Here is a 57,671-nt window from a genome sequence, read left to right as displayed (position 1 = left end):
GATACAGAAATCCGAGAAGAAGGCATGAAGTATTCTGATAGTATTAAAGGTAATTTCTTTTTATTGCCAGATCCGCACTCATATGCAACGATTTTTCAGTCGTTAGGTGTCCTATAAGATGATGACGAAAACTGAAATCGTTCGTGTAGGCATTTCAGATTGGAATATCGTGAAAGGCAATGCAACGATTCGCACAGCTGGCCTCGGTTCTTGTGTCGGCATTGTGTTGTATGACGAATTTAAAAAAATTGCAGGTATGGTACATATTATGCTACCTGATTCAAGTCTCGATCGCTCAGCGCGAATTAATCATGCGAAATATGCCGACACAGGAATCTACATGTTAATGGAATTGTTGAAAAGCGAAGGGGGAAGACCGATGTCATTAAAAGCTAAAATTGCTGGAGGCGCTCAAATGTTTCAGTATGGTTCTACTGATACATTACGAATTGGGCCGAGAAATATCGAGGCTGTCAAACAAGTACTTAGACGACTTGCTATACCTATAATTGCTGAAGATACAGGCGGCTCCAAAGGACGCACGATTGAATTCGATCCAACAACTTCTATGCTCTCGGTCCGAACTGTAAATTCCGAACCAAAAGAAATTTAACATATAAAAGTGTAGTCGCTCGTCTAGACAATATGTGAATTAAGAAATCGCAAATTTTTTGATGTCGTATTGAATAGAAGGCACTACATTCACATACGAACTAGCAGGAAAGTGAGGGATTCGATGTCAAAACGGGATCAGGTAAAGGAAGCTGAATATTGGGGACGATGGATGCTAAACCGTGATCCAGACGCTGGGAACTTACTTGTCGAAAAATATACGCCCCTCGTTTCGTATCACGTGCAAAGGATAAGTGCTGGACTTCCTAAAAGTGTTTCTAGGGATGATATCATGAGCCTTGGGTTACAAGGTTTATTTGACGCATTAACGAAATTTGATCCAGGCAGGGATTTAAAGTTTGATACATACGCATCATTTCGCATCCGCGGTACAATTATCGATGGTTTACGAAAAGAAGATTGGTTATCACGCGCATCAAGAGAACGGACGAAAAAGCTTCAGCAGGAAATCGAAAAACTTGAACAGAAATTAATGCGACATGTGACGCCTGAAGAAGTAGCGGAGCATTTGAATATAGCCGTAGAAGATGTTTATCAAACGATGCATGAACAATACTTTTCAAATGTGCTGTCACTCGATGAAAAGATACAAGACGAAGAGCGTGATGACCCTCAAACATTCGTTATTAAAGATGACCGAGAAAAAACACCCGAACAAGATTTAGTAATGAATGAATTGATAGCTGATTTAACGACCAAAATTCAAGCGTTAAACGACAATGAACAACTCGTATTAAGTTTATTTTATAAAGAAGAATTAACATTAACTGAAATTGGAGAAGTGCTCAGTTTATCTACCTCCCGTATTTCACAAATTCACTCTCGTGCATTATTTAAGCTGAGAAAACAATTAGCTCCAGAAGTAATAAACGGAGGGATTTTATGAGCTTGAAAGGTATCGAATTGCAAATTGCGATTCCTAAAACCTTTGATGCTGGTAAAGTAGCTGAGCAAAAGCAACAACGTGCTCAAATTATGCAAGATCAAGCAAATGTTCAAACGGAGAAGCAGGTAGAGAAGAATAAGGAGACCGCTGTGGAAACAGAGTCATCTAAAAAAACTGATGATGGTAAAAAGGAACAGCCAGATCACCAAGCGCAAGAAGAGGAACACAGTCGAAAGGAAAGCCAAAAGAAAACAAAGCATCCATATAAAGGGTCCTTTGTCGATTTTAGCGGGTAGCAAAAATGACAACGATTTTTTTAGTGGTTTTATTTATTACACAGATCATTAGCTTTTACTTAATAGCATTACTGTATATGAAATTATCCAAGTTTGATGACCTTGAAAAGAAACAAAATACGTTAATGAAAGAAATGGACGATGCAATCGCCGTTTATTTAGCTGAAATAAAAGATGAAAATGATAAGTTGGTCGAAAAAATAACTGCAAAAACAAAAGATGAAAGTATTTTTAATGAGGCATCATTAAAACAACCTGATAAGGATCTGAAGACGAGGGAAGAGGCTGATCTGCCAATTACAATGCCAAAGCATACAATTCGCAATCATGCACGTCAATCTTACGAAGCAGTAAAGCTAAATGTCTTGCAAGAAGATCTAGAAATAGATGATAAGACACGAGTTATACAATTGCATGAAGACGGGAAGTCTGTTGAGGATATTGCAAAATTATTAGGCAAAGGACAAACTGAAATAGAACTTATTTTGAAGTTCAAATAAAATTGTTTGCAAAGGAAAGTTCATTATGCTATATTAGCAAATGGTATTACTACACACGTGCACTGACTACGGAAACGGTGCCGAAAGGTCGTTCTGTTGGATGATTTGCACGGAGGAATATAACCAAAATTGGAGGAAATTAAAATGGCAGTAGTTTCAATGAAACAATTACTCGAAGCAGGTGTTCATTTCGGACACCAAACACGTCGCTGGAACCCAAAAATGAAGAAATTCATTTTTGTAGAGCGTAACGGAATTTATATTATCGATCTTCAAAAAACGGTGAAAATGCTTGAAGGAGCATACGATTTCATGCGTCAAGTTGGTGAAGATGGTGGGAAAGTACTTTTCGTAGGTACGAAAAAACAAGCACAAGATGCAATTAAAGAAGAAGCAGAACGTGCTGGTATGTACTACATCAACCAACGCTGGTTAGGTGGTACACTAACTAACTTTGCTACAATCCAAAAAAGTGTAGCACGTATGAAGAAAATCGAGAAAATGGAAGAAGACGGTACATTTGAAGTACTTCCAAAGAAAGAAGTAGTTCAATTAAATAAAGAACACGAAAGACTAGAGAAATTCCTAGGCGGAATCCGTGACATGAAGTCACTTCCAGATGTAATGTTCGTTGTTGACCCACGCAAAGAGCGTATTGCTGTTGCGGAAGCAATTAAATTGAACATTCCAATTGTAGGAATCGTAGATACAAACTGTGACCCAGATGAAATTGACTACGTTATCCCTGCGAATGACGATGCAATTCGCGCAGTACGTTTATTAACAAGCAAAATGGCGGATGCTTTAATCGAATCTAGACAAGGTGAAGAAAACGCTCCTGCTGAAGAAGTTGTAGAGGAAGAAACTGTAACAGCTGAGTAATACGAGAGTATACTTTCACAAGACGATAAGCGGTCAGCCCTTATCGTCTTTTTTTGGAAAAGACGACACATATTGGAGGAATGGAAAATGACAAAAGTTACAGCACAAATGGTTAAAGAACTACGCGAAAAAACAGGCGCTGGTATGATGGATTGTAAAAAAGCACTAACAGAAGTTAATGGTGACATTGACGCAGCTGTTGATTTCTTACGTAAAAAAGGATTATCAAGCGCTGATAAAAAGGCAGATCGTATTGCAGCAGAAGGTTCCGCATATATTCACGTTGATGGTAACGAAGCAGTTATTGTTGAAGTGAACGCAGAAACAGACTTTGTTGCAAAGAACGAAGGTTTCCAAACGCTTGTTAAAGAGCTTGCAGAACACCTACTAAAAACAAAGCCAGCTTCAATTGAAGAAGCACACGATTCAAAATTAGAAAACGGTCATACTGTTTCTGAGCATATCTCAAACGCAGTTGCAAAGATCGGTGAAAAAATCACACTACGTCGTTTCGAAATCCGTACAAAAACTGATGCTGATGCATTTGGTCCATACCTTCACATGGGTGGAACAATTGGTGTACTAGTTACATTAGAAGGTTCTACAGACGAAGAAGCAGCTAAAGACGTTGCAATGCACATCGCTGCAATGAATCCGAAGTATGTTTCTCGTGACGAAGTTCCAGCTGATGAGGTTGAGCGTGAGAAAAAGGTACTTACTGAACAAGCATTAAACGAAGGTAAGCCAGAAAATATCGTTGCGAAAATGGTTGAAGGCCGTATCGGTAAATACTTCGAAGATATTTGTGTACTAGATCAACCATTCGTAAAAGACTCAGACCAAAAAGTTGCTGCTTTCGTTAAATCAACAGGCGGCACACTAAAAGGTTTCGTTCGCTATGCAGTTGGCGAAGGAATCGAAAAGCGCGAAGAAAACTTCGCAGACGAAGTACTAAGCCAAGTAAAAGGTAACTAATAAGCAAAAGTGAAAAGCGCCGTTTAGCTTCGACAGGCGTTGGAGGGAAGGGCTTTCTCCAAAAGGTGTGAACTTTTACCTTTTGAGAAAGACCGAAACGACCCGAGAAGCTGGATATAATCAAGTGCTGAGCGTATCGTGTAAAAATGATACACATCAGCAAATGTAAATAAGAAATAAATTGGGAACACGCTTGTAGTGTTCCCTCTTTTTCGAGAAATCTGAATAACTGGAGGGCCAAATGAGCATGCCGAAATATAAACGAATTGTTTTGAAACTAAGTGGTGAAGCACTTGCTGGAGAACAAGGCTTTGGATTATCCCCTGAAATTATTAAAAATGTTGCTGAACAAGTAAAAGAAGTCGCTGACTTAGGCGTTGAAGTGGCCGTTGTTGTTGGCGGTGGAAATATTTGGAGAGGTAAAGTAGGCAGTGAAATGGGGATGGACCGTGCAACTGCGGACTATATGGGAATGCTCGCAACTGTTATGAACTCACTAGCCCTTCAAGATTCCCTCGAGAAACTTGGAGTTGAAAGTCGAGTTTCTACGTCAATTGAAATGCGACAAGTTGCAGAACCTTACATACGACGAAAAGCGATACGTCATCTTGAGAAAAAGCGAGTCGTTATCTTTGCTGCGGGCACAGGAAATCCATATTTTTCAACCGATACAACAGCGGCATTAAGAGCAGCAGAAATTGAAGCCGATGTAATCTTAATGGCTAAAAATAATGTTGATGGTGTATATTCTGCCGATCCAATGGTAGATACGACAGCCGTGAAGTATAATGAGTTATCTTATCTACAAGTCATTAGCCAAGGACTTGAAGTGATGGATTCAACAGCTTCAACTCTGTGCATGGACAATGATATACCACTTGTTGTATTCTCGATAATGGAGAGTGGAAATATTAAGAAAGCCGTACTCGGAGAGCCAATCGGGACGGTCGTTAGGAGGAATATGTAATGCCGAACGGAGTAATGGAAACAGCAAAACAAAAAATGGACAATGCGATTAACGCATTTACAAGAGAACTTGCTTCAATTAGAGCAGGGCGCGCAAATGCTTCACTACTCGATAGAATTACTGTCGATTATTACGGAGTACCTACACCAATTAACCAAATGGCAGGAATTTCAGTGCCAGAAGCAAGACTTCTTGCGATTCAACCATATGATAAAACAATCATTGGAGAAATTGAAAAAGCCATCTTAAAATCGGATATCGGAATCACACCGTCAAATGACGGATCGATTATTCGCCTTGCAATACCTGCATTAACAGAAGAGCGTAGAAAAGACATCGTAAAAACTGTCAAAAAGGAAGCGGAAGACTCAAAAGTAGTCATACGTAATATCCGCCGAGACGCAAATGAGGAATTCAAAAAGCTTGAAAAGAACTCTGAAATAACAGAAGATGATCTTCACCGTAATGGGGATGAAATTCAAAAGTTAACAGATGCCTATATCAAACAAATCGATGATATCGCTAAAGAAAAAGAAAATGAAATCATGGAGATTTGATAAGAGAACTTTTTGTATTCCAAGACGTCCTTATTTCAGGACGTCTTTTTTTTATGGTATAATAGAACTCTAATTGTTGAACGAAAGCCGCTGGCGCGTGTAGCTAGATGTAACGAAAGCGGAAGGCGCCGCCTAGCCCCGACAGGCATAAGTCGATTTAAAAAAGAAGGCATCCAAAGAGCGCCGCGTCCTGATTTGTGCCTTAATTTCTGCAAAATACACAGAAATACGGCAAATCAAACCCTTCGCTGTTCGATTGGCAAAGGATGCATGACCTACATCCTGTAGGCCCGCGTGTTTTGCCACACAGCTGGATTGATTATGACCCGAGGGGCTGGCGCCTGCAGCTAGATGTATCAAAAGCGGAATGCGCACGCAAGATAGGATATACAGCTGGCCAACTTAATTCGCCGCGAGTATCAAAACGAAATATAAAATGATTATAATTGCTCTAGAAAGTAGTAGAGTGGAGGAAATAATATGCTAAATAAGCTTATGCGAAAGAAAAGTATGGAATCCGATATTTCATTAACGGAACAAATTGCAAATGTCAAAAGCAGACAAATCCCTGCTCATGTAGCAATTATTATGGATGGAAACGGTAGATGGGCGAAAAAACGTAATTTACCAAGGATAGCAGGGCACCACGAAGGAATGAAAACAGTCCGCAAAATTGCGCGAATCGCGAATGATATTGGAATCAAAGTACTAACACTCTACGCTTTTTCCACAGAAAACTGGAAGCGACCGAAGTTAGAGATAGACTTTCTAATGAAACTACCTGGAGAGTTTTTGAATACATACCTTTCTGAACTCATTGAAGAAAATGTGAAAGTGGAAATGATCGGGAATGTAAATTTATTGCCGGAGCATACGAAACAAGCGATTCAAAAGGCGATTGAAGCAACTAAACATAATGATGGAATGATTTTGAATTTCGCAATGAATTATGGGAGTCGCTTGGAAATCATTCAATGTATGCAAGCGTTAGCGGAGAAGACTGCTAATGGTGATCTGAATTGGGAAGATATTAATGAAGATGTTGTTAATTCCCATTTGATGACAGCTCATTTACCAGAACCGGATTTGCTTATTCGAACAAGTGGCGAAGTAAGGTTATCTAATTTTATGTTATGGCAACTCGCATACGCGGAATTTTCATTTACAGACGTATTGTGGCCAGATTTTGATGAACAATGTTTGTTGAATGTGTTACAGGATTTTCAATCACGTAGTAGAAGGTTTGGCAATGTGGAAGGAGAAGGAGTCGAATGAAGCAAAGAATTATCACAGCAATTGTTGCGATCGCCTTTTTTGTTCCACTAGTCTTTATCGGAAGTTGGCCGTTCACTCTCGCAGTTTATCTTCTTGCGACAATCGGCCTTTTTGAATTATTACGAATGAGAAAGATTCATTTGTTATCAATTCCTGGAATACTGACATGGATAGCACTTGCTGTATTACTTTTACCAGCACAATATAGTGAGAGCTTAAATAGAGCATTCGGTTATACAAAAGTTGAAATTACTTTTTCCATCGTCCTTTTATTATTAATTTATACAGTTATCGTTAAAAATCGCTTCACTTTTGATCATGCCGCATTCTCAATGTTTGGTGCGTTATATGTTGGTATTGGATTTTATTATTTAATTGAAACGCGATTAGCTGGTATAGAGTTTATCATATACGCACTACTAGTTATTTGGATGACAGATTCTGGTGCGTATTTTGTAGGAAGAAAAATCGGGAAACGTAAACTTTGGCCAGAGATTTCGCCGAATAAAACAATTGAAGGGTTTGTTGGTGGGATTATCACAGCAATTATTTTTGCATGCATATTCCACGCACTTGTACCGATTGCTTCCTCGTATATTTATTTAATAGGTGTTACAATCATAGCATCAGTTGTTGGTCAATTAGGAGACCTAGTTGAATCGGCTATAAAACGATATTATGATGTGAAAGATTCAGGAAACATATTGCCGGGACATGGCGGAATACTAGATCGGTTTGACAGCCTGCTATTTGTATTGCCACTCCTTCATTTTCTACATTTTGTAGTCTGAAAGAAAGGATTTCGACATGAAAAAGAAAATTAGTTTATTAGGTGCAACAGGTTCTATTGGTGTACAAACATTAGATATACTAAAATCAAATCCAAATACATTTGAACTCGTATCTTTTTCAGCAGGTCTGAATATTGATAAGGTAAGAGAAATTGCAAGTACATTTCAACCAAATATGGTTTCTGTCATTAGGCAAGAAGATGCAAAAGTTTTACAGTCGGAATTTCCGAGGATCACCTTTGTATATGGAGCAGAGGGGTTGAGAGAAGTTGCTGCCTGTACAGGTGCGGATATTTTAGTGAATGCGGTTATTGGAAGTGTCGGGTTAGGTCCAACGTTAGAAGCGATCCGGGCAGGCATTACAATCGCAATTGCGAATAAAGAAACACTTGTCGCAGCAGGGGAAATTGTGATGGACGAAGCAAGAAAGTTCAATGTTCCTCTCCTTCCAGTAGATAGTGAACACTCAGCTTTATTTCAGTCATTGAATGGTGAAAATCCTAAAGAAATTACCAAGTTAATATTAACTGCATCTGGCGGTAGTTTTAGAGATGTCACTCGTGATGAATTATCAAATGTGACGGTCGAGGAAGCATTGGCGCATCCAAACTGGTCGATGGGGAGTAAATTAACGATTGACTCAGCGACGATGATGAACAAAGGGCTTGAAGTAATAGAAGCTCACCATTTGTTTAATATTCCTTACGAGCAGATTGATGTCTTATTGCACCGTGAAAGTATTATCCATTCTATGGTTGAATTTCACGATACAAGTGTGATGGCACAGTTAGGATCTACGGATATGCGCGTGCCAATTCAGTATGCTTTAACGTATCCGCATCGAATTCCAATGCAAAATGCAAAGCGTCTCCGATTAGAAGAAATCGGGCAATTACATTTTGAAAAAATTGATTTCAAACGTTTTAAAGCACTTGCACTTGCCTATGAAGCAGGTAAAGCAGGTGGCACAATGCCTACAGCGATGAATGCTGCAAATGAAATTGCTGTAAGTTTATTTATGAAGGGGCACATTCCATTTTTGGAAATTGATGAAATTGTTGAACGTGTCATGGATGAACATAAAACGATTGTAAAACCAACACTTGAAGCAATTTTAGAAGTAGATAGGAACACTAGAAACACAGTCTATGCTATGGTACAGTGAGTATTACTAATATCGGGCGAAGAAAAGGATTCAACAGTCAGTTCTGAGCCAGCGAAGGTGGTTTTTTATGGAGACCGTAATTGCTTTTATAATCGTATTCGGTTCCCTTGTCTTTTTTCATGAATTAGGTCATTTTCTATTCGCGAAAAAAGCTGGAATTATGGTGCGTGAATTTGCGATCGGATTTGGTCCGAAAATAATTGGCATTACAAAAGGTGAGACAATCTATACGATTCGCTTGTTGCCGCTTGGTGGCTATGTACGAATGGCAGGCGAAGATTTTGATACAGTCGAATTACTACCTGGATATCGGGTTGGACTGTATATCGGTCAAACAGGTGAAGTTGAAAAACTCTATTTGAATCAAAATATATCAAATCCTGATATCTTATTTATGGAAACAGAAAAATCAGACCTTGATAAAGAATTGTATATAGAAGGATACAGTGATGACGGGGAATTTGTTCGTTATCCGATTGCAAGAGATGCTGTCATCATCGAAAAAGGACAAGAAACAATTATTGCTCCTTACGATAGACAATTTGAATCGAAACCACTTGCAAGCCGTGCAATGACGATATTTGCTGGACCGTTATTTAACTTTATTTTATCCTTTTTGATTTTCTTGACAATCGGTTTATTACAAGGTGTTCCTACAAATGAACCGGTAATTACGGAAGTGCAAAGTTCAGGAGCAGCCTATGAAGGCGGCATGCAAGATGGTGACTACGTTAAAGAAGTAAACGATACACCGATTTCGACATGGACCGAATTTGCAGAAATCATTCAAAAGCATCCTGGAGAACAACTTTCTTTCCTAGTTGAAAGAAATGGTGATTTAGTCAAATTACATGTTGTTCCTGCTACGATTGAAGAGGCAGGACAAAAATTCGGACAAATTGGTGTTCTTTATACAAGCCCAGTCGAAAAAAATGCACTTAAAGCAGTCGTTTTCGGTGCAGATCAAACATGGACTTGGTTTAAAAGAATATTTGAACTGCTCGGCATGCTCGTAACCGGTAAGTTTACGATTGATGCATTGTCAGGGCCCGTTGGAATTTATAAGGCAACAGAAGAAGTTGCCCAATATGGCGTGTATAATTTAATGCACTGGGCTGCGATTTTAAGTATTAACTTAGGAATTATGAATTTACTGCCATTACCTGCACTTGATGGTGGTAGGTTATTATTCTTTTTATTTGAAGCAATTAGAGGTAAGCCCATTGATAAGCAAAAAGAAGGTATGGTTCATTTTGTAGGCATTGTCCTTCTAATGATCTTAATGATTGTTGTCACATGGAATGATATTCAGCGATTCTTTTTCAGTAGTTGAGTCAATTTCATAATGACCTTATTCTGCTACATCGACGCAACATATAGTTCGGGAATGGTCCAACCCGACTGTATGTTGTGGTGATGTAGCAATGAAACCCTATTATGAAATTGACTAGTTAGTCATTTTAAATTTATTATGATAAGGCGCCATCTATTTATAGACTTTTAGGCGCCCTTTACCTTTACTAAAATGCAAATACTAGGTGGTTAAAAATATGAAACAGTCACAAGCGTTTATACCGACATTACGCGAGAATCCAACTGATGTGGAAACAACATCCCATCAACTTTTATTGCGTGCAGGGTTTCTACGTCGACATACAAGTGGAGTATATTCATATTTACCTTTTGGATTGAAAGTATTAAGGAAAATCGAAGCGATCATTCGTGAAGAAATGGAAGCAATCGGTGCTGTAGAAATGGCAACACCGACTTTACAAACATCTGAACTATTACAAGAACGTATTGGGATAGCTGAAGACGATAGTAATTTGTTTCATTTAGAGGATGAACGAAATCGTACCTACATACTTGGTGCGTTACATACAGAACAGGTGACTTCTTTAATTAGAGATGAAGTTAAATCCTATAAACAGTTACCATTAACATTGTATCAGATGATAACAAAATTCCAGGACGAGCCCCGTCCTCGTTTTGGATTATTGGTAAATCGTGAATTTGTCAAACAAGAAGCCTATTCTTTCCATGTTTCTGATGAAAGTTTCCATGAAACTTATGAACAGATGAAAGAAGCGTACTCAACAATTTTCACGAAATTAAATTTGGCCTGTTATGCAGTAGATTTAGCATCTAGTCCGCAAGATAGCCTTGTGGCGTATCAATTCGTCGCAAAAGCCAATGATGGTGACGAGAAAATTGCTTATAGCAGTACAGGCTCATTTGCTGAAAGTGTTGAACAGGCAGCTGTCAGCAATCACTATGAAAAATCAGATGAGATACTTCAAGAAATAGAGAAAGTCGAAACACCCAAAAAGAGAACCATTCAGGAAGTTGCTGATTTTTTAGAAGTTCCGATAGAAAAATGTATCAAAACACTTATTTATAAAGTAGATGATGAAATCGTCGCGGTTATTAGTCGAGGCGATCATAAAATTAACGAAATAAAACTAAAAAATGCCATTGCTGCTCATTCGGTTACATTAGCTGAAGAGAATACGGTAAAAGCATTACTTTCTTGTGAATCTGGATCAATTGGTCCCGTGCAATTGCCGGTAGGTGTGAAAATCATTGCAGATTTTGCTGTTGCTTCAATTGTAAACGGCGTAGCTGGAGCTAATGAAGATGATTTTCATTTACTCAATGTCAATCCTGAAAAAGATTTTGCGGTGAATGAATATGCGGATTTGCGCTATGCTGAAGAAGGAGATATAGCGCCCGACGGTATTGGTACGATAAAGTTTACAAAAGGATTTGAGGTGGGGCGGCTCGATGCCCTAGGGATAGCTTATAGTGGGCCAATGAATGCAACTTTCATTGATGAAGCAGGGACTGACAAACCTATGATTATGGGGCGTTATGGCATGAATGTGTCCCGAATTATGGCAGTAATTGCTGAACAATATAATGATGAGTTTGGTTTAAAATGGCCTAAAAACTTATCCCCTTTTGATATTCATCTCGTGCCGATTAATTTAAATGATGCTAGTCAAAAAGAACTCGCCGATAATTTATATAAACTTCTTCAAACGTATCGATTCGAGGTACTGTACGATGACCGTACCGAACGTGCGGGTGTAAAGTTTGCAGATGCTGATTTAATTGGATTGCCAATTCGAATTACAATTGGCAAGAAAGCGAAAGACGGAATATTGGAAGTGAAATTTCGGGAGACTGGTGAAATGACTGAGTGGCAAGTTGAAGAAGTGACCGAAAAGCTTCAAGCATTTTTCACTATGGATTAATAACGGAGGGAAGGCCGCGGAATGGCACTTCCTTCTTTTCATCTAGGAATAAGGAGGGCTCAATGTGGATGGTAAACAAAACGATAAAATGAAACTCCACCTCTTATTACAACAAATAAATATGACAGACGATCAATTTGTTGTTCATTTTAAAAATGCATTATTAGAGAGAGTAAGCGTTCATCGTAAATCACGCGTTTGGCAATTTAATATCCAATTAGAGAAATTACTGCCAATCGAAGTATATACAATCTTTAACCAGAGAATACGAGAAGCATTTTCAGCAATTGCTACAATTCAATTAAACATCGTTTGTAAAAATCCAGTAGTGGATGAATCGTTAATTGCTGGTTATTGGCCCTTTGTAATAGAAGAATTACGAGATATGTCACCGCCTATTCGTGAACGATTAACGAGTCAAAAACCGAGCGTTACAGGTGGTAAACTCACATTCATCTGTATGAACGATATGGAATTACAGACGATGAAAACAAAATATGGCCCACTAATTGCTGACGTTTTCGAAACGTTTGGCTTTCCAAGGCTTGCCGTTGATTTTCAGCTAACTGATGATTTGAACAGTGCTGAGGAAGCACAAAAAGCTTTTCTAATCGAACGTCAGGCAGAAGAGGAAGAGATGGCTCGAAAAGCGTTAGAAGACATGCAAAAGAGAGAGCAGAGCCGTAAAGAAAATGACGATGTTCCATCGGGTCCATTCCAATTAGGTCCTGCGATTAAACATGACGAACCGCTTATGGAAATCAGAAACATTCAAGATGAAGAGCGTAGCGTTACAATCGAAGGCTATGTCTTTGATACTGAAGTAAGAGAATTACGTAGCGGTCGTTCATTATTAACAATCAAAATAACAGATTACACGGACTCCATTATTGTCAAAATGTTTTCCCGTAATGAGGAAGATGGTAAATTAATGTCCTCCTTGAAAAAAGGTTCATGGGTTCGAGCGCGTGGGGGCATTCAAAATGATACGTTCGTTAGAGATTTAATTATGATGGCACAGTCGATTATGGAAATACCCCCAGTTATTCGAAGAGACTTAGCGCCTGATGATCGTAAGCGTGTGGAATTACATGCACATACATCGATGAGTCAAATGGATGCAGTCGTTTCAGCTTCAGCATTAGTCGAGCAAGCAGCGAAGTGGGGGCATCCTGCTGTAGCGATTACAGACCATGGCAACGTGCAGTCTTTCCCTGAAGCTTATTCTGCTGGGAAAAAGCATGGGATAAAAGTATTGTTCGGGATGGAAGCCAATTTAGTCGATGATGGAGTTCCAATTGCGTACGGTGAACAACATCGTAAACTTGAAGATGATACGTTTGTTGTATTTGACGTAGAAACGACTGGACTCTCAGCTGTTTATAATACCATTATCGAATTGGCTGCTGTGAAGATTAAAAACGGTGAAGTCATTGATACGTTTGAACGATTTGCAAATCCGCACGAACCAATCTCTGCCCTCATTACGAATTTGACAGGGATTACGGATGATATGGTAAAAGATGCTCCGGATGTCGATGAAGTCGTTCGAGACTATTATGAGTGGATAGGTGACGCGGTACTCGTTGCACATAACGCATCATTTGATATGGGATTCTTATATGAAGCTTATAAAAAAGCAGGAATTCCAAGTATTACGTATCCAGTTATTGATACATTAGAACTGGCACGTTTTCTACATCCTGAACTCGGGAATCACAGACTGAATACGTTAGCGAAAAAATACAATATTGAACTGACGCAACATCACCGTGCGATTTACGATGCGGAAGCGACTGGATATTTGTTTATAAAATTGTTAGAAGGTGCAGAGGCAAAAGGGATTACGCATTTAGATGATTTTAATAAACATATTGGAGAAGGCGACGCTTATAAACGTGCTAGACCGTCCCACTGTACAATTATTGCGACAGACGATGTCGGGATGAAAAATTTATTTAAACTCGTATCTTATTCGCATATGGATTATTTTTATCGGGTGCCGCGGATTCCGCGTTCTTTACTCATTAAACACCGACAAGGGTTACTCATTGGATCTGGTTGTTCGAACGGTGAAGTATTTGAAGGGCTCATGCAGAAATCGCCTGAAGAAGTTGAAGAAATTGCGAAGTTCTATGACTATATTGAAATTCATCCGAAAGCTGTGTATTCACATTTAATTGACATGGAACTAATCCGTGATGAATGGAATATGGAAGATATTATGAGGAAGTTAATTAAACTTGGAAAAGCTGTCGATATCCCTGTTTGTGCAACGGGAAATGTGCATTATATCGATGAAACGGATGCGACGTTTAGGGAAGTTCTCGTTCGCGCTCAAGGCGGGGCAAATCCTTTAAACCGACATTCCTTACCAGAAGTTCATTTTCGTACGACTGATGAAATGCTTAAAGAGTTTTCATTTCTCGGGGAACAGGTGGCAGAAGAAATCGTCATCGACAATCCACGCGCGATATTAGAAAGAGTCGGGGATGTTAAGCCGATAAAAGATGATTTATATACGCCTGAAATTGAAGGTGCAGATGAAGAAGTTAAGCAATTAACTTATTCCATGGCGCATGAAATTTATGGCGAAGAGTTACCAGAAGTTGTCGTTGAACGGATTGAAAAGGAACTGAAATCCATTATTGGACACGGCTTCGCAGTCATTTATTTAATTTCCCATAAGCTAGTGAAACGTTCACTCGATGATGGCTATTTAGTTGGATCGAGGGGATCCGTTGGTTCTTCACTTGTTGCTACGATGATGGAAATTACGGAAGTTAACCCACTTCCACCGCATTATGTTTGTCCGACTTGTAAAAAAGCGGAGTTCTTCGATGACGGTTCCGTAAGTTCGGGTTATGACTTACCTGATAAAAAATGTTCAGATTGTGATGTATTGTATACAAAAGATGGACAAGATATCCCGTTTGAAACATTCCTTGGTTTCGAAGGGGACAAGGTACCTGATATTGATCTTAACTTCAGTGGAGAATACCAAGCAAATGCGCATAACTATACGAAGGAATTATTCGGAGAAGATTATGTCTATCGTGCTGGAACAATTGGTACTGTTGCAGAGCGTACAGCCTATGGTTATGTCAGAGGGTATATGAATGATAATGGTGTTCATTTCCGTGGCGCTGAAATTGACCGCCTCGTAATCGGGTGTTCAGGTGTTAAACGAAGCACTGGACAACACCCGGGGGGAATCATTGTTGTACCGGATACAAAGGATATCTTTGACTTTACACCAATTCAATTCCCAGCAAACGATTTAAATTCAGCATGGAAAACGACGCACTTTGATTTCCATTCGATAGAAAATAACTTGTTAAAACTAGATATTCTCGGTCATGATGATCCAACAATGATTAGAATGCTCGAAGATTTATCGGGGATTGACCCACTTACAATTCCGCCCGACGATGAAGGCGTGATGAAATTATTTAGTGGCACTGAATCGCTTGGCGTTACACCAGAACAGATTGGTACAAAAACAGGAACTCTTGGTGTACCAGAGTTCGGAACGCGTTTCGTTCGTCAAATGCTTGAAGAGACGAAACCAACTACATTCTCAGAACTCGTTCAAATTTCTGGACTCTCTCACGGGACAGACGTTTGGCTTGGAAATGCCCAAGAGTTAATTAAAAATAAAGTCTGTCAGCTATCTGACGTAATCGGTTGTCGTGATGACATTATGGTTTATTTAATTTACCAAGGGCTAAAACCTGCAACTGCCTTTAGTATTATGGAGTCCGTTCGTAGAGGTCGCGGGCTAACACCTGAATTTGAAGAAGCGATGAGAGCTCAAAATGTACCAAATTGGTATATTGAATCATGTAAAAAGATTAAATATATGTTCCCGAAGGCGCATGCTGCTGCATATGTATTAATGGCACTTCGGATAGCTTATTTTAAAGTGCATCATCCAATTCTTTATTATTCAGCATACTTTACAGTTAGAGCTGCTGATCACGATTTACTAACAGTAACAAAAGGTTCAGCATCTATTCGTGCTAAGATCCAGGAAATTGATGCAAAAGGCCTCGATGCATCACCAAAGGAGAAAAATTTACTTACTGTATTGGAAATTGCGTTAGAGATGTGTGAACGTGGATTTTCATTTGCAAAACCTGATTTATATAAGTCGGATGCAACGACGTTTGTCATTGATGGAGATACATTAATCCCTCCATTTAATGCAATCCCATCGCTCGGTACAAATGTTGCGCAATCAATTGTCGAAGCGAGAAAAGACGGTGAGTTCCTATCCAAGGAAGATTTACAGCAGCGAGGTCGTGTTTCAAAAACAGTCATCGAGTATATGGAAGAACTTGGCTGTCTAGAAGGAATGCCTGACGCAAATCAATTGTCGTTGTTCTAACGCATTGTTTGCAACAACGTTTTACGTATGTTATGATTAAACCAACTTTTGTAATAGTCTTGCGAAAAGAGTGGGATATCCCGCTCTTTTCTGTTGTTCAGCAGTTTTTGAAGAGATGATTTCATCAAAATATTTAAGCAATAAGTGTGAATTGGATTGGGAAATAGGTTTATCATAATGGAATCGGTTAAACCTATTGAATAACATCGAAACGAAGCTGGCAAGATGTAGTTCACTTTATTTTAAAAGACATTCATTCTTTAATGGATAGAGAAGAATGAAATTCACCTACGCGACGTATGGAGATTTTGCTACACTGACGAAACGTATTAAATGCTTCTAGAAGATATCTAACGGGAAGAATAGCTATGAGGCTACAAATTAAATTCAAAAGTTGGATGTATCAAAGTTGTAGTGATTACTTGGGAGGGATAAAATGACTCAAATTACAAGTGTTGTTGAAAAAATGGTTCAACCAATTGTGGACGATTTAACTTTGGAATTAGTCGATATAGAGTTCGTGAAAGAAGGAAATGACTGGTTTTTACGTGTTTATGTAGATACACCAGAAGGCGACATTGATATAGACCAATGTGCACTCGTTAGCGAACGATTAAGCGAAGAATTAGATCGCACAGACCCGATTGAACAAAATTATTTCCTGGAAGTATCTTCACCGGGTGCTGAAAGGCCGTTGAAAAAAGAAGAGGACTTTCAAAATGCAATCGGACAGTATGTGTATATCAAAACTTATGCCCCAATCGATGGCATGAAAGAGTTTGAAGGATATTTACTGTCATACGGTCCTGAAGGTGCAGAAGTAGAGATTCGTATTAAGACTAGAAAAGTTACCGTATTAATTGACAAGAAAAAAATTGCAGTTGCACGATTGGCAATTGACTTTTCCGCATAATGGATTATAGGAGTGATGAACATGAGTAGTGATCTACTCGATGCGTTAACAGCCCTTGAAAAGCAGAAAGGTATTTCAAGAGACGTATTATTAGAAGCCATTGAAGCAGCCCTTGTGACTGCCTACAAACGAAACTTTAACCAAGCGCAAAATGTAAGAGTTGATATGAACTCTGATATTGGTTCGATGAAAGTGCTTGCCCGTAAAGACGTTGTTGAAGAGGTTGAAGACGAACGTTTACAAATTTCATTGGAGGATGCACACCACATTAATCCTGCATACGAGATAGGCGATATTGTAGAAGAAGAAGTGACGCCAAAAGATTTTGGACGCATTGCAGCACAAACGGCAAAACAAGTCGTGACGCAACGTGTACGTGAAGCTGAGCGCGGCATGATTTATGATGAGTACGTTGATCGCGAAGAAGATATTGTAAATGGAATTATTGAGCGAACTGATGCAAGGAATTTATATGTAGGGCTTGGAAAAGTAGAGGCTGTTTTACCTTTAGGTGAACAAATTCAAGCAGAAACATATAAGCCGCATGATCGAATCAAAGTTTTTATTACAAAAGTCGAACGTACTTCACGTGGACCACAAGTATTTGTTTCTAGAACACATCCGGGATTATTACGTCGTTTATTCGAACTTGAAGTACCAGAAATTTACGAAGGAATTGTTGAAATTAAAACAATCGCACGTGAAGCGGGAGATCGCTCAAAGATTTCTGTTTATACATCTCATGAAGACGTTGATCCAATCGGTTCCTGTGTTGGTGCAAGAGGTGCTCGTGTTCAATCTATTTCAACGGAATTAAATGGAGAGAAGATTGATATCGTTGAGTGGTCAGAAGATCCTGTTGTCTTTGTAGCAAATGCGTTAAGTCCTTCACAAGTATTAGACGTACAAGTGAATGAGGAAGAACGTTCGACAACAGTTATCGTTCCAGACTATCAACTTTCACTAGCAATCGGTAAGCGCGGTCAAAATGCAAGGTTGGCTGCAAAACTTACTGGTTGGAAAATTGACATTAAAAGTGAAGAAGACGCACGTGAATTAGGCATTTATCCGCGGGAATTACCAGAGGATGACCCGGAAGAAGTCGCCACTTCACCTTATTACCATGATGGGGAAATCTATGGAAACGACGAAGAGTTACCGGAAGAACCAATTGATTTATATAAAGAAGATTAACTAGAAAGGATGTACACATATGGCGAAAATGAAAAAAGTACCTTTACGTAAATGTGCGGCTACTGGCGAAATGTTACCGAAAAAGGATATGATTCGGATTGTCCGCCCAAAAGAAGGGGAAGTTTCAGTTGATCTAACGGGAAAGAAATCTGGCCGTGGGACCTATGTGTCAAAATCCGAAGAAGCGATCGAGTTAGCGCGCCGCAATCGATCAATTCAAAGTCAACTAAAAGCAGAAGTTCCAGAACAAGTCTATGAAGATTTACTTCATGCAGTTCGTCGGGAGTCTATAAAATGAATACATCACAAAAAATATTACAGTTACTAGGAATCGCGACTAGAGCGGGAAAGATAGTAACAGGTGAAGAGTTAACTGTCCGTGAGATTCAAGCTGGTAAAGTCCAGCTTGTCATCATATCGAATGATGCATCGGCTAATACGATGAAGAAAATTACGGATAAATGCAATTTTTTTAACGTTGAGAAGCATGTTTTTGGAAGTCGGGAAGAACTTGGGCATGCTATCGGAAAAGAATCGCGAGTAGTTCTTGCGATAATGGATGCCGGTTTTGCGGGCAAATTCTCCGATTATCTCAATGAATATAACCGGGGGTGATCGCATGACTAAAGTGCGTGTACATGAATATGCGAGACGAGTGAAGAAAACGAGTAAAGAAGTAATTGATGCACTCGAAAAACTAGATGTAAATGTAACAAATCATATGTCTACAATTGATCAAAATGCAATGACGAAACTTGATAAAACATTTGGTGTAAAAAGAGCAGAAAAGGGTGCTGAGAAACAAGCATCCAATCAACCACGTTCCAATCAAAATAATGATGGACGAAAGAAAGCTGAAGGCCAATCACGTCCTGCACAAGCAAGTCAAAATAAACGTCCAGCGGCGCAAGGTCAAGGTGCTAAACCAAAAGGTAATCAAAATCGCCCAGCTGCTCAATCAGGTGGCGGGAATAATTCAGCGCGCCCAGGACAAAATCGTGGACAATCTGGTCCAGGTAGACGTGGTGGACGTCCACCTGCACGTGGGATTAACCAAGGAAGACGAAGATACCGTCCAGCTAATCCAGAACCAAAAGTCCAAAAACCATTACCGGAAAAAATCACGTTTTATGAGTCTTTATCCGTTGGCGAACTAGCTCAAAAATTGGGTCGTGAACCATCTGAAATTCTTAAGAAGTTATTAATGCTTGGCGTTATGGCAACAATTAATCAAGAACTTGATAAAGATACGATTGAATTGCTTTGCTCAGACTATGGCGTAGAAGTAGAAGAAGAAATCCGTGTCGATGTAACAGACCTAGAAGTTTATTTTGAAGAAACAGAAGGCTTAGAGGAAGAACAACCATCAGAAGAAAATATGGTAGAACGTCCGCCAGTCATAACAATTATGGGGCACGTTGACCATGGAAAAACAACACTTCTAGATTCAATTAGAAATACGAAAGTAACGCAAGGTGAAGCGGGCGGTATTACACAACATATTGGTGCATACCAAATTGAACATGACGGTAAAAAACTTACATTTTTAGACACACCAGGTCACGCAGCATTTACAACAATGCGTGCGCGCGGTGCTTCAGTCACTGATATTACAATTCTTGTTGTCGCAGCAGACGATGGTGTAATGCCACAAACAGTGGAAGCAATCAGTCACGCTCAAGCGGCTGAAGTTCCAATTATTGTTGCAGTCAACAAAATCGACAAGCCAACTGCTAACCCAGATCGAGTCATGCAAGAACTTACTGAACATGGTCTCGTGGCAGAAGACTGGGGCGGAGATACAATATTCGTACCTGTTTCAGCGTTAACTGGCGATGGAATCGATTCATTACTAGAAATGGTTCAACTTGTCGCTGAAGTTGCTGAACTAGAAGCAGATCCGACAATCCGTGCAAGAGGTACAGTTATCGAAGCAGAACTAGACCGTGGACGTGGTTCAGTTGCAACATTGCTTGTTCAAAACGGTACACTTAACGTTGGAGACCCGATTGTTGTTGGAAACACATACGGCCGTGTACGTGCTATGATTAACGACTTAGGACGTCGCGTTCAAAAAGCTGGGCCTTCAATGCCTGTAGAAATTACGGGACTCAATGATGTTCCACAAGCTGGCGATCGTTTCGTCGTCTTCGAAGATGAGAAAACGGCTCGTCAAATCGGTGAATCCCGAGCAGGAGATGCACTTCAAGAACAACGTGATGTTAAAACAAGAGTAACGCTTGATAATTTATTTGACCAAATGAAACAAGGCGAGATGAAAGAGCTTAACCTCATCGTTAAGGCTGACGTTCAAGGTACAGTTGAAGCAATGGCTGCCTCATTGATGAAAATCGATGTTGAAGGCGTTAATGTTAAAATTATCCATACTGGCGCTGGAGCGATTAATGAATCCGATATCTCCCTAGCAGCAGCATCTAATGCGATTGTAATTGGATTTAACGTTCGTCCCGACGTAAACGCGAGACGTGCTGCCGAAGCAGAAGGTGTAGAAATTAGATCTCATCGCGTCATTTATCAAGTGATCGAGGAAATCGAATCTGCGATGAAAGGGCTACTTGACCCTGAATTCGAAGAGAAAGTTATCGGTCAAGCTGAAGTTCGTGAAACTTTCCACGTATCTAAAATTGGAACGATTGCGGGAAGCTATGTGACTGATGGTAAAATCTCACGTGATTCTGGCGTTCGTGTCATCCGTGACAGTATTGTCATCTATGAAGGTGAACTCGATGCATTGAAACGATTTAAAGATGATGCAAGAGAAGTGACTAGAGGCTATGAGTGCGGAATTACAATTAAAAACTATAACGATATTAAAGAAGGCGACGTAATCGAAGCCTTCATCATGGAAGAAATTAAACGGGTATGATTGTATATGCGGAGTGTTCGTTTTTCATTCCAATGGCTGCCTCTTTAAAAGATAAACGTTCAGTAATTAAGCGGATGATTGATCGGACAAAAAACTCTTACAATGTATCCATAGCTGAAATTGGACATCAAAATCTTTGGCAACGTACAACAGTTGCAATTGTTGCCGTGGCTTCTTCCAAAGAACCAGCTGAAAGAGAAGTAAAACGTGCGATTCGTTTATTAGAATCAAATCCTGAATGGGAAATGACCGAGTATCACATTGATTATTACTGAAGGCGAAACGGGGTGACAAGTCTATGTCAAAACGTGTGAATCGTATTGCAGAGCAAATGAAAAAAGAACTTGGTGAAATCATTATTCAAAAAGTGAAGGACCCGAGAATCGGTTTTGTAACAGTAACAGACGTCGAAGTAACAGGAGACCTTCAAAATGCAATTATCTTCATTTCTGTTCTAGGAAGCGATAAAGAAAAAGAAGAAACGCTAAAAGGTTTAAACAAGGCGAAAGGCTTTATTCGTACTGAAGTTGGGAGTCGAATTAGATTCCGTAAAGTACCTGAAATCGACTTTGAATTCGATGAATCCATCGAGTACGGTAACAGAATCGAAACATTACTCACGCGAGTAAATAACGAAAATGAATAATAACTAGATGGAGGAAGTCGACGTCCGTGGGGACTTTTCGGCTTCCTCCATTTGTATAGAATTGAGGGAATTGCATGAAAGGAATACTGCCACTGTGGAAAGAAAAAGGGATGACATCGCATGATTGCGTTTTTAAATTGCGAAAAATACTCGGCACCAAAAAAGTCGGTCACACAGGAACGCTTGATCCAAACGTGGAAGGTGTTCTGCCAATTTGCATCGGCCAAGCAACAAGAATTGCTGAATATATTACGGATAGCGGAAAAGAATATGTCGCAGTGATCTCAATTGGTACATCGACAGAAACTGAAGATGCTGATGGGGCAATAGTAGAACAAGACACGTCTATAAAAGAAATTAATCGTCAAGAAATTGAAGAGGCCTTACACAAACTAACGGGTGAAATCACGCAAATTCCTCCGATGTACTCTGCGGTAAAAGTGAAAGGTAAAAGATTGTATGAGTATGCGCGCAAGGGAATTGTAGTTGAGAGACCAGAAAGAAAAGTACTCATTGAACAATTAGAATTGCTGAGTAAAGAAACAGAGTTCGAAGGCCCTGAAATCACATTTACTATTCGAATTAAGTGTGGAAAAGGAACGTACATCCGTACGCTTGCTGTTCAAATCGGAGAGTTATTAGGATATCCTGCACATATGGCTTCACTTATCCGAACAGCTTCGGGTAATTTCAGACGTGAAGATTGCTTTACGCTTGATGAAGTTGCGCATGCCAAAGAAGAAAGTCGCATAGATGAACAGATTCGTCCAATTGAAGAAGCTTTAAGTGAATTTCATTTTATTGAAGTTGACAATGAAATGTATGGTAAAATAGTGAATGGGCAAGTGTTGCCGATACATTCGAAATTACAAACAGAGTCTAAAATTGTTTTCACAAAAAATCACAAAGCATTGGCTGTTTATATCCAACATCCGACAAAAGAATACTTAATGAAACCTGAAAAAATGTTTCCGTTATAAGAAAACGTAACGTGCTTAAAAGAAAACACAGGAACAGTAAGGTAAGGAGGGGGAAAAGTGGAAATTTATGAACTGAATTACCCTAATCGCGTTTCAATAGATCAAGAAGGTCAATATTCACTTGCCATCGGTTTTTTCGATGGATTACATAAGGGACATCAAACTGTTATTCAAAAAGCAATCGATAAAGCAAAAGAACTTGAGATTCAATCAGCAGTGATGACATTTAATCCACACCCATCCCATGTGCTCGGTGATGGTAAGAATAAGGTAGGGTATATTACGCCATTTGAAGAGAAGGTAACAGTGCTTCAATCCCTCGGCGTAGACGTAGTATTTGTGGTGAAATTTGATAAAGCTTTAGCTTCTCTTTCTCCAGAGCAGTTCGTTGATGTGTTTATTAAGAAGTTAGGTGTCAAACATGTAACGGCCGGTTTTGATTATTCCTTTGGTGCAAAAGGTGCTGGAACGATGAATGATATGGAGCGTTTATCTAATGATATGTATGGGACGACGATTGTTGGTAAGGTGATCGATCAAGAAGACAAGGTTTCGTCCACACGTATTAGAATTTTATTGTCAGAAGGAAAAGTAGAAGAAGCCGCCATTTTACTTGGAAGAAACTTTCGAACAATTGGTACGGTAGTAGACGGAGATAAGAATGGTCGGAAACTGGGGTTTCCAACGGCTAATATTTTACCGCCTGAAGACTCAATTCTTCCCCTAAATGGTGTCTATGCTGTTCAAATCATAATTGATGGAAAAAAGTATGACGGTGTTTGTAATGTTGGCGTAAAGCCGACATTCGAAAAAGGACAGCAACAAGCAACCGTGGAAGTGCATATATTGGATTTTGATGAAGATATATACGGGAAAACTGTTGCGGTTGAGTGGATTTATTTCATACGCCCAGAGAAGAAATTCGACTCATTTAATGCCCTCATTGAACAGATAAGTAAAGATAAAGAGCGTGCTAAGGAATTGTTATTGGAACGTTAACTGTTTCCTTTACAATGAAAAATAGACATGTTATGATAAATTAGTACTGAGTAAAGTACGAACCGTTTCTTGGCATAACGCATCACCAACGTATGCGAGGAAATTGGGGATATATTGTATAGGAGGTGAAAAGGATGGCTATTACACAAGAGCGTAAAAATGAGTTGATTCAAGAATTCAAAACTCATGAAAACGATACTGGATCTGCAGATATTCAGATCGCTATCCTTACTGAAGAGATTAACAACTTGAACCGCCATTTATCTACTCATAAGAAAGACCACCATTCACGTCGTGGACTTATGAAAATGGTTGGAACACGCCGTAAACTTCTAAAGTACTTACGTAACAATGAAGTTGAGCGTTACCGTAATCTTATCGCTAAACTCGGTCTACGCCGATAATAAGATGACTACTTAAAAGCGGGCGTTGCCCGCTTTTTATTTTTCTGGAGAGAAATGGATAATTATAACATAAAGCGATTAGATGATAAATGTTATGGAACAGAAGAGTAAAAAGCTGAATTTGAGATAATATAAGTAGGCAGCAAAGAATTATGCGAACTTAATTATATGGTCTGGGTATAAATGCTTGGATTGTTATCGTTTTCAGCTACAAATATTTAGCATCATCCCGCCTTATTTGGTACACTACAATTAATACATACAACGTATGATATCTAGTTTGTTGATAAATGGAAAGGGGTTCACTCATGACAGAACAAAAGAAAGTTTACACGCTCGAATGGGCTGGTAGACAATTGGTCGTTGAAACTGGCCAATATGCAAAACAAGCAAATGGCGCTGTCCTAATCCGTTACGGAGATTCCACAGTACTCTCAACGGCGACAGCTTCAAAGGAGTCTAGAGGCCTTGATTTCTTCCCGTTAACGGTGAATTATGAAGAGCGTCTATATGCTGCTGGGAAAATTCCAGGTGGTTTTATTAAACGAGAAGGCCGTCCATCAGAAAAGGCAGTATTAACGAGTAGACTGATTGACCGACCAATTCGTCCTTTATTTGCAGAAGGTTTTCGTAATGATGTACAAGTTATCTCGTTAGTCCTGTCTGTAGATAATGACAGTTCACCTGAGATGGCTGCGATGATTGGTTCATCTTTAGCATTATGTGTGTCAGATATTCCTTTTGAAGGCCCTATCGCAGGTGTTCAAATTGGCCGTATTGATGGAGAGTTTATTGTAAATCCTACGTTAGAACAGCAAGAGCAAAGCGATCTCGATCTCATTGTTGCTGGAACGAAAGATGCAATTAACATGGTTGAAGCTGGCGCATCTGAAGTGACGGAAGATGTAATTCTAGAGGCAATTATGTTTGGGCATAATGAAATTATTCGTTTAGTTGAGTTCCAAGAGATGATTGCTGCTGAAGTTGGCAAAGATAAAATGGAAATTCCGCTCTTTGAAATAGATGAAGCGTTGAAAAGCGAAATTGAATCCGCATATGGAACTCGTTTAACAGACGCGATCCAAACAAAAGAAAAGCATGAGCGTGAAGATGCGATTGAAGCGGTAAAAGCTGAAGTTGTCGAGAAGTATGAGGCAGCAGACGCAGAAGAAGAAACAATGAAGCAAGTGAAAGCAGTGTTATCTGAACTCGTGAAAGAAGAGGTTCGTCGACTGATTTCTGATGAAAAAGTACGCCCAGATGGCCGTGCACCTGAAGAAATTCGTCCACTTGAATCTCATGTTGGCATGTTGCCAAGAACGCATGGTTCAGCTCTGTTTACACGCGGTCAAACGCAAACATTAAGTGTATGTACATTAGGAGCACTTGGGGAAGTTCAAATCATTGATGGTTTAGGTCTTGAAGAGTCTAAACGTTTTATGCATCATTATAATTTCCCGAACTTTAGCGTAGGGGAAACAGGCCCAATTCGTGGACCAGGTCGTCGAGAAATTGGACACGGTGCATTGGGAGAACGAGCGCTTGAAGCTGTATTACCAGATGAAGCTGAATTTCCATATACAATGCGCCTCGTAGCAGAAGTTCTTGAGTCTAATGGTTCTTCTTCTCAAGCATCTATTTGTTCATCTACAATGGCAATGATGGATGCAGGGGTTCCGTTGAAAGCACCAGTTGCAGGTATTGCGATGGGACTTGTTAAGAGAGACGAAAATTATTCAATTCTTTCAGATATTCAAGGGATGGAAGATGCACTCGGTGATATGGACTTTAAAGTAGCAGGAACAGAAAAAGGAATTACTGCACTTCAAATGGATATTAAAATCGAAGGCCTTTCACGCGAAATTCTTGAAGAGTCTTTAACACAAGCAAAAATTGGACGTTTGCATATTCTTGAACATATGAATTCGGTTATTAACAGTCCACGTGAAGAACTATCAGAATTCGCGCCGAAAATTGTGAAAATCCAAATCAATCCTGATAAAATCCGCGATGTTATCGGACCTGGCGGTAAAGTAATTAATAAGATTATTGAAGAAACAGATGTGAAAATCGACACAGAACAAGACGGTACGATTTACATTTCTTCTTCAAATAGCGAAATGAATCAAAAAGCAAAAGAAATGATAGAAAATATCGTTCGCGAAGCAAAAGTAGGCGAATATTATTTAGGTAAAGTAAAACGTATCGAAAAGTTTGGCGCTTTTCTAGAAATATTCCCTGGAAAAGATGGACTTCTTCATATTTCTCATATTGCGGAAGAGCGAACAAAAGCAGTTGAAGATGTCTTGAAAATGGGTGACGAACTTCTCGTAAAGGTGATCGAAATCGATAATCAAGGACGCGTCAACCTATCCAGAAAAGAAGTATTGATTGAAGAGAAAAAAGCAGCAGAAAAAGAAGGTAAATAATATTTATCGCAACTTTTAAGGCCTAATCGTAAGGCCTTTTTTTATCGCATAAATATAGGTAAAGGGTATTAAGAAGAGGATGCTGTTGATATTCCAACAACATAACGATCTTTTTGCTGCAAAGATAGTTGAAAGGGGGAGTTTATATGATTCAAAAACACGTATGCGCAAATGGGGTGCGAATTATTCATGAATATATGCCGCATGTTCGTTCGGTCGCGCTAGGAATTTGGATTCAAGCGGGTTCCAAAGACGAGTTCGAAGAAGAGGCGGGGCTCGCTCATTTTATAGAACATATGCTGTTTAAAGGAACGACACGTAGAACTGCCAAAACGATTGCTGAAGAGTTTGACCGGATTGGTGGCGAGTTAAATGCGTTTACTTCTAAAGAAGCGACTTGCTTTCACACGACGGTTTTAAAAGAACATGCGGACCAGGCGCTGAATATTTTAGAAGACATGCTTTTACATTCGAGGTTTGATGAAGAAGAGATCGCGAAAGAGAAATTAGTGATCCTAGAAGAAATTGCGATGTGTGAAGATACTCCGGATGATGAAGTGCACGACCAATTATGGAAAGCGATGTATCCCAATCACCCAATCGGTAAGCCAGTTTTAGGAACAAAGCAGTCCGTTCTAAGTTTTACCAAGTGGGCGATTCAAAACTTTATGGATCGACTGTATAAGCCAGAGCATATCGTGATTTCAATCGCAGGAAATTATGATGAAACACTCATCCATTCTGTTGACAGGTTATTTGGCGTCTTTAAAAGTGTAGATACAAATCAAAGAGCGCTTATGAAGACATCGCCAAAATTTCATGCAGGTCTGTCAGTTAAAGAAAAAGATATCGAGCAAGCTCATCTTTGTTTAGGTTTTCCATCGTTATCCATTCAAGATGAACGGAAATATGAATTAGCGATTGTAGATTGCATTATTGGTGGTGGGATGTCCTCTAAGTTATTTCAAGAAGTTCGCGAGGAGCAAGGGCTTGCTTACTCTATTTATTCTTATTATTCGTCTTACGAAGAAACGGGCTCATTTATTATATATGGGGGAACTTCACCGGAGAATTTGGGGGCATTACGTAACACGATTCAATCAGTTATTCAAAATTTATTATCAAAAGGCATTCGTGATGAAGAACTGGAAAATGCAAAACAGTATGTAATAACTGGGTTTTTGTTAGGACTAGAAAGTACTGAATCTCGGATGTCGCGTAATGGCCACCAAGAACTTTTGTTACAATCTCATAGAAATGTTGAAGAGGTTGTGGCTAAAATAAATGGGATCAAAAAGTTAAATGTAGAAAAAATGATTGCCTATCTATTTCGTGAGGAGCCTGCTATCTCCATCATTAAACCACCAGCACATTAGAACAAATTACACTTCGTTAACAATCTTTTCGGATTCTAGTCATATATTGATAAAAAGAAGAAGAGAGGAGAATGAAGTTGTTACTATCGGAACTTGCACAAAAAGAATTAATACAAGTGAAAGATGGCGTACGTTACGGACTTCTCGCTGATACGGACTTAATTTTTAATGGAGAAACTGGTGAGATTATTGGATTAGAAATTAAAAAAAGAACAGGGCTGTTTGGGTTGAAAAATGATTCTTCTGAGGAGTTCATACCTTGGGAAGAAATTGTTTTAATTGGGGAACATCGAATTCTTTTCGGTAAAACAGGTCGGATGGATGAGGTTTTTTTAGATGAGTAATAAATGGTTGTTTATTGGTACAGATGATCGACTCAATGTGTGTAAAAATCTAATGAGTGAAGATGGGTACGATTGCCGAATTGTTCAAGCGAATCATTATTCCGAGAAATTAACAAACGAAATCATCCACTTTCAACCGAATCATATCGTCTTTCCGATTTTACAAATGACAGGGACGATTCCAGTAGAATTACTAAAGAACAAACCGACATTGTATACAGGAGTAACTTCACCGGAATGGTTGAAGCCCTTTGAAGACGCTGGTTTATCCATCCACTCCTATTTGAAGGAAGAACTATATATATGGGAAAATGCACAGATTACGGCAGAAGCCTTTATGAAAGAATTTTATAGGGAAACGAACCAAACAATAGGAAACAGTACGTTTCTTGTTGCAGGTTTCGGGAGAGTTGGAAAAATGGTAGCTGAACTGATTCGTGGTATCGGTGGGCAAGTTATTGTTGTCGCCCGTTCAGAGGCACAACTTGCGGAAGCAAAACTGCTTGGCTATCAAATCGCTTCGATTGCGGAAGAGTTACCAATGGAAGGGAATTATTTAGTGAATACGATACCAGCTAAATGGTTAGAAATTGGAAATCAACACCCCCTTTTCATCTTTGATCTTGCATCAGCACCGGGCTGCCTAGTTGAAACGAAAAATGTTGAATACTATAGATTACTCCCTGGTCTGCCAGGGAAGCATTTTCCGTTTGATGCAGCGAGTGCTTTAAAAGATGCGCTCAATCGGATAAACCGTAGATGAAAGGGGAAATAAATGTTACAAGGAAAGCGGATTGGCCTCGGAATAACCGCCTCACATTGTACGTACGAAGAAGTAATTCCCATGATAGATTCTTTAAAAGATGCAGGTGGGACGGTAGTTCCGGTCATTACACACTCAGTTCTTACTGCTGCGACTAGATTTGGAACTGGAGAGGAATGGATCGAAAGGATTGAAAAGGCAACTGGCGAAAAGGTCATCTCGACCATTGTAGGTGCTGAACCTTTTGGACCGAGTACGCCAGTAGACTGCATGATCATTGCCCCAATTACTGGAAACTCACTCAGTAAATTTGCGAATGCTGCGACAGATTCACCAGTGTTAATGGCAGCAAAAGCTACATTACGAAATGGTAGTCCTGTCTTATTAGGAATTTCCACGAATGACGCCCTTGGTTTAAATGGCCCTAATCTTATGAAGCTCCTAAATATGAAAAATGTCTTCTTTATTCCTTTTGGTCAAGATGATCCATTCAAAAAACCAAACTCCCTTATCTCTGATTTTACACGTATGGTACCAGCAGCAGAAGCAGCAATTAGAAAAGAGCAACTTCAGCCATTATTAATAATTCATGAAGAAAATTGAAGGTTCTTACACATTCAAGCCATTGTTATGATATAATCTTTCCAATACTACTGCATAGATGCTGAAAGGGAGATTTGTAATGGGTAAAGTGAATGTAGCGATTGTCGGTGCAACAGGAGCTGTTGGGACAAAAATATTAGAAAAATTACTTGAAAGAAATTTTCCTTCAAGTTCAATCAAATTGCTTGCTTCAAAAAGATCGGCGGGAAATAAAGTCGAAGTAGGCGAAAAGCAATTTGTTGTTGAAGAAACTGTTCCAGAAGCATTTGATGGAGTAGATATTGCATTTTTTAGTGCAGGCGGTAAAATTTCTGAAATGTTTGCAGAGGAAGCGGTAAAACGCGGCGCAGTTGTAATTGATAATACAAGCGCTTTTCGTATGGTTGAGGATATTCCGCTTGTTGTTCCAGAAGTGAATTTAGAAGCACTTCGTCAACATAACGGAATAATCGCCAATCCAAACTGTTCTACGATTCAAATGGTCGCAGCATTGGAGCCAATTCGAGCAAAGTACGGTTTGAAACGAATTGTCGTGTCAACGTATCAAGCTGTTTCTGGAGCGGGTTCAGAAGCGATTGATGAGCTACAAGCGCAAGCTGACCAACTTGAGAGTCGTGCAGAAATTGAAGGTGAAATATTACCTTCTGCTGCAGGGAAAAAACATTATCCAATCGCATTTAATGCAATTCCACAAATAGATGCATTCGATGCTTCGGGATATACACTTGAAGAACTGAAAATGATGAACGAGACGAAAAAGATATTTAGTATGCCAGAGTTACAAGTTTCAGCAACGTGCGTCCGTCTCCCTGTCGTAACTGGACATTCAGAATCTCTATATATCGAAGTAGAGAAAGAGAATGTGTCTGTTGAAGAGATACGAGAAGTTCTTAGTCATGCACCAGGTGTTGTTTTGCAAGACGATGTGGATACGCAAACTTATCCGATGCCTTTATTTGCGGAAGGAAAAGACGATGTATTTGTAGGACGAATTCGAAAAGATCCTGATAAGTCTACTGGTTTCCATTTATGGGTAGTGTCGGATAATTTATTAAAAGGGGCAGCACTAAACTCTGTTCAAATTGCAGAAAGCCTTGTTTCGATAAAAACATCGATATGACTTGAAAAGGAAGGGGTAAATGGAACTCGGACGAATATCAACGGCGATGGTCACTCCTTTTTCACAAACAGGAGACATTGATTTTGAGAAAACTGATCAGTTAATTGAACATCTAATTGCGAATGGCTCAGACTCAATCGTTGTTTGTGGAACGACTGGTGAATCTCCAACTTTAACGCGAAAAGAAGTGGAGGAACTTCTAACGTTTGCTGTGAAAAAAGTGAATGGTAGAATTCCGATTATTGCGGGTACAGGTAGCAATTCGACGGCTGGCTCTATGGAAGCGACTAAGCTCGCTGAACAGTGCGGGGTGGATGGCATTATGCTTGTGACCCCTTACTATAATAAACCGGACCAAAAAGGTCTGTTTGCACATTTCTCGGCCATTGCCAAGGAGACCGAGTTGCCAATCCTCTTATATAATATACCTGGGCGTTCAGTCATTAATATGCTGCCTGAAACGACCATTGCGTTATCAAAAATAAAAAACATTCATGCGATCAAGGAAGCAAGTGGGGATCTTGAGCAAATGGCTGCAATTATTAGTGGTACCGAAGATGACTTTAAAGTCTACAGTGGTGATGACGCATTGGCCTTGCCCTTACTTGCCATCGGTGGAGATGGGGTTGTGTCAGTAGCTTCTCATGTTGTGGGGAATGAAATGCAAAAAATGATGACTGCTTATTTGGAAGGACGTACGACTGCGGCGGCAACAATGCACCGCACCCTCTTGCCATTATTTACAGCGTTATTTACAGCGCCGAATCCAGTGCCAATTAAACATGCACTTAAAGTGTTTGGTGTAGATGTAGGTGAAGTGAGACTGCCGTTAGTAGGATTAAAAGATAAAGAATGCGTGAATCAAGCCATTAAGAACTTACAAAGTTCGAAACGGATTTTTATTTAAGGAAAAGCCGGTTAAAAATGAGACCGGCTTTTTTTGTTGTCTAGCTTCGGGTGGCAACCGCTCGAGTCATAAGCAAACTGTCTATGTGGCAAAGTTCGCCACGTCGAGAGGTCAACTTATGCTTGTAGTGAATAATCTCGCTTTATTCTAAAAATACATAAAATAAAATGACCACATTCTTCAACTTTTATATTTGTACCAAAACGATTCGTCACGTATAATGAAAAATAGCTGAACTGGCCGGGAAGTAGAATTAGGAGGAAAAAAATTGACGAAAATAAAAAATGAATGTATTAGAATCATTCCCCTCGGAGGGGTAGGGGAAGTTGGAAAAGCGATGTATGTCGTAGAAATTGACGATGAAATGTTTATCGTCGATTCGGGGCTTATGTTTCCAGAAAGTGAGATGCTAGGAATCGACATTGTCATACCTGACCTTACATACGTTGAAGAGAATAAAGAACGTGTAAAAGGAATATTTTTAACACATGGACATGAGGATGCGATTGGTTCACTTGCTTATTTATTACAAGTTGTACAAGCTCCTGTTTATGGTTCGAAATTAACGTTGGCGTTAGCAAAAGAGCACTTGAAAGAAAAACCTGCACCGCATCCAATACGATTTTTTGAAGTGACGAACAGAAGTCGTATGAATTTTAACCGTACGCATGTAACTTTTTTCAATACAACACATAGCATTCCAGATTCTCTCGGAATTGTATTCAATACGAGTGAAGGTGCGATTGTTCATACAGGAGAGTTTAAATTTGACCAATCAGCAAAAGGCAAATATCGTCCTGATATCGGTAAAATGGCAAGTCTAGGCGAGAAAGGTGTCTTTATTTTAATGTCTGATTCATCAGAAGCTGAGCGTCCTGGCTACACAACTTCAGAATCAGTCATTGAAACACATCTGTCCAAGACGTTTCATGAAGCGAAGGGACGTATTCTTGTTGCGCTCTATGCATCGAATTTTATTCGAATTCAACAAGTATTCGATAAAGCGTTTGAATCAGGAAAGAAAGTCGCGGTTGTAGGAAAAAGTCTTGAAAGCTACTTCGAAGTTGGCATGAAACTAGGGTATTTAACGATAGAAGATGATGTTGTGATTCCGGTACAAGAGATAGATAAGTATGAAAACGATGAAGTTGTCATTATCGTTACTGGCAATAAAGGTGAACCATTAGATGCACTGGAGAAAATTGTCCGTAACCATCATAAAGATATTAAGATTAACGACACGGATACAGTACTGATTACATTTACACCCTCTCCAGGAATGGAAGTCTCGATGTATGAAACGATGAATCAACTTTCTAAAAAAGGCGCAAGAGTTTTGACGTCAAATAGAAAAGTACATGTCTCTGGCCATGGAAGCCAGGAAGATCTTAAGTTAATGTTAAATTTAATGCAGCCTAAATATTTCATCCCGATTCAAGGGGAGTACCGTATGTTGATCGCGCATTCAAAACTCGCGCAGCAAACAGGGATTCAAAAGACAAGTATTTTCATCGCAGATAAAGGCGATATTGTAGAATATAAAAACAATAAAATGCGGATGAGTGGCCGCGTTCAAGCCGGGAATGTTCTAATAGACGGCATCGGTGTTGGAGATGTAGGGAATATTGTATTACGAGATCGAAAACTATTGTCGCAAGATGGAATTTTCACTGTTGTCATCACGCTGAATCGTAAACAGAAGCGAATTGCGGCAGGTCCTGAGATTGTGTCTCGAGGATTTGTCTATGTGCGTGAATCAGAAGAGTTGTTAGAAGAAGCGAGGAAACTTGTACGAAAAATAGTTGATAAACATGTGACTAAAAAATCGTTTGAGTGGACAGGGATAAAGACAGAGATTCGTGATACGTTAAGTTCTTACTTGTACCAACAGACGAAAAGAAGACCGATGATCATTCCAATTATTATGGAATACTAACTGACTGAGAACAACTTATGCCGAAGGGTTTCCTTGCCGTCTAACCGGCGGGAAATCCTTTTTGTTTAGTGAACTAATGTTGAGTGAATTTATAATTGCTTATTTTAAATGAGGGTATCTCCGTTGATTGTAGTGGAGGGCGGCGACTCCGGTGGGATTAGCGAAAGCCGTGACGAAGAACGGCTTTTGCGACCAAAAAGCGAAGCGTTTGAGAGCACATCTTTGCCCTAAGCCGTGACGAAGAACGGCTTTTACGAGCAAAAGCGAAGCGTTATGAGCCAGGAATATCCAACAGGATGCCGTAATTTCTGAGAAAACCGCAAAAATACGGCAAATCGCAATCTGCGTTTTGCGATTGGCTCACCGCCAGCCCTAAGGAAATACTGAAAGCTGAAGGCGTTCGCTTAGCCTCGACAGGCACTGGAAGACTTCCCACAAAAGGCGCTTTTGCCTTTTTGGAAAGTCTGAAGTGTCCCGAGAGGCTAGCGCCTGAAGCTGGAAAAGCGTCCGCCCGGAACGAAAATCAACTATATAGTGATATACCCAATCTTAAAGAAATAAAGATGCGAAAGGAGGAGGAACATGTCAAGAAATAAAAGGCGAAGAAAAGCAAAACCAAGAAAGAAGAAACAGACAGGTTTAAATCCTTTGCTATATGAAATTATTGGTTTAGTTATGATAGGGTTAGCTGTCATTATTATTTTTGAACTAGGACCAGCTGGAAGAGCACTTTCTTCAGGTTCAAGGTTTTTATTCGGTAATTGGCATGTAGCTATCCCGTTATTACTAATTATTCAAGCACTTATTTTTATGGTTAAGCGCAAAGTGGGAGGCTGGAAAAATCGAATACTCTTCGGGAGTTTGTTCGTACTTGGGAGTCTGCTATTATTTAGCCATATTTCCTTATTCGATACAATGTCTGAAAATCGAGTATTGTTGACAAACTCATCCATCAAACAGACGTGGCATGTACTTGTCACAAATGACGGAATTGCTACACGGAGCGGATCGCTTGGTGGAGGAATGGTAGGCGCTTTTATTTATGCATTGTTTTATTCATTATTTGATTCTACAGGTGCAAAAGTTGCAGGCGTATTGTTACTTTTAATTGGTCTAGTTTTGTTGTCAGGAAAAGCATTCATTCCTTATCTTGCAGAAACCGCCCCTAAAGTTTACGGTTCAACCAAACAAATGATTAGTGAAGTGTTTAAACGGGAAAAGAATGAGCAACAGAAGGAACCAGCTTCTACAAGACAATCGAGATCTAAAAAGAAAAAACAGGCTAAAGAGAAAGAGCCTGCACAAGTTCCAGAGATGGCGGTGGAAATTGCTGAAGAATCTCCTACACAACCAATTATTTCAGCTTTTAACGAACGAATCGAAAAGAAAGAAGAAATGCCTGAACCTACTCCAGAACCAGTAGAACAGTCAAATGCAGAGGAAGAACCGCTAGCGCCAGAGGAAATTGAAACTTATAGCGGCGTGACAGGAGAAGAGGAAAATGAATCGTATATTTTACCGCCGCCATCATTGCTTAAAGAAACGCCATATAATGACCAATCTGGTGAATATAATTCCATTCAAGCGAATGCAAAAAAATTAGAAGAGACGTTTCTAAGTTTTGGTGTGAAAGCACGTGTGACGCAAGTCCATCTAGGCCCTGCTGTCACTAAATATGAAATCTTGCCAGATACAGGTGTAAAAGTTAGTAGAATTGTAAGTTTGACAGATGATTTAGCATTAGCACTTGCGGCAAGTGACCTCCGCATTGAAGCGCCTATCCCTGGTAAGTCTGCAATCGGGATTGAAGTTCCAAACACGAACGTCGCGGTTGTTAGTTTACGAGAAGTGATTGAGTCTAAAGAGAATAATTCACCAGACGCTAAACTTATGATTTCACTAGGAAGAGACGTTACTGGACAAGCGATCCTAACGGAATTAAATAAAATGCCACATATGCTGATTGCAGGATCTACGGGAAGCGGAAAGAGTGTGTGTATTAATGGCATTATTATTAGTATTTTAATGCGTACAAAACCGCATGAAGTGAAAATGATGATGATTGATCCTAAAATGGTTGAATTGAATGTCTACAATGGAGTTCCGCATCTATTAGCACCCGTTGTTACAGATCCTAGAAAAGCAGCACAAGCATTGCAGAAGGTTGTTTCGGAAATGGAACGGCGTTATGAATTGTTTTCCCATACCGGAACAAGAAATATTGAAGGGTATAATGCACATATTGATGTGTGGAATGAAGAAAATGATGAAAAACATCCACATATGCCATATATCGTTGTAATTGTTGATGAACTAGCGGATTTAATGATGGTCGCTTCTAGTGATGTTGAAGATTCGATTACACGACTTGCTCAAATGGCACGTGCTGCAGGGATTCACTTAATTATCGCAACACAAAGACCGAGTGTGGATGTCATTACTGGTGTCATTAAAGCCAATATCCCGTCAAGAATCGCGTTTGCAGTGTCGTCGGCGATTGACTCTAGAACCATCTTAGATACTGGTGGTGCCGATAAGTTGTTAGGAAGAGGAGATATGCTCTTTTTACCAGCAGGTGGTTCAAAGCCGGTTAGAATTCAAGGTGCTTTCGTTTCTGATAGTGAAGTGGAGGCGATAGTCGACTTTGTAATCGAGCAACAAAAGGCTCAATATCAAGAAGAAATGATACCGACAGAAATCGTTGAAGTTCCGCCTCACGAAGAGACAGACGAGCTTTATGATGAGGCCGTCCAATTGGTCACCAATATGCAAACAGCATCTGTATCGATGTTGCAGCGCCGTTTTAGAATAGGTTATTCACGCGCAGCTCGAATCGTCGATCAAATGGAGATGCGGGGGATTGTGGGGCCGCCGGATGGAAGTAGGCCGCGTCAAGTACTTGTCGATAAAGGAGAGAGTGATTAATCGACGTTATCACTTTCAGCTATATCCCTCACCAAATAGTGGGGGATATAGGCAAGTTTTATAAATGCCGCGGATGACCAAAGTACGAGTGGGTTGTGGGTCTTTAGTCAAGGTTTAAAGACTTAAGTTTAACTGGCCATTAACAAAAAATTCAAGATATAAGTGGCGATGATAAGACGATAAGGGATTGGTTGATAAAGCTAAAACTTCATATCCTTCGATAATTTCCGAATAATAGAATCATTAGATGTGTGTTTATTTTATGAGTCGAAAGTGGTATAGTGAAATTGAATAAGAACGCAGAAGTTATTAACGGTTTATTCGTTAGAAGGTGGTGATGTAAGAATGGGGAAGGAAGAACATGAACAATTATACTTACATGTAGTTGAACGATTAAAACAAGACATTGAATCAGGTGTGATTAAGGCAAACGAACGATTCCCTTCCGAATTTCAGCTTGCAAAAAGTTTAGGCGTTAGTCTTGCGATATTACGGAAAGCGCTTCAAGTTTTAGAAAGTGAGAAAATCGTCGAACGGAAGCACGGTGTCGGTACTTTCGTGAATCCTAAACCATTGTTTACATCGGGGATTGAAGAGTTAACTAGCGTGACGACGATGATTCAACAGGCTGGAATGGAGCCAGGAACAATCTTTATGGATGTTTCTGAATCAGATGTCACGGATACTAGTATCAAGCGATTTAATTATGGAGAAACTGACAAAGTCATGACAATTAAACGTTTGAGAACTGCAGATGGGCAACCAGTCGTATTTTGTATCGATCAAGTGCTGGCGAGAAACTTTCCGGTGGGTGCTGATGAACTTTTGAAAACTTCGATATTTGACGCTATTGAACAATCTGGAAATATTCGGATTACACAAGCAGTGGCACAAATCGAGCCAATTGGATACGATGAAGAAGCCTCCGCACTATTAAGATGCGGTATCGATATCCCGCTGTTGGCATTGACACAAAAACATTACAGTGATGACGGTGAGATGGTTCTATATTCGAAAAATTATTTCAGAGCCGATAAGTTTAGTTTTCACGTAGTACGTAAAAGGGTATAAGACGCAGCAGCGTCCTACTAATATATAAGAAAAATAGGGAGGTCTATTTGTAATGCAAAAGCGTAGATTTAACCTTTTATTGGCAATGTTGCTTGTTGTAAGCGTTTTTCTAGCAGCATGTGGCTCGAATAAAGGTCAAGATGAAGGCAAGAGCAATGAAGGTTCTTCGAACGAAGCATCTGAATTCACGGTTGCCATGGTAACAGACTTTGGAGGGATTGACGATAAGTCGTTCAACCAGTCAGCTTGGGAAGGAATTCAACAGTTTGGTGCGGATAACAATATGGAAAGAGGAGACGGTGGATTTGACTACTTACAATCCAACGACGATACAGACTATATTCCAAACCTAAACAAACTTGTACAGCGTGATTTTGATTTAATTTTCGGCGTTGGCTTTATTATTGTCGACGCGATTGACGAAATTGCTGAGCAACGTCCGGATACAAATTTTGCGATTATTGATGGTGTTGTAGAGCAACCAAACGTTGCAAGCATTCTTTTTAAAGATGAAGAAGCAGGATTTTTAGCAGGAGTTGCTGCAGCGCTTATGACAGAGTCGAATAAAGTTGGCTTTGTTGGTGGAATGGATATTCCAGTTGTTGAACGTTTTGAAGCAGGATTTGTAGCTGGTGTTGAATCAGTTAACCCTGATGTATCAGTAGACGTTGAATATACAGGCGCATTTGATAAAGCGGAACTTGGTAAAGCAACTGCAAACCTCATGTATGCATCTGGTGTGGATATTATTTTCCATGCGGCTGGTGCGACAGGAAACGGTGTATTTGCGGAAGCAAAAGAGCGTAAGCAAGCAGATCCAAATGCAAATGTTTGGGTGATTGGTGTAGACTCTGACCAATTTGACGAAGGTCAAGTTGGCGATCAGAACGTTACATTAACATCTGCGCTTAAGCGTGTAGATGCTTCTGTTGTTGACGTTTCAGAACTAGCGAAAAAAGGTGAGTTCCCAGGCGGCGAAACAATTGTTTACGGCGTAAAAGAAGAGCGTGTTGGTTTAGCTGATTCTCGTGGAGCAATTCCTGAAGATATCGACGCAAAAATTCAAGAGTACATCGAGAAAATCTCTAATGGCGAAATAGAAGTGCCAACTGAGCGTAAAAAGAAATAATTGAATGGCTTGATGTGATTTTATAAAGACCGGGCTTGTTCCGGTCTTTATTTATGAAGTAAGTGTGGGAATATTCTTCTTATGACGAATGGTACCTCTGAATTAAACTAATAGAGGAAAGATTTTCATAGATTGAAAGTCTTTCTTGTATTAATTTATCTTTATAAAAATAGTCTAAAAGAATTAAAACATAGGTGTAAGGGAGTGAACTCATTGGAGTATGTAATAGAAATGCTAGGCATTCGAAAAGAATTTGGAAAATTCGTTGCAAATAATAACATTAATTTGCAATTAAAAAAAGGTGAGATTCACGCATTACTAGGTGAAAATGGCGCAGGGAAATCTACCTTAATGAATATTCTTTTCGGCCTATATCAACCTGAAGCTGGAGAAATCCGTGTCCACGGAAAAAAAGTCAATATCTCTAACCCAAATATCGCTAATAATTTAGGGATAGGAATGGTGCATCAGCACTTTATGCTCGTTGAAAACTTTACGGTGACAGAAAATATTATTTTAGGAAATGAACCGAAAAAAAGAGGCGTCATTGACATTGTTGGGGCCGCTAAAAAAGTAGAAGAAATCTCTAAGTTATATGGGTTAAATGTCGATCCTTATGCAAAAATAGAAGATATTTCAGTTGGTATGCAACAACGTGTTGAGATACTAAAAACGCTATATCGTGGGGCTGAAATTTTAATTTTTGATGAGCCGACAGCATCGTTAACCCCTCAGGAAATTAGTGAGTTAATTCAAATAATGAAGAAGCTCATTGAGGAAGACAAATCTATAATTATCATTACCCATAAATTGCAAGAAATTATGGATGTCTCTGATCGGGTGACGGTCATTCGAAAAGGAGAAGGTATTGGTACGGTTAACACGTCTGAAACGAATCCTGAAGAATTAGCGACATTAATGGTGGGGCGTCAAGTTTCTTTTAAAACTGAAAAAGTACCTGCCAATCCAAAAGATGAAGTATTGAAAATTGAAGAACTTGTCGTAGAAGATGCTCGAGGCATCGAGAAAGTGAAAAAGCTAAATCTGTCTGTTAGACGTGGTGAAATTGTAGGGCTTGCCGGCATTGATGGCAATGGCCAATCCGAGTTAATCGAAGCCATTACTGGTCTTCAAAAAGTGAAGAGCGGTAACATTACGATAAACAATGAAAATGTGACGAATAAAAAACCTCGAGAAATTACGGAAACAGGAATTGGACATATTCCACAAGATAGGCATAAGCACGGACTTGTGTTAGATTTTACAGTTGGTTATAACGCTGTATTACAAACGTATTATCAAAAACCGATTTCCAAAAAAGGAATTATGGATTTTAAACTGATTTCTAAAAAAGCGCGCGAACTAATTGAAGCGTATGACGTGCGGACCCAAGGTGAACATGCTTTAGCACGTTCATTATCTGGAGGTAATCAACAAAAATTAATTATTGGCCGCGAAATTGATCGTGACCCGGAGCTGCTTATTGCTGCGCTTCCAACACGTGGATTGGACGTTGGTGCCATTGAATTTATTCATAAAAGATTAATAGAACAGCGCGATAGAGGAAAAGCGGTCTTATTAATTTCTTTTGAACTCGATGAAATCATGAATGTATCAGATCGCATTGCAGTGATTTATGATGGACAAATTATCGATGTCGTCAATCAAAATGAGACGGATGAGCAAGAGCTTGGACTTCTTATGGCAGGTCATTCAAAAGATGAAATGGTCACCGTTGATGATGAAGTCATATTGAAAGAAGGTGACAATCACGATGTCAAATAGAGTTTTAAAAATACTAGTACCAATCATCTCAATTATTCTCGGTTTATTTGTCGGGGCGATTGTCATGTGGATGAGTGGTTATGATGCCATTAACGGATATATTGCGTTATGGCATGGTATATTCGGTAGCTCCTATTCTATTGGAGAAACGATTCGTCAAATTAGCCCATATATCCTTGCTGGGTTAGCGGTCGCATTTGCTTTCCGAACAGGTCTATTTAATATCGGGGTAGAAGGGCAACTAATTGTCGGTTGGTTTGCTGCTGCGTATGTTGGAATGGCTTTTGAATTGCCGGCATTTATTCATTTGCCTTTAGCATTGCTAGCTGCTGCTGCTGCGGGTGCATTGTGGGGGCTTATACCAGGTATACTGAAGGCGACTTTACGTGTCCATGAAGTTATCGTAACGATTATGATGAACTATATCGCATTGCATACTGTCAATGCGCTGATCACTACAGTTTCAGACGGCAGTTATAAAATCGACAGAATTCAGAAGACCGCATCGCTGCGTTCTGAGTTTTTGTCCAACTTAACGGACTTTTCAACTTTGCATTATGGAATCCTCATTGCATTGCTCATGGTTGTTGTCATGTGGTTTATTCTTGAAAAGACAAGGACAGGCTATGAGTTAAAAGCGGTTGGATTTAATGACCATGCATCGCAGTATGCGGGGATGAATGTAAATAAAAACATTGTACTGTCCATGGTGATTTCAGGTGCATTCGCTGGACTTGGCGGAGCAATGGAAGCACTCGGTACATTTGGAAATATTTCTAAAATGGGCGGTTTTACTGGTATTGGATTTGACGGCATTGCGGTTGCCCTTTTAGGCGCTAATACGCCGCTGGGTGTTATTTTCGGTGCTACGCTATTTGGTTCTTTGAAATACGGAGCTAATAACATGCCAAACGCTGCTGGTGTACCAGTAGAAATTGTTTCAATTGTCATTGCACTCATTATTTTCTTTGTCGCATCCGGCTATATCATACGGGTTTTATTAAACCGAATGAATAAGAAAAAGGAGGCGAAGTAAGATGAGTTTTCTTGATTTATTATATTTTATCGTTCCAGCAACCATCGCGTATGCTGCTCCGTTAATCTTTACAGCGATCGGCGGTGTCTTTTCTGAGCGCTCAGGTGTTGTAAATATTGGTTTAGAAGGTCTCATGGTGATGGGGGCTTTCATCGGAATTTTGTTTAACTTGTTGTACGCAGATACTTTCGGATCTTGGACGCCTTGGATCGCACTATTAGTGGCCATGGCCGTTTCTGCAGTTTTCTCACTTCTGCATGCGGTTGCTTCTATATCATTCCGTGCAGATCAAGTTGTTTCGGGTGTCGCCATTAATATGCTAGGGATTGCAATTGCGCTTTTCTCTGTAAAAATGATTTTTGGAAAAGGGCAAACAGATTTAATTCAAAAGAAAATCCCAAGATTTGATGTGCCGATTTTGCAAGATATTCCGTTCATTGGTCCGATGTTTTTTAAATCTGTTTATGGGTCATCAATATTGGCAATTGTCGTGGCACTATTCGCTTGGTTTGTTATATATAAGACGCCATTTGGTTTACGACTTCGCTCAGTTGGTGAACATCCAATGGCGGCAGATACAATGGGGATTAACGTGACGAAAACACGTTATATCGCAGTTGTGATTTCAGGTGCACTTGCAGGAATTGGTGGTGCGGTCTATGCAATTACGACAACAAATGACTTTGGACATGCAACCATTAATGGTCAAGGATTTATGGCACTTGCTGCGTTGATTTTTGGGAAGTGGCATCCAATTGGCGCGATGGGAGCGGCATTATTCTTCGGCTTTGCCCAAGCATTAGCCATTAGTGCTTCAAAAATTCCTTATATCCAAGATGTTCCAACAGTGTATCTTCATATTTTACCGTATGTGTTAACGATACTTGCACTTGCAGGATTTATCGGTAGAGCAAATGCACCGAAAGCAATCGGTCAACCTTATATTAAGGGGCAACGTTAATCATACGAAAGCTGCCTAAGAAGTCATTTCAAATGCACTTCAGGCAGCTTTTTTATGCATATGATTGTTGGGAAACATTAAGTTGATCCAATGTAATTTATGGATACGCGAAAAGTATTTCCTCTTTATTTTCATAAGTGAATTGACGAGTGGATTAATAATTACGAAAAACTTCACCAGTTATTTGCAAGTTGCATAACGTGAAATGTATAGTGAATGTAAGATGCAGCATATTAACAAAAACAGAGGTGCTAAATATGTTTACTAAAAGTCAAATTGAACAAGGCGTTACCTTATATACGCGTAAATCTGAGCAATTTAAAACAGTTAGTTTTTCAATCAAATGGAAAAGCGAATTAACGGAAGAAAAAGCAGCTGCACGTGCAGTACTTGCAAATGTCTTGCAGGACTCTAACGCTAAGTACCGAACTCAAGGCGAATTACGAAAGAAGCTAGATGATTTGTACGGAACTGTACTATACACAGACACTGCCAAACGCGGCGCGACCCATATGATTACACTTAACGTAGATTGTGTAAATGATGAATATATAAACGACTCTTATGTATTAGGTGAAACGCTGGAACTTATTCAAACAGTTATCTTCAACCCAAATTTAGTAAATGGCGAATTTGATCAAAAAATCGTCGCTCGAGAGAAACGTTCAGTAACTGAACGAATTCGTTCTCAATATGATAATAAGACAAGCTATGCACAAAAAAGAATGCTTGAAAATTTACGTCCAAATAGCCCGGTTTCTACTAGTTCGGATGGGACTGAACAAGCCGTTCAAGCGATTACAGCAGAAACTCTATTGCAAGCATATGAATCGATGATCGCAAATGATATCATTGATATTTATGTCGTTGGAAACATCGATGAACAAGAAATTGCTCAAAAGCTGAAAGAGTTATTACCATTTAAAGCGCGTCCTAGCCGTCAACAACAAGCTTTCAAAACAGACGAGCATAAGGCAAGTGGCGATGTTCAGCATGTACGAGAAAAACAAGAGATGAAGCAAGGGAAACTTCATTTAGCTTTTAGTACACCAGTTGGGTTTCATCATCCAGATTATTCAAAGATGCAAGTTACAAACGGCGTTTTTGGTGGTTTTGCCCATAGTAAATTATTTATGAATGTACGTGAAAAAGAAAGTATGGCTTATTACGCTTCCAGTTCTTATTCTTCACATTATGGATATCTTTATGTAATGGCTGGAATTGATGCAGAGCTAGAAGAAAAAGCTGTAACACTGATCAAAGAGCAATTGAGCGCATTGCAAAACGGAGAAATTACAGACCTTGAAATGGAACAAACGAAAGCTTTGCTGACGAATAGTATTACGAGCACATTCGACTCTGCTCGAGGGCAAATAGAAGTATTTGATCAATATAAAGAACTCGATGAAAACTTTACAGCAGATACTTTAATAAAAGCATGGGAAGCTGTCACCAAAGATGATGTGAAAGAGATGGCATCGACTATTCAATTAGAAATTATTTATTTGCTATCGGGAAAGGAGACGGCTTCGAATGAATAAAATACACTTTGAAAACTTACAGGAAACCTTATACAATGAAACTTTGGAGAATGGTCTTGATGTATACATTTTACCGAAAAAAGGTTTTTCAAAAACTTTCGTTACATTTACGACGAAATATGGCTCTGTTGATCGGACTTTTATTCCTCACGGGAAAGAAGAAGCAGTAACTGTTCCAGATGGAATTGCTCATTTCTTAGAACATAAGATGTTTGAAAAAGAAGAAGGGGACATTTTCCAGAAATTTAGTGTACTCGGAGGCTCTGCAAATGCCTTCACATCGTTTACGAGGACTGCCTACCTTTTCTCCGCTACAGATAAAGTATACGATAATACGGAAGTGCTTCTAGATTTTGTACAAGAACCGTATTTTACTGAAGAAACTGTGGAAAAAGAAAAAGGAATTATTGGTCAGGAAATTACAATGTATGACGATTTACCAGACTGGCGATTGTATTTCGGAGCGATTGAAAATCTATATCACAATCATCCGGTGAAGATAGATATTGCAGGAACGATTGAGTCAATTGATAAGATAACAGCTGCCCATTTATATGAATGTTACGAAACCTTCTACCACCCATCAAATATGGTGTTATTTGTTGTTGGTGCTGTAGAGCCGGAAGAAATGATGACTTTTATTAAAGAGAACCAATCGAAAAAAACTTTTGACAAACCATCAGAAATTGTTCGTAACTTCCCAGAAGAGCCAAATACTGCAGCGATTGCTGAACGAACGCTTGAAATGGATGTTACGAAACCAAAACTTAGCTTTGGGATGAAATGTACAAATACGAACATCTCGGGTAAAGAAATGCTCACACAAGAATTAGCGGTAGATTTGTTATTAGATATTTTATTCGGACGTTCTTCCTCATTCTTTGAAGAGTCTTATGAAGATGGACTAATTGATGAGTCTTATTCTTATAGCTTTTCTCAAGAACATGGTTTTGGATTTGCGATGATTGTTTCTGATACTGAAAATCCAGATGCATTAGAAGCAAAAATCCGAAAAACAATTGAAGATGCAACGACTTCATGGGCGGTAACTGAAGAAGAGTTGGAAAGAGTTCGTAAGCGAAAAATCGGACAATTTATGCGTTCACTGAATTCGATAGAATTTATCGCGAATCAATTTACGCGCTATAAATTTAATGAGATGGACTTATTTGATGTCGTTCCTACCCTTGAAAAAATGACGCTGACACATTTAAAAGATGCTTTCTCAACATTAAGCGCAACAGAAGGCCATACTGTATTCAAAGTGATTCCGGCTGAGCAATCCAATGAAGCAAAATAATTATGTGCTCGTTCTTGGCGCAACTGGTGGCATTGGCCAAGCCATTTGCCACCAACTTGCTAAGAGTGGTTGGTCAATTTATATTCACTTTAATGAACGAATTGAGGAAGCGAAGAAACTTCGGTCAGAGCTAGCAGAACGCTATCCTCAGCTTGAATTTCTACTTGTTCAAGGGAATTTTTTATTTGAAGAGGGCGCCAATCAAGTAGCCCATCAGGTCCAGCAAGCAAGGGCTATCGTTATCGCCAACGGTCAATCGATGAATAAGTTGCTAACGGAGACAACGACCGCAGATATGGAGGCACTATGGAGGGTTCATGTTCAAAACCCCGCACAGTTAGTAAGCCTTCTTTCTGCACGCTTAAGAAAGTTCACAGAATCTTATATTGTGTTTATCGGTTCAATTTGGGGGAATACAGGAGCAGCGGGCGAAGTTATGTATTCTGCTGTTAAAGGTGCTCAACATGCCTTTGTGAAAGCCTATGCCAAAGAAGCGTCTTATGCAGGTATACGTGTCAATGCCATTGCGCCGGGATGGATTGAAACAAGAATGAACGATTGTATACCAGAAGATGAGAAAGAAATGATTATGCAAGAAATTCCGCTACTAACGACAGGTACACCCCAACATGTGGCAGACCTCGTTGATTTTTTATTAAGTGGAAAAGCAGATTATATGACGGGAGAAATTTTGAAGTTAAACGGCGGTTGGTACATCTAGTTTTTACCGCATCTTATATCTTTCCTTTTCTTAAGGAGTTATATCCGTTATTATGGAACTAAGTTGATTTTTGAACGTCCTACTAATAGCGGAAAGGGTGTTTCGAATGGGGAATTGGTATCTCGAATACGAAATTCAAGTTAATCGTCCAGGGTTACTCGGAGATATTGCATCACTACTTGGCATGTTGCGTGTTAATATTACGACAATTAATAGCGTGGATGCTAACGTAGATGGTAGAAATCCCGAGCAAATTGATGGTGGTGTTCGTCGTGGTTTATTATTAAGGACGGATGACGATGCGCAAATCGCCCGTTTTGAATTAATCGCATCCACTATGGATACGATTCAAATCAAAAAAATACGCGAACCGAAATTAAGCGATATCTTAGCTGTTCGACACGGTCGATACATCTTAAAAGACACGGACAATAAGAAGACGTTTAGGTTTTTGCGTAGTGAACTTGGAATCTTAGTTGATTTTATGGCAGAGCTTTTTAAAGAAGAGGGTCATAAATTAATTGGTATTAGAGGAATGCCACGCGTTGGCAAAACCGAATCCGTTGTTGCTGCTAGCGTATGCGCTAACAAAAAATGGATATTTCTTTCTTCCACAATGATTAAGCAAACCATTCGAAAGACGTTGGCAGGCGATGAGTTTTCAAAAGACAATATTTTTATTTTAGATGGCATTGTCTCAAGGAAAGAGGCAGATGAAAGACATTTACAACTGGTCCGTGAAATGATGCGTATTCCAGCCATAAAAGTGGTTGAACATCCAGATATTTTTGTTCAACATTCGGAATACAGTATCGAAGATTTCGATTATATAATTGAACTTAGAACAGACCACGATCAAGAAATTACATACGAAATGATGGAGAAAAACCACATGATGTCCAATCACGGATTAATGGGGGGATTCGACATCTTTAACCTTTGATAGGCAGGTGTTATGGGTGACCGGACTTGGTGACCGTCTTAAAGAGGCGAGAAAAGCAAAAGGCTATACGCTAGATGATTTGCAAGGAATAACGAAAATACAAAAAAGATATTTAGCTGGTATTGAAAATGAAGAATTTAGTTCAATGCCTGGTTCATTTTATGTGCGTGCATTTATTAAACAATATGCGGAGGCAGTTGGATTAGATGCAGACGAAATGCTCTCTTTATATAAAGGGAGTGCTGAAACAGTTGAGGCTGAAGAAGAGCAACAACTTACATCCCCGACACTTACAAGAAGGCGTTCGCGACATTCAAGTCAACTCAGTGAAATTATGCCGAAAATTATTGTTGCGCTTTTTATTATTGTCATCATCTTAGTCATTACATTCCTTTGGAAACATAATGTGTCAAATCCTTCAGAAGTTCCAATTGGTTCTGAAGATCCGATTCAGGTCGAGGATCAACCTAATTCTAACAATGGGGCACAAATGGGCCACACCGAAGAAACGAATGATGACGCAAAAGTGGAAGATGAATCAGACAAAGTAGATGAAGTAGACGAAGTAGATGAAGTTGAGAAACAACAAAAACTGGAAAACATTAATGTGGCAGGAGAAAATTCTACATATTCACTTGAAAATAGTGAAGAATTCCAACTTGAAATTCGCACAAACGGGCCTTCATGGATTGGCGTGACAGACGAAAATCGGACAGAAAGAACGCCGGGTGCAAGAATTATGCAAGCGGGAGAAAAAGTTGAGGTAGATGTGACAGACACAGAGCAAATTCGTATTCGCGTTGGTCGTCCTACAGAAACCGAGATTTACGTGAATGGCGAATTACTTGAGTATGCATCCGATACAGTCCCACAAAATATTATTATCGAATACAATAAGGAATAATTGGGGTTGTTCTCGTAATCTAAACTGTAGACAAAGTTCGTTGACTTTGTCTACAGTTGTTTTATGCGTTTATTTAAAGTACTAGGCATCATTTATATAGGTGAATGCTTAAATTTATTAAAGGCTAGTAAGGTTTGGTTTTTGCTGCCTGAGTCTATTATTAAAATAGATCTCAATAAGCACAATGTTAAATATGACAATGATCTTTTTTTGAAAGGAAAGGTGTACCACTTGAATTTACCAAATAAAATTACAATATCTAGAATTATTCTCATACCGATTTTTATGGTTTTTATGTTAGTCGATTTTGAATTTGGAACGATAGCGCTACTCGGCACAACCATTGAAGTAGCACATTTCATTGGAGGGCTTATATTTATTGTTGCTTCATTAACAGATTGGCTCGATGGCTATATTGCCCGAAAGCATAATTTAGTGACAAATATGGGGAAGTTTCTAGATCCATTGGCTGATAAACTACTCGTAGCGGCAGCGCTCATTATACTTGTTGAACTCGGTTCTGCCCCTTCATGGATTGTAATCGTAATTATTAGTCGTGAATTTGCTGTGACTGGACTACGTCTTATTTTAGCTGGTGGCGGAGAAGTTGTCGCTGCGAATCAACTAGGTAAGATTAAAACAACTGCACAAATTATTGCGATCGCATCCTTACTCTTAAATAACATTTTCTTTAGCTCAATTGGCTTTCCTTTCGGCATGATTATGCTTTATATTGCACTGATATTTACTGTTTGGTCAGGGGTAGACTATTTTTATAAAAATAGAAGAGTGTTACTCGACTCTATGTAAGGGAGATAGTGTGATGAAAGTTGAAGTTATAGCAGTTGGTTCTGAATTATTGCTCGGTCAAATTACGAATACAAATGCTGCTTTTATTTCAGCACGTCTAGCTGAGATTGGCGCAGATGTTTATTATCATACAGTTGTTGGGGATAATCCTATCCGGTTAAAAGAAGCAATAGAAATTGCTGAAAAACGTGCGGATGTCTTAATCTTTTCAGGCGGACTTGGACCGACAAAAGATGATATGACAAAAGAGACCATTGCTGCTCATATTGGCTTGGAGCTTGTAAGCGATAAAGAGGCGCTTACTTATATTGAACAGTATTTTATACGAAGTAAACGAACTATGACAGAGAATAATAAAAAACAGGCACTTGTTTTTAATGGGAGCACAGTACTAAATAATCGCACTGGCATGGCGCCTGGCATGGCTGTTGAAAATAATGGGAAACATTACATACTCGTACCTGGGCCACCCCATGAAATGGAGCCAATGATTGTCGATGAAGCGATTCCTTACTTACTAGAACAAAGTGGAGAAAGAGAAATTATTACTTCTCATGTTTTGAAGTTTTATGGAATTGGTGAAGCAGAATTGGAACATCGTATCCAACCACTGTTAGATAAACAATCAAATCCAACCATTGCTCCGCTAGCAACGGCAGATGCCGTCACGCTTAGGATTACTGCGAAAGCGGCGACAATTGAAGATGCGCATAAAATGATTGCGCCAATTGAACAAGAAATACGCGCCATTGTCGGCGAATTTATTTTTGGAACGGATGAGGATACATTATCCTCAAAAGCATTAGAATTGCTTCAATCACATGGTTATACATTAGCAGCTGCTGAAAGCTTAACAGCGGGTCTCTTTCTAGCAGAGTTAGCGAAAGAGCCAGGGGTCAGTTCAGCATTGGCAGGCGGTCTCGTCGTTTATAATGAAGAAGCAAAAGTTGAACAACTTGGTGTGGACAAAAAACTATTGGAAGAACATGGAATTGTCAGTAGTGAATGTGCTGCTTCATTGGCATTAAAAGTTCAAGAGAAGTTTAATACGAATATTGGTATCGGAATAACAGGTGCAGCTGGTCCAACACCACATGATGGTGAACCGGCAGGAACAGTCTGGATCGGGATAGCGTTACCTAATCGGGTTCCAATGACGTATAAGCTATTACTTTCAGGTTCAAGAAATGCCAATCGTCACCGAACGGCAAGATTTGCTTTGTATTATCTAATCAAGCTGTTAACTAAGTAGGAAGAAAGTTATTATTTTTCATGTCTATTCGCAATGAAAAATGCATATTAACATGAATTCTTCGACGAAAATGCCATTTTCTAAATGTTTTCGAATAGATGTTCGCATTTTTGTTGTGTATTTAAGAATAAAGAGGTATAATTAGTTTAGAAATAAAACGAGGATGAACTTAGGGAGGAAATAAATTTGAGCGATCGCAAAGCCGCTTTAGATAAAGCGTTAAAAGATATTGAAAAACAGTTTGGAAAAGGTTCCGTCATGAAACTTGGCGAACAAACAGATCGTAAAATTTCAACTGTTTCAAGTGGTTCACTTGCATTAGACCTTGCACTAGGGGTGGGCGGATACCCACGTGGACGTGTTGTTGAAATATATGGTCCTGAGAGTTCAGGTAAAACGACAGTTGCACTTCATGCGATTGCCGCTGCACAGGCAGAAGGTGGGTCAGCCGCATTCATCGATGCAGAGCATGCGCTAGATCCGGAGTATGCTAAGAAACTTGGCGTTAATATTGACGAGTTGTTACTTTCGCAGCCGGATACGGGGGAGCAGGCCCTTGAAATTTGTGAGGCATTAGTACGTAGTGGTGCAATTGATATTATTGTTGTTGACTCAGTTGCTGCACTTGTACCAAAAGCTGAGATAGAAGGCGAGATGGGGGATTCCCATGTTGGTCTACAGGCTCGTCTCATGTCACAGGCACTTCGTAAGTTATCTGGTGCAATTAACAAGTCAAGAACAAACGCTATTTTTATTAACCAGATTCGTGAAAAAGTCGGCGTTATGTTTGGGAGTCCGGAAGTTACACCGGGTGGCCGTGCGTTAAAGTTTTACTCTTCTGTTCGTATCGACGTTCGTCGAGGAGAAGCGATTAAACAAGGTACAGATATTGTCGGGAACAAAACGCGTATTCGAGTTGTGAAAAATAAAGTTGCGCCTCCGTTCCGCACGGCAGAAGTCGATATTATGTATGGACAGGGTATTTCGCAAGAAGGCGAAATTATCGACCTTGGTGCAGAAACAGAAGTCGTTCAAAAGAGCGGTGCGTGGTATTCGTATGAAGGTGAAAGACTTGGACAAGGAAGAGAAAATGCGAAGCAGTTTTTAATTGAAAACCCTGATATTAAGGCAGAAATTGATCAGAAAATCAGAGCATTCTATGGTCTTGATGGCGCGGCTGAAATTATTGATGGTCATGATGTTGATGAAGCAGATGAAGAACTTGAACTATTATTAGAAGATAAAAAGAAGTAATCGTACAATTGTTTTTTTAGTGCTCATCCTCTCAGAGGGTGAGCTTTTTTCAACTGAACCTCAGAAGTGATTTGATTCACTAGAGAAGTAAGTGAAGCAAGGATAAGAACTGCGCTCACGTTAAAAGAAATTAATCATTAAATAAAAGTAGGTCAATGCTTGTCAATCCTTGACATGTCATTTTTACATCGCTACAATTAAAAGTGTATAATTGTATACTATAATGAATTAAATTTGGCAGTATATTGTAATTTGATGTACGAGCCGACTAACATGAAAAGAGAAGCAATAGGAGGTGACCAGGATGCTAGAAATCATCATCTCCGCTTTGCTAGGTTTCATCGTCGGTGCCGTTGTACTCTATTTTGTTAATCGAAAAGTGAATGAATCAAAAGTGACAGGTGCCAAACACTCGGCAGAAGCGATTGTCGAAGAGGCAAAACGTGAAGCGGAGGCAATGAAAAGAGAGGCACTATTGGAAGCGAAGGATGAAACTCACAAATTGAGACTTGATGCGGAGGCTGAAATCCGCGAGCGACGGGCTGAGTTGCAAAAACAAGAGAACCGTCATTTGCAAAGAGAAGAAAACCTCGATCGCAAAGAAAATACGCTCAATAAAAGAGAAGCGAGTCTGGAACGCAAGGAAGAAGCGTATACTGGACGACAACAGCATATTGAACGAATGGAACGCAAGGCGGAAGAACTCGTTAACGTTCAACAGACGGAACTTGAAAGAATATCTTCACTTACGAGAGAAGAAGCGAAGCAAATTATTCTCACAGAAGTGGAGAAAGAACTTTCTACAGATATCGCCGTCATGACGAAAGAGTCAGAGTTGCAAGCAAAAGAAGAAGCCGATAAGAAAGCGCGCGAAATTCTTTCTGTCGCTATGCAACGATTCGCAGCGGACCATGTTGCTGAAACAACCGTATCGGTAGTAAACTTACCAAATGATGAAATGAAAGGTCGAATTATTGGCCGTGAAGGACGTAATATCCGGACACTAGAAACGTTAACCGGAATCGATTTAATTATCGATGATACACCGGAAGCAGTCGTCTTATCGGGCTTTGATCCAGTCAGACGGGAAACAGCTCGACTCGCACTTGAAAAATTGGTGCAGGATGGTCGAATTCACCCGGCTAGAATTGAAGAAATGGTCGATAAGTCGAGACGTGAAGTGGACGAGCTTATTCGGGAAACTGGAGAGCAGACAACGTTCGATATCGGGGTTCATAACCTTCACCCGGATCTCATTAAGATTCTCGGTAGATTGCGTTTCCGTACGAGTTATGGACAAAACGTCTTGAAACACTCAACGGAAGTTGCCTATTTAACAGGACTCTTAGCAGCTGAACTTGGCGAAGATGTAACACTTGCAAGGCGTGCAGGACTTCTTCATGATATTGGAAAAGCAATAGATCATGAAGTCGAAGGCAGTCACGTTGAAATTGGTGTAGAACTTGCAACGAAATATAAAGAACACCCGGTCGTCATTAATAGTATTGCATCGCATCACGGAGATACTGAAGCGACATCGGTCATCGCAGTGCTGGTCGCAGCAGCGGATGCTTTATCTGCGGCTAGACCAGGCGCAAGAAGTGAAACACTTGAAAATTACATTCGTAGATTACAAAAGCTTGAAGAGATATCAGAATCCTACGAAGGTGTTGAGAAATCTTATGCGATTCAAGCAGGTCGTGAAGTACGGATTATTGTTCATCCTGACCAAATCGATGATATTACAGCACATCGACTCGCACGAGATATTCGAAAAAGAATTGAAGAAGAATTGGATTATCCCGGTCATATTAAAGTTACCGTTATTCGTGAAACACGAGCAGTTGATTATGCAAAATAATGGAATGGCTTCCGTGCATTGTAAAGCGGGAGCCATTTCTTTTTGGATATAGAAATAGAGCCGTTGAATTAAGGGAAAGCATCATAAGGGTCGTAAATTTAAGGAAAGAGGTTTTTTTATGAAAATTATTTTTATTGGAGATATCGTAGGATCACCAGGACGTGAAGCCGTAGAACGCTATTTACCGCGTTTAAAGAGGAAGTATAGCCCAGACGTTGTCATTGCGAATGGAGAGAATGCAGCAGCGGGGAGAGGAATTACAAAACGTATTTTTGACGATTTGTTACGAACCGGTGTGGACGTTGTCACAATGGGAAATCATACTTGGGATCATAAAGAGATTTATGATTTTATTGACGAAACAGATTATTTAATACGTCCAGCAAACTTTTCAGACGAGGCACCTGGTAAAGGGATGACAACAATTACTAAAAATAATGTAACATTATCGGTCATTAATTTGCATGGAAGGACTTTTTTACCTCCTCACGGGGATCCTTTTGCTAAAGCAACAGAATTGATTGAAGAAGCACAGAAATCTTCACCACTTGTATTTGTTGATTTTCATGCGGAAGCAACGAGTGAAAAAATTGCGATGGGTTGGCATTTAAACGGCCGTGCATCTGTTGTCGTTGGTACACATACACATGTACAAACCGCGGATGAACGGATTTTACCAGATGGTACTGCTTATATAACTGACGTTGGTATGACGGGACCATATGATGAAATCCTTGGGATGAAAAAAGAAGATGTCATTTATCGATTCCAAACCAATTTACCAGTTCGGTTTGAAGTACCTAAAAAAGGTCGTGATCAATTAAACGGTTTATTTGTCGAGTTGGATGATGCAACAGGAAAAGCACTCCACGTCGAAAGAATTATGATTAATGAAGACAGACCGTTTGAAGTTTGAGTTGCGTCTAAAAGTCTCCTCATATTCATATGATACTCTATGGACAAATCCGTTCATAGATATCGGAAAATAAGGAGGAAAAATGGTGAACCCATTGAAAGTATCTTCAAGCTCAAATCCTAATTCTGTTGCTGGCGCACTTGTTGCAGTTATCAGGGAACAAGGCTATGCCGAAATGCAGGCAGTTGGAGCAGGCGCATTAAACCAGGCGGTGAAAGCAATCGCTATCGCAAGAGGTTTCGTAGCACCCAGTGGATCGGATCTAACATGCGCACCTGCCTTCACAGATATAATAATTAACGGTGAGGGGCGCACGGCTTTAAAATTGCTCGTGCAAAAGTCAGCGAGAGCATAATTAAAATGTAAGGCGTTGCGTAAAAGATATTTTTAGACATTAAAAAACTACGAAGGAATTTTTCCTTTGTAGTTTTTTTATTGATAATGATAGACTTTTACTGAAAAACTTTTTTGTGGGGATGTGACAAACCTCCAACAATCTTAAGCACTTCTTTTACAGTGGCGCTATAGTTCAGTATAATGTACAATGAGTACGGACAAATTCCCGAAGGACTGTAAGAAAGGGGAACGAAAATATGAATGAAGAACAACGTTTAAGCACTGGTCAAGTAAAACCAGGTTTAGCAAATAAAGAAGAAAAAGATTATAGTCATTACTTTCAAACTGTTTATACACCGCCTTCTTTAAAGAAAGCAAGAAGACGCGGTAAAGAGGAAGTTTCTTATTTCGATGACTTTGAAATTGAAGAACGTTTTGAAGGTATGGGGAATGGCCGAAAATTCTATATTAGAACTTACGGCTGTCAAATGAACGAACACGACACTGAAGTGATGGCGGGCATTTTTACAGCACTCGGCTATGAACCAACAACAACTGTTGAAGATGCAAACATTATCCTATTAAATACTTGTGCGATCCGTGAAAATGCGGAGAATAAAGTATTTGGTGAGCTAGGACATTTAAAACCTTTAAAACAACGTAACCCAGATATTTTAATCGGGGTTTGCGGTTGTATGTCTCAACAGGAATCAGTCGTGAATAAAATTTTGCAAACGTATGACCAAGTTGATATGGTTTTTGGGACGCATAATATCCATAGATTGCCAAACATTATACATGAAGCATATATGTCAAAAGAAATGGTTCTTGAAGTTTGGTCTAAGGAAGGCGACATTATTGAGAACCTTCCCAAAAAACGTCTCGGCAATATTAAAGCTTGGGTCAATATTATGTACGGCTGCGATAAATTCTGTACATATTGTATCGTGCCATTTACCCGTGGAAAAGAACGTAGTAGAAGACCAGAAGATATTATTCAAGAAGTAAGACACTTAGCAGCTCAAGGTTATCAAGAAATTACATTGCTGGGACAAAACGTAAACGCATACGGAAAGGATTTTGACGATTTAAACTATCGACTTGCTGATCTAATGGCTGATTTGCGTCGTATTGATATCCCTAGGGTTCGATTTACAACGAGTCACCCGTGGGACTTCGATGATGAACTGATTGAAGTACTAGCAAAAGGCGGAAATCTCGTCGAACATATTCATTTACCAGTACAGTCAGGTTCTTCAAGCATACTAAAAATAATGGGAAGAGCCTACACACGTGAAAGCTATCTTGAACTTGTCGAGAAAATTAGAAAAGCAATTCCAGATGTTGCATTGACGACAGACATTATCGTTGGTTTTCCAAATGAGACAGACGAACAATTTGAAGAAACGATGACGTTATATAAAGAAGTGGGCTTTGAAATGGCATATACGTATATTTATTCGCCAAGAGACGGCACGCCTGCAGAAAAAATGAAGGATAATATTCCAATGGAAGTCAAAAAAGAACGTTTACAGCGATTAAATAATCTTGTCAATGAATATGCAGCTGAAGCTATGAAACAATTTGAAGGACAAGTTGTTGAAGTGCTTGTAGAAGGCGAAAGTAAACGAAATGACGAAGTACTTTCAGGGTATACACGTAAAAATAAACTTGTTAACTTCAAGGCACCTAAATCCGTTATCGGAAAATTAGTGAATGTAAAAATAACAGAGGCCAAAACATGGTCGCTTGACGGCGAGTTTTTACATGTCGTGGAGAAAGATGAGGTATTAAATTAATGGAGAAGAAATATACAAAAGAGGAAATCATTGAAAAAGCGTATGAAATTGCAAATATGATTGCCAATACGGAGCAGGTTGATTTCTTTAAACGTGCAGAAGCACAAATTAACGAAAATCAAAAAGTACGTGAAAGCATTTCAAGTTTAAAATCTTTACAAAAACAAGCTGTTAATTTCCAACAGTATGGAAAAGAACGTGCACTGAATATCATTGAAGAGAAAATCGCAAACATTGAAAAAGAAATTGATGCGGTTCCGATTGTTCAAGAATTCAAGCAATCTCAAGGAGAGGTCAATGAACTTCTACAATTGGTATCTACAACAATTGCCAATGGCGTTACGAACGAAGTGATTAAATCTACTGGCGGAGATTTGCTTCGTGGCGAAACAGGATCATACGTAAAAAACACAACTTATGACCATCTTCAATAATTTTTAGTCGGCAAGAAAAATTTCTTGCCGATTTTTTCACTTCTTGGGCTTCTGTCGCATATGATGAATTGAAGCGAATGAAGGAGGAAGAAAACTGAAGAATCTACGTCAAATTGTGACGAAGGCCGTAGTCGCGAAAGGTAAGCAACGGACGGAGTCAAAAGAAACATTAAGCCCGCCAAACAAACCGACAAGTATTCTTGGTTGTTGGGTTATTAACCACACCCATCAAGCAAGAAAGGTCGGGAAATACGTGGAAGTGTCTGGAAAATTTGATGTGAACGTCTGGTATTCCCACAGTAATCATTCTAAAACTTCGGTATTTACGGAAACAATTTCGTATAAAGACCGAATTCGATTACATTACCGGGATGAACCGACGTCAAGACATGAAGAAGTAATCGTGAATGTCATTCAGCATCCGAATTGTACCGAGGCAATTATCTCCAAATGCGGTGAGAAATTTGTGATTAGTGTAGAGCGTGAACTGATTGCAGAAGTCATCGGTGAAACAAAAATCTGCGTGACCGTTCATCCGCACACATTTGAAGAGGAATGGCCGCTTCGAGATGAATCATCAAGTCATCATCATGGGCATCATCACGACCATCAAGGTAA

The 57,671-nt window shown here is 39.5% G+C and carries 53 protein-coding genes (2 of these 53 only partly in view); all 53 read left to right on the top strand.

What is annotated here, in order from left to right; translation table 11 throughout:
* Positions 1-117: the 3' portion of a chemotaxis protein CheC gene (locus AB1H92_RS09760; protein ID WP_115360474.1), read on the top strand. 516 nt of this gene lie to the left of the window's left edge; only the last 117 of its 633 coding nucleotides appear in the window; its start codon lies beyond the left edge, outside the window; it ends in the stop codon at positions 115-117.
* A 1-nt stretch (position 118) separates the two neighbouring features.
* Complete coding sequence (locus AB1H92_RS09755) at positions 119-613, top strand: chemotaxis protein CheD (protein WP_115360475.1); 495 nt, start codon at positions 119-121, stop codon at positions 611-613.
* A gap of 123 nt (positions 614-736) precedes the next feature.
* Positions 737-1,519 (top strand): FliA/WhiG family RNA polymerase sigma factor, encoded by a 783-nt coding sequence (locus tag AB1H92_RS09750; protein ID WP_115360476.1) that lies wholly within the window; start codon positions 737-739, stop codon positions 1,517-1,519.
* The gene (locus AB1H92_RS09745; RefSeq protein ID WP_115360477.1) at positions 1,516-1,815 is read left to right on the top strand and encodes an RNA polymerase subunit sigma; all 300 of its coding nucleotides are present in this window, start codon (positions 1,516-1,518) and stop codon (positions 1,813-1,815) included. The genes AB1H92_RS09750 and AB1H92_RS09745 overlap by 4 nt, the downstream gene beginning before the upstream one ends.
* A 5-nt stretch (positions 1,816-1,820) precedes the next feature.
* Complete coding sequence (locus AB1H92_RS09740) at positions 1,821-2,315, top strand: DUF6115 domain-containing protein (protein ID WP_115360478.1); 495 nt, start codon at positions 1,821-1,823, stop codon at positions 2,313-2,315.
* A 144-nt stretch (positions 2,316-2,459) separates the two neighbouring features.
* Positions 2,460-3,197, top strand: coding sequence for a 30S ribosomal protein S2 (rpsB, locus tag AB1H92_RS09735; protein WP_115360479.1), 738 nt, complete (start codon positions 2,460-2,462; stop codon positions 3,195-3,197).
* A gap of 87 nt (positions 3,198-3,284) precedes the next feature.
* Positions 3,285-4,172, top strand: a complete 888-nt coding sequence (gene tsf, locus AB1H92_RS09730) for a translation elongation factor Ts (protein ID WP_115360480.1) — start codon at positions 3,285-3,287, stop codon at positions 4,170-4,172.
* A 241-nt stretch (positions 4,173-4,413) separates the two neighbouring features.
* Positions 4,414-5,139 (top strand): UMP kinase, encoded by a 726-nt coding sequence (pyrH, locus tag AB1H92_RS09725; RefSeq protein WP_115360481.1) that lies wholly within the window; start codon positions 4,414-4,416, stop codon positions 5,137-5,139.
* Positions 5,139-5,696 carry a ribosome recycling factor gene (gene frr, locus AB1H92_RS09720; RefSeq protein ID WP_115360482.1) on the top strand — a complete coding sequence of 186 codons (558 nt, stop codon included), beginning with the start codon at positions 5,139-5,141 and terminating at the stop codon, positions 5,694-5,696. Before pyrH ends, frr begins: the two co-directional genes overlap by 1 nt.
* Positions 5,697-6,176: 480 nt before the next feature.
* Positions 6,177-6,971, top strand: a complete 795-nt coding sequence (locus AB1H92_RS09715) for an isoprenyl transferase (protein ID WP_115360483.1) — start codon at positions 6,177-6,179, stop codon at positions 6,969-6,971.
* Positions 6,968-7,762, top strand: a complete 795-nt coding sequence (locus tag AB1H92_RS09710; RefSeq protein ID WP_115360484.1) for a phosphatidate cytidylyltransferase — start codon at positions 6,968-6,970, stop codon at positions 7,760-7,762. Before AB1H92_RS09715 ends, AB1H92_RS09710 begins: the two co-directional genes overlap by 4 nt.
* Before the next feature lie 16 nt (positions 7,763-7,778).
* Positions 7,779-8,927: a 1-deoxy-D-xylulose-5-phosphate reductoisomerase gene (locus AB1H92_RS09705; RefSeq protein WP_115360485.1), complete on the top strand. Its 1,149-nt coding sequence runs from the start codon at positions 7,779-7,781 to the stop codon at positions 8,925-8,927.
* Between the two features lie 67 nt (positions 8,928-8,994).
* The gene (gene rseP, locus AB1H92_RS09700) at positions 8,995-10,260 is read left to right on the top strand and encodes an RIP metalloprotease RseP (RefSeq protein ID WP_115360486.1); all 1,266 of its coding nucleotides are present in this window, start codon (positions 8,995-8,997) and stop codon (positions 10,258-10,260) included.
* A 217-nt stretch (positions 10,261-10,477) separates the two neighbouring features.
* A complete protein-coding gene (locus tag AB1H92_RS09695) occupies positions 10,478-12,184 on the top strand; it encodes a proline--tRNA ligase (protein ID WP_115360487.1) in 1,707 nt (568 codons plus the stop codon).
* A gap of 64 nt (positions 12,185-12,248) precedes the next feature.
* Positions 12,249-16,574 carry a PolC-type DNA polymerase III gene (locus AB1H92_RS09690; RefSeq protein WP_115360488.1) on the top strand — a complete coding sequence of 1,442 codons (4,326 nt, stop codon included), beginning with the start codon at positions 12,249-12,251 and terminating at the stop codon, positions 16,572-16,574.
* A gap of 436 nt (positions 16,575-17,010) precedes the next feature.
* The gene (rimP, locus tag AB1H92_RS09685) at positions 17,011-17,487 is read left to right on the top strand and encodes a ribosome maturation factor RimP (protein ID WP_115360489.1); all 477 of its coding nucleotides are present in this window, start codon (positions 17,011-17,013) and stop codon (positions 17,485-17,487) included.
* 21 nt (positions 17,488-17,508) lie between these two features.
* Complete coding sequence (gene nusA / locus AB1H92_RS09680) at positions 17,509-18,681, top strand: transcription termination factor NusA (RefSeq protein ID WP_115360490.1); 1,173 nt, start codon at positions 17,509-17,511, stop codon at positions 18,679-18,681.
* 19 nt (positions 18,682-18,700) lie between these two features.
* Complete coding sequence (gene rnpM / locus AB1H92_RS09675) at positions 18,701-18,979, top strand: RNase P modulator RnpM (RefSeq protein ID WP_115360491.1); 279 nt, start codon at positions 18,701-18,703, stop codon at positions 18,977-18,979.
* Positions 18,976-19,296, top strand: a complete 321-nt coding sequence (locus AB1H92_RS09670; protein ID WP_115360492.1) for a YlxQ family RNA-binding protein — start codon at positions 18,976-18,978, stop codon at positions 19,294-19,296. The genes rnpM and AB1H92_RS09670 overlap by 4 nt, the downstream gene beginning before the upstream one ends.
* A 4-nt stretch (positions 19,297-19,300) precedes the next feature.
* Positions 19,301-21,568, top strand: a complete 2,268-nt coding sequence (gene infB / locus AB1H92_RS09665) for a translation initiation factor IF-2 (RefSeq protein ID WP_115360493.1) — start codon at positions 19,301-19,303, stop codon at positions 21,566-21,568.
* Entirely contained in the window at positions 21,565-21,843 is a 279-nt protein-coding gene (locus tag AB1H92_RS09660) for a DUF503 domain-containing protein (protein WP_115360494.1), read from the top strand. The genes infB and AB1H92_RS09660 overlap by 4 nt, the downstream gene beginning before the upstream one ends.
* 23 nt (positions 21,844-21,866) lie before the next feature.
* On the top strand, positions 21,867-22,214 hold the full coding sequence (rbfA, locus tag AB1H92_RS09655) for a 30S ribosome-binding factor RbfA (RefSeq protein ID WP_115360495.1): 348 nt from the start codon (positions 21,867-21,869) through the stop codon (positions 22,212-22,214).
* 74 nt (positions 22,215-22,288) lie between these two features.
* The gene (truB, locus tag AB1H92_RS09650; RefSeq protein WP_115360496.1) at positions 22,289-23,194 is read left to right on the top strand and encodes a tRNA pseudouridine(55) synthase TruB; all 906 of its coding nucleotides are present in this window, start codon (positions 22,289-22,291) and stop codon (positions 23,192-23,194) included.
* Between the two features lie 57 nt (positions 23,195-23,251).
* A complete protein-coding gene (locus AB1H92_RS09645) occupies positions 23,252-24,193 on the top strand; it encodes a bifunctional riboflavin kinase/FAD synthetase (RefSeq protein WP_115360497.1) in 942 nt (313 codons plus the stop codon).
* Between the two features lie 134 nt (positions 24,194-24,327).
* Positions 24,328-24,597: a 30S ribosomal protein S15 gene (rpsO, locus tag AB1H92_RS09640; protein WP_115360498.1), complete on the top strand. Its 270-nt coding sequence runs from the start codon at positions 24,328-24,330 to the stop codon at positions 24,595-24,597.
* 308 nt (positions 24,598-24,905) lie between these two features.
* Positions 24,906-27,026, top strand: coding sequence for a polyribonucleotide nucleotidyltransferase (gene pnp / locus AB1H92_RS09635; RefSeq protein WP_115360499.1), 2,121 nt, complete (start codon positions 24,906-24,908; stop codon positions 27,024-27,026).
* 146 nt (positions 27,027-27,172) lie between these two features.
* A complete protein-coding gene (locus AB1H92_RS09630; RefSeq protein WP_115360500.1) occupies positions 27,173-28,402 on the top strand; it encodes a pitrilysin family protein in 1,230 nt (409 codons plus the stop codon).
* Positions 28,403-28,473: 71 nt separating this feature from the next.
* Entirely contained in the window at positions 28,474-28,746 is a 273-nt protein-coding gene (locus AB1H92_RS09625) for a YlmC/YmxH family sporulation protein (protein WP_311157221.1), read from the top strand.
* Positions 28,739-29,509, top strand: coding sequence for an NAD(P)-dependent oxidoreductase (locus tag AB1H92_RS09620; protein WP_115360502.1), 771 nt, complete (start codon positions 28,739-28,741; stop codon positions 29,507-29,509). Before AB1H92_RS09625 ends, AB1H92_RS09620 begins: the two co-directional genes overlap by 8 nt.
* Before the next feature lie 12 nt (positions 29,510-29,521).
* Entirely contained in the window at positions 29,522-30,112 is a 591-nt protein-coding gene (locus AB1H92_RS09615) for a dipicolinate synthase subunit B (RefSeq protein ID WP_115360503.1), read from the top strand.
* 79 nt (positions 30,113-30,191) lie between these two features.
* Entirely contained in the window at positions 30,192-31,232 is a 1,041-nt protein-coding gene (locus AB1H92_RS09610; RefSeq protein ID WP_115360504.1) for an aspartate-semialdehyde dehydrogenase, read from the top strand.
* 19 nt (positions 31,233-31,251) lie between these two features.
* Complete coding sequence (gene dapA, locus AB1H92_RS09605; protein ID WP_115360505.1) at positions 31,252-32,139, top strand: 4-hydroxy-tetrahydrodipicolinate synthase; 888 nt, start codon at positions 31,252-31,254, stop codon at positions 32,137-32,139.
* Between the two features lie 268 nt (positions 32,140-32,407).
* Complete coding sequence (locus tag AB1H92_RS09600) at positions 32,408-34,075, top strand: ribonuclease J (protein ID WP_115360506.1); 1,668 nt, start codon at positions 32,408-32,410, stop codon at positions 34,073-34,075.
* Between the two features lie 582 nt (positions 34,076-34,657).
* The gene (locus AB1H92_RS09595) at positions 34,658-37,000 is read left to right on the top strand and encodes a DNA translocase FtsK (protein ID WP_115360507.1); all 2,343 of its coding nucleotides are present in this window, start codon (positions 34,658-34,660) and stop codon (positions 36,998-37,000) included.
* A gap of 345 nt (positions 37,001-37,345) precedes the next feature.
* On the top strand, positions 37,346-38,071 hold the full coding sequence (locus AB1H92_RS09590) for a GntR family transcriptional regulator (RefSeq protein WP_115360508.1): 726 nt from the start codon (positions 37,346-37,348) through the stop codon (positions 38,069-38,071).
* A gap of 52 nt (positions 38,072-38,123) precedes the next feature.
* Positions 38,124-39,200 carry a BMP family protein gene (locus tag AB1H92_RS09585; protein WP_115360509.1) on the top strand — a complete coding sequence of 359 codons (1,077 nt, stop codon included), beginning with the start codon at positions 38,124-38,126 and terminating at the stop codon, positions 39,198-39,200.
* A 213-nt stretch (positions 39,201-39,413) separates the two neighbouring features.
* On the top strand, positions 39,414-40,985 hold the full coding sequence (locus tag AB1H92_RS09580; RefSeq protein ID WP_115360510.1) for an ABC transporter ATP-binding protein: 1,572 nt from the start codon (positions 39,414-39,416) through the stop codon (positions 40,983-40,985).
* Entirely contained in the window at positions 40,975-42,021 is a 1,047-nt protein-coding gene (locus AB1H92_RS09575) for an ABC transporter permease (protein WP_115360511.1), read from the top strand. The genes AB1H92_RS09580 and AB1H92_RS09575 overlap by 11 nt, the downstream gene beginning before the upstream one ends.
* Before the next feature lies 1 nt (position 42,022).
* Positions 42,023-42,982: an ABC transporter permease gene (locus tag AB1H92_RS09570; protein WP_115360512.1), complete on the top strand. Its 960-nt coding sequence runs from the start codon at positions 42,023-42,025 to the stop codon at positions 42,980-42,982.
* Positions 42,983-43,239: 257 nt separating this feature from the next.
* Entirely contained in the window at positions 43,240-44,523 is a 1,284-nt protein-coding gene (gene yfmF, locus AB1H92_RS09565) for an EF-P 5-aminopentanol modification-associated protein YfmF (RefSeq protein ID WP_115360513.1), read from the top strand.
* On the top strand, positions 44,516-45,823 hold the full coding sequence (gene yfmH / locus AB1H92_RS09560; RefSeq protein ID WP_115360514.1) for an EF-P 5-aminopentanol modification-associated protein YfmH: 1,308 nt from the start codon (positions 44,516-44,518) through the stop codon (positions 45,821-45,823). Before yfmF ends, yfmH begins: the two co-directional genes overlap by 8 nt.
* Positions 45,810-46,544 (top strand): elongation factor P 5-aminopentanone reductase, encoded by a 735-nt coding sequence (gene ymfI / locus AB1H92_RS09555; protein ID WP_115360515.1) that lies wholly within the window; start codon positions 45,810-45,812, stop codon positions 46,542-46,544. The genes yfmH and ymfI overlap by 14 nt, the downstream gene beginning before the upstream one ends.
* A gap of 106 nt (positions 46,545-46,650) precedes the next feature.
* Entirely contained in the window at positions 46,651-47,487 is an 837-nt protein-coding gene (locus AB1H92_RS09550; protein WP_115360516.1) for a DUF3388 domain-containing protein, read from the top strand.
* Positions 47,488-47,503: 16 nt separating this feature from the next.
* The gene (locus tag AB1H92_RS09545) at positions 47,504-48,391 is read left to right on the top strand and encodes a helix-turn-helix domain-containing protein (protein ID WP_166739524.1); all 888 of its coding nucleotides are present in this window, start codon (positions 47,504-47,506) and stop codon (positions 48,389-48,391) included.
* 231 nt (positions 48,392-48,622) lie between these two features.
* On the top strand, positions 48,623-49,201 hold the full coding sequence (gene pgsA, locus AB1H92_RS09540) for a CDP-diacylglycerol--glycerol-3-phosphate 3-phosphatidyltransferase (protein ID WP_115360518.1): 579 nt from the start codon (positions 48,623-48,625) through the stop codon (positions 49,199-49,201).
* 13 nt (positions 49,202-49,214) lie between these two features.
* Positions 49,215-50,453, top strand: a complete 1,239-nt coding sequence (locus AB1H92_RS09535; RefSeq protein ID WP_115360519.1) for a competence/damage-inducible protein A — start codon at positions 49,215-49,217, stop codon at positions 50,451-50,453.
* A gap of 186 nt (positions 50,454-50,639) precedes the next feature.
* Positions 50,640-51,707: a recombinase RecA gene (recA, locus tag AB1H92_RS09530; protein WP_115360520.1), complete on the top strand. Its 1,068-nt coding sequence runs from the start codon at positions 50,640-50,642 to the stop codon at positions 51,705-51,707.
* Positions 51,708-52,011: 304 nt separating this feature from the next.
* Positions 52,012-53,568 carry a ribonuclease Y gene (gene rny / locus AB1H92_RS09525; RefSeq protein WP_115360521.1) on the top strand — a complete coding sequence of 519 codons (1,557 nt, stop codon included), beginning with the start codon at positions 52,012-52,014 and terminating at the stop codon, positions 53,566-53,568.
* Positions 53,569-53,686: 118 nt separating this feature from the next.
* Positions 53,687-54,484 (top strand): TIGR00282 family metallophosphoesterase, encoded by a 798-nt coding sequence (locus tag AB1H92_RS09520; RefSeq protein WP_115360522.1) that lies wholly within the window; start codon positions 53,687-53,689, stop codon positions 54,482-54,484.
* Positions 54,485-54,569: 85 nt separating this feature from the next.
* Positions 54,570-54,839: a stage V sporulation protein S gene (locus AB1H92_RS09515; RefSeq protein ID WP_134268500.1), complete on the top strand. Its 270-nt coding sequence runs from the start codon at positions 54,570-54,572 to the stop codon at positions 54,837-54,839.
* A 238-nt stretch (positions 54,840-55,077) separates the two neighbouring features.
* On the top strand, positions 55,078-56,619 hold the full coding sequence (gene miaB, locus AB1H92_RS09510) for a tRNA (N6-isopentenyl adenosine(37)-C2)-methylthiotransferase MiaB (protein WP_115360524.1): 1,542 nt from the start codon (positions 55,078-55,080) through the stop codon (positions 56,617-56,619).
* The gene (locus AB1H92_RS09505) at positions 56,619-57,053 is read left to right on the top strand and encodes a RicAFT regulatory complex protein RicA family protein (protein ID WP_115360525.1); all 435 of its coding nucleotides are present in this window, start codon (positions 56,619-56,621) and stop codon (positions 57,051-57,053) included. The genes miaB and AB1H92_RS09505 overlap by 1 nt, the downstream gene beginning before the upstream one ends.
* A gap of 115 nt (positions 57,054-57,168) precedes the next feature.
* On the top strand, positions 57,169-57,671 hold the 5' portion of the coding sequence (cotE, locus tag AB1H92_RS09500; RefSeq protein ID WP_243835597.1) for an outer spore coat protein CotE. The gene runs 76 nt beyond the window's last position; only the first 503 of its 579 coding nucleotides appear in the window; it begins with the start codon at positions 57,169-57,171; its stop codon lies off the right edge, out of view.

Source organism: Sporosarcina pasteurii (assembly GCF_041295575.1).
Lineage (GTDB): Bacteria > Bacillota > Bacilli > Bacillales_A > Planococcaceae > Sporosarcina > Sporosarcina pasteurii.
This window is presented reverse-complemented; position numbering and strand designations above follow the sequence as displayed.

What these genes read in the sequence shown, in the direction of transcription:
- AB1H92_RS09755 (WP_115360475.1), top strand. Translation starts at nt 119, where the DNA reads ATGATGACGAAAACTGAAATCGTTCGTGTAGGCATTTCAGATTGGAAT.
- AB1H92_RS09750 (WP_115360476.1), top strand. Translation starts at nt 737, where the DNA reads ATGTCAAAACGGGATCAGGTAAAGGAAGCTGAATATTGGGGACGATGG.
- AB1H92_RS09745 (WP_115360477.1), top strand. Translation starts at nt 1,516, where the DNA reads ATGAGCTTGAAAGGTATCGAATTGCAAATTGCGATTCCTAAAACCTTT.
- AB1H92_RS09740 (WP_115360478.1), top strand. Translation starts at nt 1,821, where the DNA reads ATGACAACGATTTTTTTAGTGGTTTTATTTATTACACAGATCATTAGC.
- rpsB (WP_115360479.1), top strand. Translation starts at nt 2,460, where the DNA reads ATGGCAGTAGTTTCAATGAAACAATTACTCGAAGCAGGTGTTCATTTC.
- tsf (WP_115360480.1), top strand. Translation starts at nt 3,285, where the DNA reads ATGACAAAAGTTACAGCACAAATGGTTAAAGAACTACGCGAAAAAACA.
- pyrH (WP_115360481.1), top strand. Translation starts at nt 4,414, where the DNA reads ATGAGCATGCCGAAATATAAACGAATTGTTTTGAAACTAAGTGGTGAA.
- frr (WP_115360482.1), top strand. Translation starts at nt 5,139, where the DNA reads ATGCCGAACGGAGTAATGGAAACAGCAAAACAAAAAATGGACAATGCG.
- AB1H92_RS09715 (WP_115360483.1), top strand. Translation starts at nt 6,177, where the DNA reads ATGCTAAATAAGCTTATGCGAAAGAAAAGTATGGAATCCGATATTTCA.
- AB1H92_RS09710 (WP_115360484.1), top strand. Translation starts at nt 6,968, where the DNA reads ATGAAGCAAAGAATTATCACAGCAATTGTTGCGATCGCCTTTTTTGTT.
- AB1H92_RS09705 (WP_115360485.1), top strand. Translation starts at nt 7,779, where the DNA reads ATGAAAAAGAAAATTAGTTTATTAGGTGCAACAGGTTCTATTGGTGTA.
- rseP (WP_115360486.1), top strand. Translation starts at nt 8,995, where the DNA reads ATGGAGACCGTAATTGCTTTTATAATCGTATTCGGTTCCCTTGTCTTT.
- AB1H92_RS09695 (WP_115360487.1), top strand. Translation starts at nt 10,478, where the DNA reads ATGAAACAGTCACAAGCGTTTATACCGACATTACGCGAGAATCCAACT.
- rimP (WP_115360489.1), top strand. Translation starts at nt 17,011, where the DNA reads ATGACTCAAATTACAAGTGTTGTTGAAAAAATGGTTCAACCAATTGTG.
- nusA (WP_115360490.1), top strand. Translation starts at nt 17,509, where the DNA reads ATGAGTAGTGATCTACTCGATGCGTTAACAGCCCTTGAAAAGCAGAAA.
- rnpM (WP_115360491.1), top strand. Translation starts at nt 18,701, where the DNA reads ATGGCGAAAATGAAAAAAGTACCTTTACGTAAATGTGCGGCTACTGGC.
- AB1H92_RS09670 (WP_115360492.1), top strand. Translation starts at nt 18,976, where the DNA reads ATGAATACATCACAAAAAATATTACAGTTACTAGGAATCGCGACTAGA.
- infB (WP_115360493.1), top strand. Translation starts at nt 19,301, where the DNA reads ATGACTAAAGTGCGTGTACATGAATATGCGAGACGAGTGAAGAAAACG.
- AB1H92_RS09660 (WP_115360494.1), top strand. Translation starts at nt 21,565, where the DNA reads ATGATTGTATATGCGGAGTGTTCGTTTTTCATTCCAATGGCTGCCTCT.
- rbfA (WP_115360495.1), top strand. Translation starts at nt 21,867, where the DNA reads ATGTCAAAACGTGTGAATCGTATTGCAGAGCAAATGAAAAAAGAACTT.
- truB (WP_115360496.1), top strand. Translation starts at nt 22,289, where the DNA reads ATGAAAGGAATACTGCCACTGTGGAAAGAAAAAGGGATGACATCGCAT.
- rpsO (WP_115360498.1), top strand. Translation starts at nt 24,328, where the DNA reads ATGGCTATTACACAAGAGCGTAAAAATGAGTTGATTCAAGAATTCAAA.
- pnp (WP_115360499.1), top strand. Translation starts at nt 24,906, where the DNA reads ATGACAGAACAAAAGAAAGTTTACACGCTCGAATGGGCTGGTAGACAA.
- AB1H92_RS09630 (WP_115360500.1), top strand. Translation starts at nt 27,173, where the DNA reads ATGATTCAAAAACACGTATGCGCAAATGGGGTGCGAATTATTCATGAA.
- AB1H92_RS09625 (WP_311157221.1), top strand. Translation starts at nt 28,474, where the DNA reads ATGAAGTTGTTACTATCGGAACTTGCACAAAAAGAATTAATACAAGTG.
- AB1H92_RS09620 (WP_115360502.1), top strand. Translation starts at nt 28,739, where the DNA reads ATGAGTAATAAATGGTTGTTTATTGGTACAGATGATCGACTCAATGTG.
- AB1H92_RS09615 (WP_115360503.1), top strand. Translation starts at nt 29,522, where the DNA reads ATGTTACAAGGAAAGCGGATTGGCCTCGGAATAACCGCCTCACATTGT.
- AB1H92_RS09610 (WP_115360504.1), top strand. Translation starts at nt 30,192, where the DNA reads ATGGGTAAAGTGAATGTAGCGATTGTCGGTGCAACAGGAGCTGTTGGG.
- dapA (WP_115360505.1), top strand. Translation starts at nt 31,252, where the DNA reads ATGGAACTCGGACGAATATCAACGGCGATGGTCACTCCTTTTTCACAA.
- AB1H92_RS09595 (WP_115360507.1), top strand. Translation starts at nt 34,658, where the DNA reads ATGTCAAGAAATAAAAGGCGAAGAAAAGCAAAACCAAGAAAGAAGAAA.
- AB1H92_RS09590 (WP_115360508.1), top strand. Translation starts at nt 37,346, where the DNA reads ATGGGGAAGGAAGAACATGAACAATTATACTTACATGTAGTTGAACGA.
- AB1H92_RS09585 (WP_115360509.1), top strand. Translation starts at nt 38,124, where the DNA reads ATGCAAAAGCGTAGATTTAACCTTTTATTGGCAATGTTGCTTGTTGTA.
- AB1H92_RS09575 (WP_115360511.1), top strand. Translation starts at nt 40,975, where the DNA reads ATGTCAAATAGAGTTTTAAAAATACTAGTACCAATCATCTCAATTATT.
- AB1H92_RS09570 (WP_115360512.1), top strand. Translation starts at nt 42,023, where the DNA reads ATGAGTTTTCTTGATTTATTATATTTTATCGTTCCAGCAACCATCGCG.
- yfmF (WP_115360513.1), top strand. Translation starts at nt 43,240, where the DNA reads ATGTTTACTAAAAGTCAAATTGAACAAGGCGTTACCTTATATACGCGT.
- yfmH (WP_115360514.1), top strand. Translation starts at nt 44,516, where the DNA reads ATGAATAAAATACACTTTGAAAACTTACAGGAAACCTTATACAATGAA.
- ymfI (WP_115360515.1), top strand. Translation starts at nt 45,810, where the DNA reads ATGAAGCAAAATAATTATGTGCTCGTTCTTGGCGCAACTGGTGGCATT.
- AB1H92_RS09550 (WP_115360516.1), top strand. Translation starts at nt 46,651, where the DNA reads ATGGGGAATTGGTATCTCGAATACGAAATTCAAGTTAATCGTCCAGGG.
- AB1H92_RS09535 (WP_115360519.1), top strand. Translation starts at nt 49,215, where the DNA reads ATGAAAGTTGAAGTTATAGCAGTTGGTTCTGAATTATTGCTCGGTCAA.
- rny (WP_115360521.1), top strand. Translation starts at nt 52,012, where the DNA reads ATGCTAGAAATCATCATCTCCGCTTTGCTAGGTTTCATCGTCGGTGCC.
- AB1H92_RS09520 (WP_115360522.1), top strand. Translation starts at nt 53,687, where the DNA reads ATGAAAATTATTTTTATTGGAGATATCGTAGGATCACCAGGACGTGAA.
- miaB (WP_115360524.1), top strand. Translation starts at nt 55,078, where the DNA reads ATGAATGAAGAACAACGTTTAAGCACTGGTCAAGTAAAACCAGGTTTA.
- AB1H92_RS09505 (WP_115360525.1), top strand. Translation starts at nt 56,619, where the DNA reads ATGGAGAAGAAATATACAAAAGAGGAAATCATTGAAAAAGCGTATGAA.